54 protein-coding genes and 1 tRNA gene (1 of these 55 cut by a window edge) are annotated in these 55795 nt (G+C 58.2%); 26 read left to right on the plus strand and 29 right to left on the minus strand.

Annotation, left to right across the window (positions count from 1 at the left end):
* Positions 1-28: 28 nt before the first annotated feature.
* Complete coding sequence (locus tag ACRQDJ_RS05340; RefSeq protein WP_284903589.1) at positions 29-1102, minus strand: 2,3-butanediol dehydrogenase; 1074 nt, start codon at positions 1100-1102, stop codon at positions 29-31.
* Between the two features lie 196 nt (positions 1103-1298).
* On the opposite strand from ACRQDJ_RS05340, the gene ACRQDJ_RS05345 reads away from it, so the two are divergent.
* Positions 1299-2816, plus strand: coding sequence for an alpha/beta hydrolase (locus ACRQDJ_RS05345; protein WP_284903590.1), 1518 nt, complete (start codon positions 1299-1301; stop codon positions 2814-2816).
* 564 nt (positions 2817-3380) lie between these two features.
* Positions 3381-3453: transfer RNA gene (locus ACRQDJ_RS05350), tRNA-Thr, on the plus strand.
* Here the strand turns inward: ACRQDJ_RS05350 and ACRQDJ_RS05355 are convergent.
* Complete coding sequence (locus tag ACRQDJ_RS05355) at positions 3409-3801, minus strand: helix-turn-helix domain-containing protein (protein ID WP_435717873.1); 393 nt, start codon at positions 3799-3801, stop codon at positions 3409-3411. The genes ACRQDJ_RS05350 and ACRQDJ_RS05355 overlap by 45 nt on opposite strands.
* A gap of 53 nt (positions 3802-3854) precedes the next feature.
* On the opposite strand from ACRQDJ_RS05355, the gene ACRQDJ_RS05360 reads away from it, so the two are divergent.
* The 13 genes from ACRQDJ_RS05360 (at position 3855) to ACRQDJ_RS05420 (ending at position 18520) form a co-directional block, all read left to right on the plus strand.
* A complete protein-coding gene (locus tag ACRQDJ_RS05360; RefSeq protein WP_369277840.1) occupies positions 3855-4100 on the plus strand; it encodes a helix-turn-helix domain-containing protein in 246 nt (81 codons plus the stop codon).
* A 7-nt stretch (positions 4101-4107) separates the two neighbouring features.
* Entirely contained in the window at positions 4108-4665 is a 558-nt protein-coding gene (locus ACRQDJ_RS05365) for a hypothetical protein (RefSeq protein WP_101657611.1), read from the plus strand.
* Between the two features lie 182 nt (positions 4666-4847).
* Positions 4848-6137 carry a hypothetical protein gene (locus ACRQDJ_RS05370; RefSeq protein ID WP_145989820.1) on the plus strand — a complete coding sequence of 430 codons (1290 nt, stop codon included), beginning with the start codon at positions 4848-4850 and terminating at the stop codon, positions 6135-6137.
* 29 nt (positions 6138-6166) lie between these two features.
* Complete coding sequence (locus tag ACRQDJ_RS05375; RefSeq protein WP_101657613.1) at positions 6167-6952, plus strand: hypothetical protein; 786 nt, start codon at positions 6167-6169, stop codon at positions 6950-6952.
* Positions 6953-7018: 66 nt separating this feature from the next.
* Positions 7019-8041, plus strand: a complete 1023-nt coding sequence (locus tag ACRQDJ_RS05380) for a hypothetical protein (RefSeq protein WP_101657614.1) — start codon at positions 7019-7021, stop codon at positions 8039-8041.
* Positions 8042-8249: 208 nt separating this feature from the next.
* Positions 8250-11231, plus strand: a complete 2982-nt coding sequence (locus ACRQDJ_RS05385; RefSeq protein ID WP_257960057.1) for a VaFE repeat-containing surface-anchored protein — start codon at positions 8250-8252, stop codon at positions 11229-11231.
* Positions 11232-11410: 179 nt separating this feature from the next.
* Complete coding sequence (locus tag ACRQDJ_RS05390; RefSeq protein WP_284883135.1) at positions 11411-12097, plus strand: hypothetical protein; 687 nt, start codon at positions 11411-11413, stop codon at positions 12095-12097.
* A 41-nt stretch (positions 12098-12138) separates the two neighbouring features.
* Entirely contained in the window at positions 12139-12339 is a 201-nt protein-coding gene (locus ACRQDJ_RS05395) for a hypothetical protein (RefSeq protein WP_435711122.1), read from the plus strand.
* Positions 12340-12341: 2 nt separating this feature from the next.
* Entirely contained in the window at positions 12342-12740 is a 399-nt protein-coding gene (locus ACRQDJ_RS05400; RefSeq protein ID WP_284883138.1) for a PrgI family protein, read from the plus strand.
* Between the two features lie 40 nt (positions 12741-12780).
* Positions 12781-15069 (plus strand): VirB4-like conjugal transfer ATPase, CD1110 family, encoded by a 2289-nt coding sequence (locus ACRQDJ_RS05405; protein ID WP_284902302.1) that lies wholly within the window; start codon positions 12781-12783, stop codon positions 15067-15069.
* Between the two features lie 2 nt (positions 15070-15071).
* Positions 15072-16133, plus strand: a complete 1062-nt coding sequence (locus tag ACRQDJ_RS05410; RefSeq protein ID WP_284902304.1) for an RCC1 domain-containing protein — start codon at positions 15072-15074, stop codon at positions 16131-16133.
* Positions 16130-17668 (plus strand): CHAP domain-containing protein, encoded by a 1539-nt coding sequence (locus tag ACRQDJ_RS05415; protein ID WP_284902306.1) that lies wholly within the window; start codon positions 16130-16132, stop codon positions 17666-17668. Before ACRQDJ_RS05410 ends, ACRQDJ_RS05415 begins: the two co-directional genes overlap by 4 nt.
* A 36-nt stretch (positions 17669-17704) precedes the next feature.
* A complete protein-coding gene (locus tag ACRQDJ_RS05420) occupies positions 17705-18520 on the plus strand; it encodes a VirB6/TrbL-like conjugal transfer protein, CD1112 family (protein WP_435717866.1) in 816 nt (271 codons plus the stop codon).
* 110 nt (positions 18521-18630) lie between these two features.
* Here ACRQDJ_RS05420 and ACRQDJ_RS05425 read toward each other — a convergent pair whose 3' ends face one another.
* The 6 genes from ACRQDJ_RS05425 to ACRQDJ_RS05450 are packed head-to-tail and all read right to left on the minus strand — an operon-like array spanning position 18631 to position 23641.
* Positions 18631-20316 (minus strand): VirD4-like conjugal transfer protein, CD1115 family, encoded by a 1686-nt coding sequence (locus ACRQDJ_RS05425; RefSeq protein ID WP_274734334.1) that lies wholly within the window; start codon positions 20314-20316, stop codon positions 18631-18633.
* Entirely contained in the window at positions 20313-20756 is a 444-nt protein-coding gene (locus ACRQDJ_RS05430) for a hypothetical protein (protein ID WP_101657623.1), read from the minus strand. Before ACRQDJ_RS05430 ends, ACRQDJ_RS05425 begins: the two co-directional genes overlap by 4 nt.
* Complete coding sequence (locus tag ACRQDJ_RS05435; protein ID WP_101657624.1) at positions 20753-21025, minus strand: hypothetical protein; 273 nt, start codon at positions 21023-21025, stop codon at positions 20753-20755. Before ACRQDJ_RS05435 ends, ACRQDJ_RS05430 begins: the two co-directional genes overlap by 4 nt.
* Positions 21026-21031: 6 nt before the next feature.
* Positions 21032-21862 carry a PcfB family protein gene (locus tag ACRQDJ_RS05440; protein ID WP_274734336.1) on the minus strand — a complete coding sequence of 277 codons (831 nt, stop codon included), beginning with the start codon at positions 21860-21862 and terminating at the stop codon, positions 21032-21034.
* Entirely contained in the window at positions 21859-23259 is a 1401-nt protein-coding gene (locus tag ACRQDJ_RS05445; RefSeq protein WP_274734337.1) for a relaxase/mobilization nuclease domain-containing protein, read from the minus strand. The genes ACRQDJ_RS05440 and ACRQDJ_RS05445 overlap by 4 nt, the downstream gene beginning before the upstream one ends.
* Entirely contained in the window at positions 23216-23641 is a 426-nt protein-coding gene (locus ACRQDJ_RS05450; protein ID WP_435717867.1) for a plasmid mobilization protein, read from the minus strand. The genes ACRQDJ_RS05445 and ACRQDJ_RS05450 overlap by 44 nt, the downstream gene beginning before the upstream one ends.
* A gap of 548 nt (positions 23642-24189) precedes the next feature.
* Between ACRQDJ_RS05450 and ACRQDJ_RS05455 the strand changes: the two genes are divergently transcribed.
* Positions 24190-24582, plus strand: a complete 393-nt coding sequence (locus tag ACRQDJ_RS05455) for a hypothetical protein (RefSeq protein WP_143231849.1) — start codon at positions 24190-24192, stop codon at positions 24580-24582.
* 66 nt (positions 24583-24648) lie between these two features.
* Here the strand turns inward: ACRQDJ_RS05455 and ACRQDJ_RS05460 are convergent, their stop codons facing one another.
* The 4 genes from ACRQDJ_RS05460 to ACRQDJ_RS05475 form a co-directional block, all read right to left on the minus strand.
* Positions 24649-29580: a helicase-like domain-containing protein gene (locus ACRQDJ_RS05460; protein ID WP_435717868.1), complete on the minus strand. Its 4932-nt coding sequence runs from the start codon at positions 29578-29580 to the stop codon at positions 24649-24651.
* Positions 29581-29636: 56 nt separating this feature from the next.
* Positions 29637-30284, minus strand: coding sequence for a hypothetical protein (locus ACRQDJ_RS05465; RefSeq protein WP_435717869.1), 648 nt, complete (start codon positions 30282-30284; stop codon positions 29637-29639).
* A 395-nt stretch (positions 30285-30679) separates the two neighbouring features.
* Positions 30680-30862, minus strand: coding sequence for a hypothetical protein (locus tag ACRQDJ_RS05470; RefSeq protein ID WP_101657630.1), 183 nt, complete (start codon positions 30860-30862; stop codon positions 30680-30682).
* A 233-nt stretch (positions 30863-31095) separates the two neighbouring features.
* Positions 31096-31551, minus strand: a complete 456-nt coding sequence (locus ACRQDJ_RS05475) for a Panacea domain-containing protein (protein WP_101657631.1) — start codon at positions 31549-31551, stop codon at positions 31096-31098.
* 45 nt (positions 31552-31596) lie between these two features.
* On the opposite strand from ACRQDJ_RS05475, the gene ACRQDJ_RS05480 reads away from it, so the two are divergent.
* Positions 31597-32676: a RelA/SpoT domain-containing protein gene (locus ACRQDJ_RS05480; RefSeq protein WP_101657632.1), complete on the plus strand. Its 1080-nt coding sequence runs from the start codon at positions 31597-31599 to the stop codon at positions 32674-32676.
* A gap of 108 nt (positions 32677-32784) precedes the next feature.
* Here ACRQDJ_RS05480 and ACRQDJ_RS05485 read toward each other — a convergent pair whose 3' ends face one another.
* The 10 genes from ACRQDJ_RS05485 to ACRQDJ_RS05530 are packed head-to-tail and all read right to left on the minus strand — an operon-like array spanning position 32785 to position 37822.
* Positions 32785-33609 (minus strand): hypothetical protein, encoded by an 825-nt coding sequence (locus ACRQDJ_RS05485; RefSeq protein ID WP_101657633.1) that lies wholly within the window; start codon positions 33607-33609, stop codon positions 32785-32787.
* Complete coding sequence (locus ACRQDJ_RS05490) at positions 33606-33809, minus strand: hypothetical protein (protein WP_101657634.1); 204 nt, start codon at positions 33807-33809, stop codon at positions 33606-33608. Before ACRQDJ_RS05490 ends, ACRQDJ_RS05485 begins: the two co-directional genes overlap by 4 nt.
* Complete coding sequence (locus ACRQDJ_RS05495; RefSeq protein WP_101657635.1) at positions 33802-34026, minus strand: hypothetical protein; 225 nt, start codon at positions 34024-34026, stop codon at positions 33802-33804. The genes ACRQDJ_RS05490 and ACRQDJ_RS05495 overlap by 8 nt, the downstream gene beginning before the upstream one ends.
* Positions 34026-34394 (minus strand): hypothetical protein, encoded by a 369-nt coding sequence (locus tag ACRQDJ_RS05500; protein ID WP_101657636.1) that lies wholly within the window; start codon positions 34392-34394, stop codon positions 34026-34028. The genes ACRQDJ_RS05495 and ACRQDJ_RS05500 overlap by 1 nt, the downstream gene beginning before the upstream one ends.
* Positions 34395-34934 carry a hypothetical protein gene (locus tag ACRQDJ_RS05505; protein ID WP_101657637.1) on the minus strand — a complete coding sequence of 180 codons (540 nt, stop codon included), beginning with the start codon at positions 34932-34934 and terminating at the stop codon, positions 34395-34397.
* 29 nt (positions 34935-34963) lie between these two features.
* Entirely contained in the window at positions 34964-35320 is a 357-nt protein-coding gene (locus ACRQDJ_RS05510; protein WP_101657638.1) for a hypothetical protein, read from the minus strand.
* Positions 35321-35322: 2 nt separating this feature from the next.
* Positions 35323-35631, minus strand: coding sequence for a hypothetical protein (locus ACRQDJ_RS05515; RefSeq protein WP_101657639.1), 309 nt, complete (start codon positions 35629-35631; stop codon positions 35323-35325).
* Positions 35628-36113 (minus strand): class I SAM-dependent methyltransferase, encoded by a 486-nt coding sequence (locus ACRQDJ_RS05520; protein ID WP_101657640.1) that lies wholly within the window; start codon positions 36111-36113, stop codon positions 35628-35630. Before ACRQDJ_RS05520 ends, ACRQDJ_RS05515 begins: the two co-directional genes overlap by 4 nt.
* Positions 36110-36991, minus strand: coding sequence for a ParA family protein (locus tag ACRQDJ_RS05525; protein ID WP_101657641.1), 882 nt, complete (start codon positions 36989-36991; stop codon positions 36110-36112). The genes ACRQDJ_RS05520 and ACRQDJ_RS05525 overlap by 4 nt, the downstream gene beginning before the upstream one ends.
* Positions 36992-37003: 12 nt before the next feature.
* The gene (locus tag ACRQDJ_RS05530; RefSeq protein WP_180948897.1) at positions 37004-37822 is read right to left on the minus strand and encodes a tyrosine-type recombinase/integrase; all 819 of its coding nucleotides are present in this window, start codon (positions 37820-37822) and stop codon (positions 37004-37006) included.
* 394 nt (positions 37823-38216) lie between these two features.
* Between ACRQDJ_RS05530 and ACRQDJ_RS05535 the strand changes: the two genes are divergently transcribed.
* Positions 38217-38732: a ClbS/DfsB family four-helix bundle protein gene (locus ACRQDJ_RS05535; RefSeq protein WP_284903591.1), complete on the plus strand. Its 516-nt coding sequence runs from the start codon at positions 38217-38219 to the stop codon at positions 38730-38732.
* A 96-nt stretch (positions 38733-38828) separates the two neighbouring features.
* On the opposite strand, the gene ACRQDJ_RS05540 is transcribed toward ACRQDJ_RS05535, so the two are convergent.
* Together ACRQDJ_RS05540 and ACRQDJ_RS05545 are read right to left on the minus strand one after the other, a co-directional pair.
* Positions 38829-39320, minus strand: a complete 492-nt coding sequence (locus tag ACRQDJ_RS05540) for a hypothetical protein (protein WP_435717870.1) — start codon at positions 39318-39320, stop codon at positions 38829-38831.
* A 66-nt stretch (positions 39321-39386) separates the two neighbouring features.
* Positions 39387-40667, minus strand: a complete 1281-nt coding sequence (locus ACRQDJ_RS05545) for an ATP-binding protein (RefSeq protein WP_284903593.1) — start codon at positions 40665-40667, stop codon at positions 39387-39389.
* A 716-nt stretch (positions 40668-41383) separates the two neighbouring features.
* On the opposite strand from ACRQDJ_RS05545, the gene ACRQDJ_RS05550 reads away from it, so the two are divergent.
* Positions 41384-42391, plus strand: a complete 1008-nt coding sequence (locus tag ACRQDJ_RS05550) for a hypothetical protein (RefSeq protein WP_284903594.1) — start codon at positions 41384-41386, stop codon at positions 42389-42391.
* Between the two features lie 144 nt (positions 42392-42535).
* Positions 42536-43444 (plus strand): GIY-YIG nuclease family protein, encoded by a 909-nt coding sequence (locus ACRQDJ_RS05555; RefSeq protein WP_284903595.1) that lies wholly within the window; start codon positions 42536-42538, stop codon positions 43442-43444.
* A 133-nt stretch (positions 43445-43577) separates the two neighbouring features.
* On the opposite strand, the gene ACRQDJ_RS05560 is transcribed toward ACRQDJ_RS05555, so the two are convergent.
* From ACRQDJ_RS05560 to ACRQDJ_RS05575, 4 genes are all read right to left on the minus strand, one after another.
* A complete protein-coding gene (locus ACRQDJ_RS05560; protein WP_284903596.1) occupies positions 43578-44324 on the minus strand; it encodes an amino acid ABC transporter ATP-binding protein in 747 nt (248 codons plus the stop codon).
* Entirely contained in the window at positions 44317-44985 is a 669-nt protein-coding gene (locus ACRQDJ_RS05565) for an amino acid ABC transporter permease (RefSeq protein WP_026429043.1), read from the minus strand. The genes ACRQDJ_RS05560 and ACRQDJ_RS05565 overlap by 8 nt, the downstream gene beginning before the upstream one ends.
* A 20-nt stretch (positions 44986-45005) precedes the next feature.
* Positions 45006-45785 carry a transporter substrate-binding domain-containing protein gene (locus ACRQDJ_RS05570; protein ID WP_284903597.1) on the minus strand — a complete coding sequence of 260 codons (780 nt, stop codon included), beginning with the start codon at positions 45783-45785 and terminating at the stop codon, positions 45006-45008.
* Between the two features lie 123 nt (positions 45786-45908).
* Entirely contained in the window at positions 45909-47060 is a 1152-nt protein-coding gene (locus tag ACRQDJ_RS05575; protein WP_284903598.1) for a trans-sulfuration enzyme family protein, read from the minus strand.
* Between the two features lie 472 nt (positions 47061-47532).
* Here ACRQDJ_RS05575 and ACRQDJ_RS05580 point away from each other — a divergent pair, with 472 nt between their 5' ends.
* Genes ACRQDJ_RS05580 through ACRQDJ_RS05590 form a run of 3 tightly spaced genes read left to right on the plus strand, consistent with a single transcriptional unit; the run spans position 47533 to position 51067 of the window.
* Positions 47533-48054 carry a PadR family transcriptional regulator gene (locus ACRQDJ_RS05580; RefSeq protein ID WP_087070317.1) on the plus strand — a complete coding sequence of 174 codons (522 nt, stop codon included), beginning with the start codon at positions 47533-47535 and terminating at the stop codon, positions 48052-48054.
* 11 nt (positions 48055-48065) lie between these two features.
* Positions 48066-48872 (plus strand): ABC transporter ATP-binding protein, encoded by an 807-nt coding sequence (locus ACRQDJ_RS05585; protein WP_350309590.1) that lies wholly within the window; start codon positions 48066-48068, stop codon positions 48870-48872.
* A gap of 8 nt (positions 48873-48880) precedes the next feature.
* Entirely contained in the window at positions 48881-51067 is a 2187-nt protein-coding gene (locus tag ACRQDJ_RS05590) for an FtsX-like permease family protein (protein WP_284903603.1), read from the plus strand.
* A 55-nt stretch (positions 51068-51122) separates the two neighbouring features.
* Here ACRQDJ_RS05590 and ACRQDJ_RS05595 read toward each other — a convergent pair whose 3' ends face one another.
* Entirely contained in the window at positions 51123-51371 is a 249-nt protein-coding gene (locus ACRQDJ_RS05595) for a ribbon-helix-helix domain-containing protein (protein ID WP_284903604.1), read from the minus strand.
* A gap of 522 nt (positions 51372-51893) precedes the next feature.
* Between ACRQDJ_RS05595 and adhE the strand changes: the two genes are divergently transcribed.
* The 3 genes from adhE to ACRQDJ_RS05610 form a co-directional block, all read left to right on the plus strand.
* Positions 51894-54812 carry a bifunctional acetaldehyde-CoA/alcohol dehydrogenase gene (gene adhE / locus ACRQDJ_RS05600; protein WP_284903605.1) on the plus strand — a complete coding sequence of 973 codons (2919 nt, stop codon included), beginning with the start codon at positions 51894-51896 and terminating at the stop codon, positions 54810-54812.
* A 113-nt stretch (positions 54813-54925) separates the two neighbouring features.
* Positions 54926-55078, plus strand: coding sequence for a hypothetical protein (locus ACRQDJ_RS05605; RefSeq protein ID WP_154653577.1), 153 nt, complete (start codon positions 54926-54928; stop codon positions 55076-55078).
* Between the two features lie 134 nt (positions 55079-55212).
* Positions 55213-55795, plus strand: partial view of a phosphoglyceromutase gene (locus ACRQDJ_RS05610; protein ID WP_016443345.1) — the 5' portion only. The gene runs 155 nt beyond the window's last position; 583 of the gene's 738 nt are visible here — the first part of the coding sequence; it begins with the start codon at positions 55213-55215; its stop codon lies beyond the right edge, outside the window.

Raw genomic sequence — 55795 nt, forward strand, 5'->3', positions numbered from 1 at the left:
CCCCCCCGCTACTCCTTACCCCATCGAACTACTTCATCGAAACAAGGATCTTCACTTCGCCCGGGTTGCCCTGCAGGCGCTTGTAGCCATCCTCGACGATGCGATCAGCGGTGATCTTCGAGGTGATGAGCGGCTCCAGGTTGACCTTGCCTTCCTGCACCAGCTTGATGGATGGTTCGTGATCATTGCAGTAGCCAATGCACGCGCTGATGGAGCGTTCGGGCATCATAATGGCACCCATAAGATCCAGCTCGAAGGGATGGACGTGCAGGGCCACCACTTCGAGGTGCCCGCCGGTGGTGAGCACGCTGAGAAGCTGATCGGCCACCGCGGAAATCCCGGCGCAATCGAAAGCGAAGTCCGCGAGCACGCCGTCGGTAAATTCCTTCACCTTCTCCAGCAGATCCTCTTCCGCCGGGTTGACGATCAGATCGGCAACCCCCACTTCCTTGAGCTTGTTACGGCGAATTTCGGAAGGTTCGGACACGATGGTTTTCACACCGTAAGCCTTGAGGACCGCGGCGGTGAGCAGCCCAATCGGACCGGCCCCGCCCACCACGGCCACCTTGTCTTCAGCCTTGCCGAAAGCGGCGCCGGCATGTGCAACCGCGTGATGGCCAACGGAAAGCGGCTCGATAAGAGCGGCCTGATCAAGCGGAATATCGCCAACGTTATGAACCCAGCGTTCCTCCACCACGATCTTTTCAGCCAGGCCGCCCCCGCGCCCGGAAATCCCAATGAATCCCATTTTTTCGCAGAGGTTGTACATGCCCTTCTTACAGGCCGGGCATTCCCCGCACACCATAAAGGGTTCCACGGCAACGCGGTCACCGGCCTTGACCTTGGTGACACCTTCGCCGACTTCATCCACAGTTCCGGAGAATTCGTGGCCGAAAACCACCGGAAGAGTTTCTCCGGAAATGGGGTGGGGTTCATCAGCCGAGGGAGCCGGTGGCATGACTCCATCGAAGTACAGGTGCAGATCAGAGCCGCAAATACCGTTGTACGCCAGGGAAATCTTCACGGTTCCCGGCCGGAGTTCAGGTTCAGGAATATCCTCAAGCCGGACGTCTTCCTTGCCGTAGTAGCGAATAGCCTTCATTCTTCCTCCTTTACGTGGGCACGCAGGTTGGGGCGTGGACGCGACATTCTCAATATGTGTAGTGAGCGTCACATTCAGTCTGTCAGAGGGTGACCGCCCGCGCAATGCCCGAGACGCGAAAATGCAGTAATTGCACGGCTAGCGAAATTATGGCGGCCTCCTGCCTATTACCAGCTTGCTCCCGTACGCTAGACACGTGAAAAGAACTCTTGCTGCTCTCGGCGCCGTGCTGTTTTTAGTCTCCGGGTGTGCCAATAATGCCCTGGTGCGTGGCGGCACCGGCAATACCTCCACCGGCGGGTTGCCCGAATATCCGGCGCAGCTCGCCCGGTTCTATGAGCAGCGGGTGGAATGGACTTCTTGCGGCAAAGATCAATGCGCTCGCGTCCAGGTTCCCATGAATTATGAGGACCCGGAAGGGGCGACCATCGAATTATCGATGCGGAAACAAGAGGCGAGTGGCAGCGCCGTCGGCTCTATTTTTATTAATCCTGGTGGCCCTGGGGGTTCGGGTCTTGATTTGCTCCCCACAGCCTCGATTTCTCTGGGCAAGGATGTTGTCGAAAAATATAATGTCATCGGTTTTGACCCGCGCGGGGTGGGCGAATCCACCCCGATAACCTGTTTCACGGATGCGGAATTGCAGCAGCTCGTGGATACCACCTACCCGGATTCCGATCCGGAGGCGGGCGCGAAAGAGGCCGCGGATGCGCGGCGGGTGGCTGAACGCTGCAAGGAGAAAAACGGCGAGTATCTCAAGTACGTGGATACCCGTTCGGCGGCGCAGGATCTCGATGTGTTGCGCCACCTGGTGGGGGACCGCTCGCTCAACTACCTGGGCTATTCGTACGGCACGTTCCTGGGCGCGCAGTATGCGGATCTTTTCCCTGCTCACGTGGGGCGTATGGTGCTCGACGGCGCCGTCGACACCACCTTGGGTACGGCCCGCCTTGCCACCGATCAAACGCGTGGTTTCGAAGAATCCGCGCGCCGTTTCGTGGAATGGTGCCAGCAGGAACAGGGTTCGCGCTGCCCGTTGAAGGGGAGCGTGGATGAGAGTATCGCGCATATGCGCGGTATTATCGACGCCGCAACCGCCACCCCGATCCCCACCGGGAATCCGAATATGCCGCTTACCGGCGCGCAGGCGCTATCGGCTTTCACTATTCCGTTCTACAGCAAGATGCTGTGGCCGGTGCTCATGGAGGGAATTTCGGAGGTCGATAAGCAGAATAAGGGAACGGTTCTCCAGCTCATCGCCCTGACCGGGCAGAACCGCGATCCGAGCGACGGGCATTTCCTGGATAATTCCACGGAAGCGAATTGGGCTATTAATTGTGCGGATTACCGGCCCGCCACGGATGCGGAACTGGAGGAAGCCTCCCGTGCTACCAAGGGCGGCCCGCTGCTCGGGGATGCTTACGCGGGTTCGGATCTGTGCCAGGTGTGGCCCACCCAGGCGAAGGAGAATCCGGGGCCCTTCCGCGCGGCCGGTGCGGCACCCATTATCGTGATCGGCACCAAGTATGACCCGGCTACCCCGCAGGCTTGGGCGAAGTCCCTCGCTGAGGATTTAGAATCCGGCGTGCTGGTGACCTGGGAAGGTGATGGGCATACCGCTTTCGGGACCGCGGGCCGGTGCATCGATGATCCGATTCGCCAGTTTTACCTCACCGGAGCCGTCCCGGAGAACCTCAATTGCCCGGCGCGTTAGCGTGGTGAGCGCGCGATTCGCGGCGAGCGGCCGGCGGGGTGAGTGAGGTGCGTGAATGCCGGGCTGCGCGGGCCGGGGCGTGCGCTTGATATCGGCCTATCGTCCCAGGCCAACATGGAATTGCTGCAAATTTCACGAAGTTACGGTCCCGTAGTGAAGTTGTACACATAAATAGGGAACGCAATTCTTTGCTCCCTTAGCGCCGGGGCGTTATGCTTGTATGTGCTGACGCGGCCATTCTTGAATAGGCTTTCAAGCAGGGCTGATTGTCAAAAACTTTATAGGCCTGAGCCGCCGGTTGTGGTGGTCGGTGTGCTCATCTGGGGATGTTGTAATCCCCATGTTGCTCCCCGAGGCGAGTTCATGTGACTCTCGCCCCGGGGAGCAACACTTTTCTTTCCTTTCTTTTTACGACGACGCCGCGCCTGCCGCCCGGTTGCCCTACCCCGCCTTCAACGTTCGCTAGCTCACGGCGCCGGGGTTTGCGTGCCCGTGCGCCGGCCGGGTAGTATGCATCTGTTGCCTTGTGAACTGGCCGCATACGCGGCTAGCCGCGGGTAGCGTGCCACCTTAGCTCAGTCGGCAGAGCGATTCACTCGTAATGAATAGGTCGAGAGTTCGATTCTCTCAGGTGGCTCTGAACGGCCTGTGCATCTTCGGATGTGCGGGCCTTTTTCTTTTGCTCTTCCTCTACAACGGAGTCGGGAAGAAGTGCGGAGATAGGCACATCCAGAAAAGCTGCGGTAGAAACAAGGTCTTGCACTGACCATGGAGTTTTACCCAAAGTTTTCCGCGAAACACTTGCCTTATTGAGCCCGAGCCAGTTCGCTAGCTCCATTTGTTGTTTTCCGCGACGGCGAAGCCAGAGAATGACATTAATGCCAACGGCCTCGTCGCTCGTGAGATTTAGTTCTTCAGCGGCGATTGACATGCCTATAGCGTACCATCCAGTCGCATCACGCGCAACTCGCACGTCTTGACGCATCTGGCCGCACCATATAGGCTTGCAACCAGATGAGCGTAGCGCAACTAGGGGGTATGGTGCCTAAACGGATTTTGACGACGAGAGAAGTTGCTTCTCTTATGGGTGTAAGCCGTACTACTGTCACACGCTGGTGCTCCGAGAACGATATCCGCGCCGTAAGACTTCCGTCCGGCCAATGGCGCATCCCTAAGTCGGAGGTTGATCGTATTCTTGCGCCGGTTGCGGAGGATGCTTCGCCGGATAATGCCGGCGAGGTGTCAGGCGCGGCTCTGCCGGGCCAGTTGGAAATTTTCGGGTAGGCACCTCATGGACACGACGTTGGAGTTGGGGCAGTCGGTTGTTATTCAGTGCTGGAATTTGAATATCGGCGATGAGGGCGTGTATTCGCCAGAACTGGGCATGCGGGTGTGTGACCCGTGGGTGTATGTAGCTTTCGATGTGGACTGCGTACCCGAAGAACACTTCGATAAAGCGTGTCGGGTGCTTGAGCATTTTAAGGTGTGCGTGGAGGGCGGCGAGATTCGCCTGGGCTACAACCTGAACGCACTCCCGGAGGAGCTGTGGGGTTGGTGTTTGCCGTGGCTGGTGTGCGGCCTGGCTTACCGCACGACTCCGGCGTTTGGCCCCAACGCTAGCGAGGGTGAGGATGTGTATGTTTCCCACTCCCAGATTGACCCGCTTGTGGGGCTTATAGTCGCGAACCGCACGGACACCTGCATTGGTACGTGGCTTGGTGGGGAATGCTTGAAGGTCGCGGCTTTCACGTCGCCGGGCATCCTTACCCGAGAGACGGTTTTCCCGCCCGCGTCCTCGCAGATCGCTGCGGAAAATCTCAGCGAGTGGCTGGAGATAATCCCATGGTAACCGCCAGTAGTTCTATGTTCTTCCCTTCCATCGACGCTGATAGTTGGTTTGCTTCTTCTATTATGCGTGGGTTGGTTGGGGGCGCGCTTCCCATTGGCGCGCGGGCTTGGCTGGCCTTCGGTACTCCTAGAGGGCCAGCCAGCCCTATTCTTCAACACGAACAGCGGGGGAGGTGAACACCCGTGAGTAGTGATCTCTTCGTTACCCGGAAAAACCGCGGCGGCACCTGGATGACGAATGATGTCGTGTGGGGCGTGCGCTTGTCTGCCCCGACGCTCGGCTTGTTCGTCTATATGCTCTCGATGCCACCCCACGCTCCGAAGACTCGGGACTCGATGAGCGGGCATTTCGGACTCGGCCGGCGTGCGGTATCTACCGCGCTCAAAGAACTCGAGGTTGCCGGTTTGCGGTATCGGTTCCGTGTTGCTGGTGGGCGTGGAACATTCGCGACGGTCACGGTGCTTTCTAGTGAGCCGATCAGTCTTGAGGAAGCTTTTCTTGAAGTTCCGGAGAGTGTGCGCGGCGATGTGGTGGCGTGTGTATCCCCGCGGCCCGATGGTGAGGAAGTCGTCCAGCTGGACGTGGACGGTCATCCGATCACCATCGCCGACGGCACGGACGAAGCCTCCAGTGACGAGAATACACATAGCGACATGCCTGGGTTATCCATAGGTGGTGTGGCCGGGGTACCGGTTCCGGTACCTCGGAGTGAAGTGGCGGAAAACCGCCAAAACCAAAACGCTACCGTGGGGGTGTCTGTTGGCGACACCGGGTTATCCACAGGTGATTGTTCTCCGGGGTACCGGTTATCGTCCGTCGGTGAGCGGTACCCCTTAAACCAATACCCTTCTTCACTACGTTCAGAAGGGATTAAATCCAACCAACCAGCCCGGCCTGAAACGCCAGCAGATGATTCTCGTTTGGGTGTGGTTGGTGTGGATGGTGACCCAAGCCAGCAAGGCGTGGTGGGTGCCACTGTCGTGGCTACCCACACGCCAGCACCTGCCGGGCCGGACTCGACGACGCCACAGGGGCCGGGCGTGGATGCGGCGGGGGATGCGGTTGTGGTGGCGTCTTGTGTTCCCGAGCGCCTGGCCGGGTTTATTGCTCCTTCACGCTTGCAAGTGGTGGCCCGTGATTTGCGGGCCGCGTTAGATGCGGGCTGGACTGCAAGCCAGGTTTACCGGCTCTTGAATAGCTCCCCGATTCCGGGCGATGTCCGGAATGTTGGGGGTTTGGTGGCGTATCGGATTCGCCAGATCGCTGCCTCCCCGCCAGTAACCAACCAGCGGGCGGCGCGGGGGTATTCGATGGACGAACTCACCGGCCTGCTCACCGAGGCGCAAAGGGTTGCGCCGGGTGAGGCTCGGGTGTTTGAGGCTCGGATTCGGGATGACCCGCGGCTTTCTCGGGCGTGGCGGCAAATGATCTTGGCCGAACTACCCCAAACGGTAGCGGTAGCCACACACTAGGTTTTTGAGGTTTTTGGAGGGAGGTTGTTATGGACACACACGTTGAACGCAGTGTCGTCGGCGTGCCCAAGGCACTGCTGGAAGATGAGCGGCTCTCGTTTGATGCTCTAGCGTTGGCGGTTTACTGCCTGGGGCTGGGTGAGAATGCTTCGGCGGGTTATCGGGCACTGGCGGGGCGTGGTTTGAGTGAGGCCCGCACCCGTAAAGCCCTCTCGGAGCTGGAAGCCGCGGGTTATCGGTTCCGGGGCGCGGATGGTCGGGTGGTGATCTCGGATACTCCCATGACAACCTCTCCAACGCAAGCCACAGCAGCCGCGTCGGCAGATACCGCAAGCACAACCGGCACGGGCCAGGGGATGGTGCGTGAGCGTCGGGAACGCCGCGAAGTCCCTGCGGGTGTTGATGTGGTGGATGAGTGTGTACCCGCACCGCTAGCGAATCTGCTGAAAGGGGTGGGTCGTGAGCGTGCCACCGGGTATCTCGAGGAAGCACTCGATCACGGCTGGACGAAACACGCAATCTACAACGCTTTGAATAACAACCCATTCCCGGCGGACGCGAAGAATCCAGTGGGTCTGGTGATTTATCGGATCCGGCATATTGCGTCTAAACAGCCACGCGGCACCAAACAACCACCAGCGCCCGCGCCGGTAGCGCCGGCTCCAGAAGAAAAGCCGGGCGCGGCCTCGCTGGCGGTGTTTAGTCTTCCTGCCCGCCAGCCACCAGACACTAAGAGTGGCGTGGGTTCCCAGGTTGGCGGGCAGGAAAACCTCCGCGCGATACGCGAACGCATAAACACGCTTCGGGGTGTTTAAAGTGTCGTAACGGTAAGGCACCATTAGAGACAAGAGAAGAAGCAAACTACGAGGAAGAACCAGACCATGGACATCACCCGAATCAAGAACCGGAAGGCGTATGTGCTTGCCGGTATAGGAATTATCGCTATCGCGCTCATCGTCGGTATCGCGCTGTATTTGCGTGGGGTATCGGCCACTAAGGATGCCCGTGCTGACTACACGCGAGCGGCGGCGGAGTATGCGGAAGTGAAGACCTCCCTGGAGGAACAGATCAAGACGGTTGATTTCCAGCCTGTCCAGTGCTCTAACGACGGGGGTAATCCCGAGAGCTGTTTTAGGGCGCTTGAGTTGCGTGCCTCGATTGAGGGCGAACTGGCCAAGCCTATAGATGCTCGCAAGGCCGAGACTCTTGGTGCTAAGGAGGCACGCGCGGCTGCGACCGCTATTTCCGAGCGTGTGAGCGTGTTGCGCGGGTGGGGTAGCGAACTCGAAACCAAGATGGCCGAACTCGATGAGGCTTTCTCTAAGAAGGTCACTCGGTATGTGACTGGTAAGGGCGAGGACGGTACCTCGGTCTTGAAGCGGTGTGAGAAGGTCTTGGGCGAAGCGCGTCAGCTCGCTGGTGAGGCGACTGGCAAGGTTGCTGATGGTGGGATTATCACCTCGATGAACCAGAAAGCAGCCGGCCTAGAGGAAGAATGCGCTCGGGTGCGAGATAAGCACGGTGAGATGCGGTGGCGTGAGGTTCAAGAGCGTGTTGCGGCTTTGGGTTTCCAGATTCATGACTTGGAGGATGCGATGAATAAGACTCGCGCCGCTATCGGGACGGTTGCGTTGCCTGACCAGGCAGTCCAGCCCGAACAGGCCGCTTCTTCGGCTGGCTCGTCAGCGTCTTCGTCGTCGGTGTCGTCTTCGTGGGGGAGCGACAACTCGGATTCTGGTTATGAGGCAGCTCCTGCGCCGGCTCCGGTGGCGCCAGCACCTGCTCCCGCAGCTCCCGAGCCTGCCCCTGCTGACAATGACGGATGGGTAGACACCTCGACCGGAGGTAATTTCTGCGCGGGTACGGATTCCAATGGCAATAGCTGGACTTACGAATGCCCCTAAAACCAAAAGGTGGCTCGGTGCTTGCGCCAACAAGCACCGAGCCGGTGAATCCCTCCAGTTTTTCGCAATGACCTTAAACATTTCGATATAGAAAGGACTCGTTACCATTATGGCAGCGACCACACATGCCCGGCCAGGAGGCCGGACGCTTGCCGCGCTCCTTGCGGTATTTACTCTGATAATTTCAAGCTTGCTTGGCGGGAGTGCCATGGCGGCTTACGATTCCACGGTTGGGCGCGGCATTGACCTCATCGGTATCAATGCCTCGGGTGCTTTGCGGCTTGGGCCGCATATTAACCAGACTCCGCAGATTGGCGGGGTAGGGATTGATGCTTCGCCTCAGTGGTGTATTGATGGGAAGAAGGCCGACCCGGGGCCGAATGATTTGACTTCAATTGCGACCTTGACGGATTCCGCGCAGCACGTGCCCGAGCTGGCGCTCACGACACCGCAGGCCGCTTGGCTTTTGAACAAGTACCAGGGCAACACCACAGATAACGAAAATCTCGCGGCGTTGGGTTTGCTCATGCACGCGAACTTCGAGAACACCGCCTCGGTGGCTCATGAAATCGCCGGGGCAACGCAAACCCAACAGCCGGACGTGTGGGCACGAGCCATTCAATACGTTGCCGAGGCCCGTAACAGTGCCGCCGTCGGCTACGAAGCCGGCCGCGTAGAGGGTGAGAGCCAACGCGAGGGAAAGCTATTCAACATCGGTATTCATCCTGATAACGCTGATTTTTGGGTTCCCAATATCCCCGTAAAAATCACGCTCACAGGGCCTGCCGTTTTCAAGGAGAGCGGCAGCACGGTATGGGAGGGCGTTACACAAGATCGCCCTATCACTCTCGAATGGAAAGCCAGCGGTAATGGCGTTGTTCAAGCGGATTACGCTTACAAAACCAAGTTCCGCACGACTCTCACAAAGTACGGCTCAGATGGCTCCATCCAGGACATGATCACGTACGGCAACCGACCGGCGAACGATCCTGAGACCATCACAGGGCCTGGGCCGTCGTGGCGTGTGATTTTTGACTTCCAACCCACCGGCACCAGCCAAGCCGCCAGCCAGGAGATCAACCTTGACGGCACCATTTCGGACACTCTCACCACATCGGTTGATAAGTCCTATGGTGATGGGCAGTGGACGCAGGTAAACAACCAGCCGGTTCCTGTGGTTTATACCGCGACCGCGTATTGGGCGGGCCGTGAAAAGCCCACCACCAGCACCACCATCCCAGCAGGTGCCGAAGTCCTCGGCAGCGTGGACGTTACAGCCACGGGTGAGGGCCAGAAGCTGGAAGCGAAGCTAACCACACCCAAGCGTGGTTACGTGAGCTGGGTTTGGTCGGTCGATAAAGCCAAGCAAGGCGCGAACAGCCAGTATATTCACCAGAACTGGGCGGATTCTTACGGACTGGAAGCAGAAACGACATCAGAGAATTTCGACTTCCGCCCCCTCGGCACCTCGAACGTGGCTGACGCGAAAGTAATCGACAAGGGCACAATGTTGTCCGATACGTTCGAGGCTAAGGCCGACCCGGCTTATCGGGATGGTGAATGGACACGCATCGTTGCGCCTGGCGCGTCGTTTGATGAAGGCACCTTCGTGCCGGTGACCTACCGGGCGAGCGCATATTATGTTTCCCCGACCGAACTCCCGACCACCACGGACTCTGTGCCGGCCAGTGCGGAGCTGATTGAATCTGTCACGGTCGTAGCTAATGGGCCGGGCCAGATCAAGGCCACGCTCTCGCAGCCCACAGTAAAGGCCGGGTTTGTCACCTGGGTTTGGGAAGTCAAGGCTGAAGACCAGCCCGCGGATTCCGCGAAGTGGATTAAGCCAGGGTGGGCCGACCAGTTTGGCCTGCCGGACGAGACCACGTCGGTGCGTTACCCCGCACAGATCGACTCCACCTTGTCTATCCGCGACACCAAGTCGGGTACCTATTTGGTCGATGATGTGTGGGTGACGGGACTCCCTGCTAATCATCCGGATTTCGCGGGTGGGATGGGTTTCAAGGCCGACACCGCGACCATTTCGCATGAGGTGTTGTTCTTCCCCCACGGCCTTGCCGTTACCGAGGCCAACCGCGATAGGGCAGAAAAGATCGGCGAAACGGTCACAATTCCCGCCCGCAACGGCTTCTACCCCAGCGTGGGTGAAATTTCCTGGTTGGTGAAGCAAGACGCTAATGGTAAAAATCTGCCGGGCACCTATGTTTTCGTTTCGTCGTTTGCTGGTGATGACCGCGTCCAGCCACTCACGACGAGCGTCGAGGACGTGACGGAGCAATTCACCATCACCCCTGAGCCGTCGATTCACACCACTTTGACGCATGAGAACACGCACGTGGCGCCGAATACCGACAAGGTGGAGCTTGTCGATACGGTCTCTTACCAGAATCTCAAGCCTGGTAAGGAATACGTGCTTGAGGGAACTCTGATGGATAAGGCAACCGGTAAGCCGCTCGAAGACGGAAACGGCACCAAGATTGTTTCCACGGCTGTGTTTGTGCCGGAGACACCGAACGGCACCGCCACTGTCGTATTCACAGTGGACGGAAGCCTGTTTGCGGGTAAGCAGACGGTTGCGTTTGAGAAGCTGACGCAGGATGGTCGTGAAATCGCTGTCCACGCCGACATCAACGATCTCAATCAGACGGTGACGTTCTCGAAGCTGGCAACCACCGCGACCGACAAGAGCGATGGTGACAAGGTGATCGCGCCGGTGCCTAACGCCGTGATTACGGACAAGGTGTGCGATGTTTCCGGCACGTTGGTGCCGGGTACCGAGTATGAAATTACGACCGCGTTGATGTTGGATAACGGCGATGCGTTGCTCGACAAGGACGGCAAGCCGGTGACGGTTACCTCGAAGTTTATTCCAGCGGCCGCGAACGACTGCGCCTCGATTGACATCACTTTCGATGCGAGCAAGCTCGCGGGCAAGAAAGTCGTGGTCTTCGAAACCGTGACCCAAGACGGCAAGACCATCTCGGTCCATCACGATCTGAAGGATTCCGCTCAGACGGTGAGCGTAGATACGCCTCCGACACCTCCGACACCTCCGACGCCGCCGGCTCCTCCCTCGCTGATCCGCACTGGCGCCAGTATCACCCTGGCTGCTCTCGCAGCCGCGGGTCTGGTTGTTGGTGGTGTGTGGCTCGTGCGCCGCAAGCGCGCCTAACCAACCAGACTCACCCGGGGTAACTCGGGGTGAGTAAGTGCTCCGTGTGCGCGTGTTTTCCATGGTCGAGGCGCGTACACGGGTAAAGAGGGGCTGGGCCGGCTATTGCTGGCCGGCCCAGCCCCCACTTTTTTCGAAACATGTGGCCATGAAAATAAACGTTTTTGTGAGGTAAAAGAATGAAGAAAACAACGACTGCTATTGCTGTGTCTACGTTGGCTTTCCTTGCTTTGCCGGCAGCCAACGCGGCAGAGCTGGCACCAGAAGTAACGGCTCCCACGGCCGGGGCTGTGGCGGCTGGTGAGACGCCGCTTGTAAGGGACGCGGGAACGGCCTCCGTTCGAGCGGCGGAACCGAGTGATGTGGGGGATACCCCGCCAACGCCAGGAGACGACAGCCCGGCGGTGCCAGATGTTCCTGAGCCACCCCAACCGGGGGACGAGCCGGCACCCGTGCCGGAACCTCCTGCACCTCCCACGCCGGGCGAGGAGCCGGCTCCTGTGCCGCCCAGCCCCGAACCTGATCCCGCGCCTGAACCTGAACCTGCGCCGGAGCCTGTCCCGGAGCCGGGTGTTCCCTCGCCTGACGCAGGTAGCGATACTTTGCCGAGCGTCGAGGATGAAGCACCGGGCGTAGAGGCGTCTTCTTCTTATGAGTGGGATACCGATGAGGGGCGGGTGTATAGCGCCGCTGCGCGCTCTGCCGGTTCGTATTCGGGCAAATATGCTGCGGCTTCTCATCGGCTTGCTGATTCGGGTAGCGCTTCGGCGTCGAGCGCATATCTGGCTTTGGCGGCGATCACGGCTGGCGGGCTGTGCGTGGCCGCTACCCGTAAGCGCGGGTATGTGGCGAAGCACGCCGCATAACCACCCTTAATCAGGCTTTCGTTTTTGAAAGGAAAAAGACCATGGATTTGAATGCTGTACTCCAGCTCTTCACTAAATTCGCTACCGCAGGTGGTGGTATTTGGGCTATTTGGGGCGTGATCACGCTGGCGGGGGGCTTGCGTAGCCATGATGGTCAGCAGACCCAGACTGGCATGTGGCAGGCGCTTGGCGGGGTCATGATTGTGGCTGCCGCCCAGCTCTTCAAAACCATCGCAATATAGCCATGGCTTTTGAGGTTCATGTTTACCGCGAGGTGACGGCCTACCAGCCGAAAGTCTTGTTTGGGTTCTCGTGGCGTCAGCTCGGGGCGTTGAGCATCGCCCTCCCGGTAGTTGTCCTTTCTTATTGGGGTTGTTTGCGGGCCGGACTTGACGATCTCGGTGTCGTGATCGTTTTCGCGGTGATGGTTCCGGCGGCGATGTTTGGGTGGTGGCGCCCGATGGGCATACCCGCAGAAAAGTATGTGGGTTATGCGTGGGAGTACCGTTTCGGGCGGCGCCGCTACCTCTACCACCAGATAGATGATGTGGGGTTTAGTGATGGGCAAAAGAACACAACAGCAAGACGCAGGCGCTCTAGCCGGCTTCGTCGGGAGTACGTCTCCTTCGAAACAAACAACTAACGCGCCCCGGCGGCGTCGCCGGCGCGCGGCTACTAGCGGTATGTCGGCTGCTCCGGGGAGTGTGCAAGCAAAAATTCCTTTCGAGGCGCTCACCCAGAGCGGGCTGGCCTGGCTTGGCGGCAACACTTATTCGGTGACGCTTGAACTCTCGGATGTGAATTATTCTCTCGCGCCAAGCGAGGTACAGGAGGGCGTGATTGAGAAATACGCACGCTTCCTTAACTCACACCTTTCCGGGACGCACGTGCAGATCCAGCTGGTAAACCAGGTCTTGGATAAGGAAGTGCTGGCGCGTGGGGTGGCCCTGGCTATGCGTGGGGACGGGGTAGACGATTGGCGTAGTGAATACAACAGCTTGATCTCCTCCCGCCTGGCCACCGGGCGTAATAATTGCGTTAGCCGTAAATACGTGACCCTCACTATCGAGGCGGAGGGTGTGGAGGAGGCTAAGACCACGCTTTCGCGCATGGTCACGACCGCTAGTGCTGCTCTTCGGGAGATTGAGGGTTGTCAGGCCCGCCAACTAAACGGAGGCGAACGCCTGGCCTTGATGACGTATTTCCTGCGGCCGGATGCACCGAGGTTTGATTACGCTCAGCTCCTGGCCAGTAACCTCACAACGAAAGACGTGGCGGCACCTCTCTCGCTGGATGTGGGGCGTGATCATGTGGACGCGGGCGGGCGGCTTTGGCAGAGCCTCGTGTTGCGGGATTTCCCGGCCTTTATTTCCGACCAGTTGCTCGCCGAACTGGCTGATTTGCCCCTGGATATGGCGGTGTCGATTCATATTGACCCGCTCTCGCAAAAGAAGGGCCTTGACCTTGTTAAGGCTCAGATTGCGGGGATGGATATTCAGCGGGGTAACGAGCAACGCCGACTCTTGAAGCAGGGTTTGAGTGCTGATCTTATGCCGCATGAGTTGCAGGCATCGTTTGAGGAAGCAACCGAGCTACGCACCCAGCTTGAACGCTCTAACGAAAAATTGTTCCGCACCACGATAGTGATCGCTGTCGGGGCAGATACGGAGGGGGAGCTTGCGGGGCGGGTTGAGCGCGTGAAAACCCTCGCCGCGAAGCACTCATGCAACCTGGAGACATTGCGGTATATGCAGCTCGACGGCCTCGGGGCGACCTTGCCACTGGGAGTGTGTCGATTGCCGGTGTTTCGTACCCTCACGACCGGCGCGCTAGCGGTCATGGTGCCGTTCACGACGGCCGAGCTGATGGAAGACGACGGTGATTTTTACGGGGTTAATGCGCGCTCGAAAAACTTGATCGTTGCGGATCGGCGGCGGGGCATGAACGCCAACGGCTTCGTTCTCGGTACCACCGGGTCGGGTAAGTCCCAGTTCGCGAAGTTCTCGATGCTACAAACTTTCCTGCGCCGTCCTACCGATGAGCTGCTTATTATTGACCCTGACCGCGAATACGTGCCACTCGCTTCGGTGATGGGTGCGAACCGGGTGATTGTATCGTCTAGCTCACCGGACTCGATCAATCCGCTCGAGGTAGACAAGGGCGCGGGCGGGGAGAGTATTCAGGAGAAGTGCGGGGTCGTGCTTTCCCTCCTCGAGGTGCTGCTGGGCGGAGAAGCGGGGCTTTCGGCTTCGGAGCGGTCGATTATCGACCGGTGCGTGGCCCGGCTCTACCGTGACTATTTGAATACTGACGGCGCTCCGCCGCCGACTCTCACAGATTTATATGACGCGCTCTCGAAGGAAGAAGATGGTGAGGGTAGGGAGCTTGCCCGCGGCCTTGAGCTTTATGCCAGCGGGAGTGCTTCTGGGTTTGCCCGCGCCACCTCGATTGATCGCACGAACAGGGTGACGGTGTTCGACACCGCCGATCTTTCTCGTGACGTGCAGACGTTCGGGATGATGGTTGTCTTGGAGGAGATTTGGGGGCGGATCAAAACTAACCGCGCGGCCGGCATACGTACCTGGGTGTACGTGGACGAGTTCCATACGCTTTTTTCGAATCCTCATGCTGCCTCTTATTTTGAGGCGATGTATAAGCGGGTGCGGAAGTGGGGTGCCTCGATGACGGGTATCACCCAGAACATCGAGGAACTGCTGGCGAATAAGGCCGCGCGGCTCATGCTCTCCAACTCCGACGGCCTGTTTTTACTCAACCAGCAAGCAACCGACGGCGCAGCCCTGGCTGATCTTTTGAAGTTGTCGGGTGAGCAGGCGGCGTTTTTCACGAACCAAGCCCCAGGGCGCGGCTTGCTTCGCTTGGGTGGGGTGTTGGTGCCTTTCGATAACACGATGCCAGCCAGTAGCCGGCTCTATGAGTTGTTTTCCACGAAATTCGAAGACAAGGCGGCCTGATAATGATTGATCAAACTGTTGGGGCGGATGCGCTTTATATTATTGCCACGACTCAAGGTGGCGTGCCAGGCGTCCTGGAAGATATCGCCTCGCATCCGAATGTTTATCCCGAGCTTGCTGCCTGGGCGGGTTTTGCGCGGGTGGTGGGATTGGTGCGTGCTGGTGAGGTACCAGCGCCACCACAACCAATGGCTCCGGTGGCACCTGAGATGGGGCTACCGGCGTCGCCGGTAGCCCCGGTCGCGGGTGGTGAGGCCAGCCCGCCTCGAGGAGCCGGTGGTCGGCGGCGGCGTTCACGTAGCGGGAACGGCCTACCCGGCCGTGGGAATTTGGCTCGCAACCTCACTATCGGGGCCGCCCTCGTATGCCTCGCGCTTATGGTGGCAGCTCTCTGGGTTATGAAAAACCCAACCGGCGACGTCGCCGCGCAGTCAGAGCCACCAACACCGGCGACGTCGGCAGTGCCTGCGACGCCGGAAGCCACCCCCACGCCTGCGGTGGGCGTCCTGGATGCCACCGGCAAGGCACACATGTGCATAGCCCGCGGCAAAGATGTTTCGTGTATCGGTGCGGGCGACCATGGCCAGAACGCCTCCCACACCTTCGATGCGGACGTGAAAGTTTTGGCGGCGGGTGGGGACACCACCTGCGCGAGCAGCGGCCAAGGCGCGGTGTGTTGGGGTGATAACCGGTGGAGCCAAGCAGGCTCTCAACCCTCAGATACTCAAGCACCGGCGCCGGTCTCGGGACTCGAAGCCCTCGAGGTGAAAGATGTTGCGGTGGGGGATGCTCACGCCTGCGCCCTCACGAACACCGGGGTGTGGTGTTGGGGTACGGACTACAACGGACAACTCGGGGGCGGTGCCCAAGGTGATAAAGCGAGCTTGGCCCGCCAGGTCACCCTCCCTGGTGATGCACGGGTGACGTCACTCGTTGCTTCGCGGTTCGCCACCTGCGCGAGAAATGATGCCGGGCGGGCGTGGTGTTGGGGGTCGAACGACAAACAAGCACTCACAAATGACCCGGCTGGGATTGTGGGCGTGACAGAGAAGAGCGGGCTGTGAGCGTGCTTGCGTCGATGAATATCCGCGATACCTCCAGTAAAAAAGCCGCGAATATCCACGCTCGCCGAGACTCTCACTTGGTGGGTAAGGCTGGGCGGCTTGTGGGGGATGTGCGTGAGCTACGCAGCTTTGAGGGTGGGGAGGTCGATGAGCAAGTCGGTACGGCCTTCTCCATCGCAGGCCGGAAAGCGGGCCGTAAAACCTGGAACACTGCCAAGCGGCATATTACGGTACTGCGCGGGCACGGCCCGCGCACCTCGCGTGTCTCTCATCTTGCGGCTCGCCGCGCCGCGACGACACCGGCGACGTCGCCGGTACGCCCGGCATCGCTTGCGCGTTCGGGGTCGAGCGTCGTGCCCGGACTGCGCCGGGCGACCCCGGGCAGTCGGCAGGCCCAGCGGGCTGGCAGGAAAGCGGGCAGGGCTACCGCTCACCGGGGTGGGTACCGGCCTAGGCTCGCCTCCCGGGCATTGAATGCTGGGCGGGTGGTGTCCGTGAAAATCGCAGCCGCCATTGCGAGCACAGTATCCATGATCGCTGCCTCCCCGGTCTTGATAGCCGGGCTGGTGGCCTCCATCATGATCATCGCGATTATCTCGTTCATCCCCAACTGGATCGTTAACCTCGTTGTCGATGATGAGCTTCCAGAGGTTGCTTTCCCGATCCAAGACGACTACCCCTGGCGCGACAAAGTCAGGGATAGTAAAGGAAACGCGACGCCGGTGTTCAACACGGTGAATCCGGAAACGCTTTATTATTTCGGGAATTGCACCGACTTCGTGTATTGGCGGGTGAACCGGGACATGGGTGGCGGGCCTGGTAAATGGGTCTACACCCACGGTGACCTAACCCCTGCTGGTGGTAATGGCTCCCAGTGGGGAGATACCGCTAATTTGCCGGGCTGGCCTGTTATCAGTAACGCAAAAGACGTCAAAACCGGTGACGTCGTTTCGTTCAAGTCTGGGGTGGCTGGGCATGACCACCCGGCCGGACACGTCGGGTATGCGGCCGCAAACACCGACGGCACCCTCCTCACGGAGAATTACGGTAACGCCGCCTACTACCTCGAGCGCTTCACCCACACCGATCTTCAGAAGTTCCTGGATGACGGGCGTATCGTTGTGCGTCGCAACCCAGACCTGGGTAGGCGGGCAGCGACCGGTGAAATAGTTCGCGTGCCCGGCGGGTCGAGCGCAGTTCTGGATACGGCCCTCGCCTATCAAGGCGTGCCCTACGTGCACGGGGGACAATCCCCGAGCGGTTGGGACTGTATTGGGTTCGTTGCCTGGGTATATCGCCAGCACGGGGTGACCATCAACTACTTCGACACGACGGGTGTGTTGTCGTATGGGCGGCGCGTGCCTTATAGCCAAGCCAAGCCAGGAGACATTCTCTATTGGCCCGGGCACGTAGCGATCTCGCTAGGGGATGGCCGGAATGTTGCCGCGTGGAACGAAAAAATGGGGACAACGGTCGGCCCGGATTCGTGGTGCGGGGAAGAGCCTCCGGTTGTGATCCGCATGAGCGAAAACTAACAGGGAGGGCTAGTTGTGGCTGGGATTATTTTGGCGATGCTCACCGCGATTTTCGGCGGTAGCTTTGCGGGCGGGGTCGATGACCTGAAAACAGACATCGCCTCCTACAACCAGAGCGCTTTTGAGTTTTGCACGAGCCTCAATTCTGTTGCGGTAAAGCCTGTGGCGGCGACTATTCTCGCGATTATTCTCGTGCTCGAGCTAGCTAGGCTTTCTACCCGTTATGAGGGAGACAGCAAGAGCGGCACCCAGCAGATCGCTCTCGCGTTGCTGAAAGCCGCGTTGATATTGATCGCAATAGCAAATGTCGATCTCATTTTGTCCTCGATTAATGAGGCGGGTGAGAAAATCACCGCCGGAGTAGTAGCGCAAAGCCCGGACACGGTTGCCGGGGGTGATCTTCCGGCGTCGGTGAAAACAGCGGTAGACGACCTCGGGATGGCCGATAAGGCGGGTCTTATGTTGGTGTTGTTCTTGCCGTGGCTGCTTTCCATTGTTGCCTCTATCGGCGTGAAAATCATCGTGTTGTTGCGTTTCGCGGAAATTTATATTTTGAGTGCGGCCGCAACTCTTCCGCTTGTTTTCCTCTCGCACCCGGAGACGAAAAGCATCGGCGTGGGATATTTGCGGCGTTACGCCGGTGCGGTCTTGCATGGCGTGGTTATCATCTTGTGCATCACGATTTACTCGTATTTCCAAGTGGAGATGGTGGACGTGAATAGTTTGACGGGGGATAACATGCTCTCCACCTTGACGGCGAATTTGGCGGGGTTGATTGCTGGCCCGGTATTCTTCCTCACCTTGCTGTTCGGTTCCTCGCGCATGGCTAAAGCATTCCTCGGAGAAGGATAATGTCGACGGATAGTGAGCTATAGACACTAAAGATTTCCGGTTCGTGAAACCAGGATTCTTTGTGTCGGGAGACCCTTTAGAAGAGAGCGATTAAACCCGACTGGTTGCGGTTACACATTTGGTGCTTCGAGTTTTTTCGAGTAGAAAGGGTCAAGGCCACGCAGAAAATACAAGCAGTAGTCGGCCCTCATGTGGGCAATCTCGTCGGGTGTCATGAGTTCACGCCCGAGGCGTTTGTGGCCGCGTGTCCAGTTTCCGTTCCTGCCCCGGCTCTCAGAAACATCTGTGGTGGTGATCGTTTGCTTGCCGAGCATCTTCGAGAAGTATTCGGTGGTGGAGCGTTCTTGTCCGCCGAGGAAGAGGATTGAGTCGCAGTTGCCGACGATGGTGTCCCAGTCTTCCTTATAGAGCGCTTTGCCCTGCGCCATGTTCTGGACGATCACGGATACGGAGATGGCACGGGAGCGCATGACCGCAATCTTCCGCTCAAAAGACGGAATCCTGCCAATATTCGCGAACTCGTCCATAAACACCTGGAGTTGAACAGGAAGCCGTCGTGAAGCTTCGTGGTCGGCGATATAAATATTCGTTTCGAAGAGTTGCTCGAAGAAAATGGATGCGAGGAAGTTGAAGGCGGCGTGGGTGTCAGGGATGATCAAAAACAGCGCCGTCTTCTCCAAGCCGATGCGTTCGAGGTGGAGGGTATCGGTAGAAAGAAGTGTCCGCATGGGTGCCATGTGGAGGGGTGCACACCTCACTCCGAGGGAGATAATCACTGATTTTTTGGTTTCTCCCGCGCCTTGCAAATAGGTATTGTATTGGGAGGCGGCGAAGCGTAGCCCGTCGATCGCGGCTAAAGCTTCGGGGGAGAAGATGTCTTGGGTGGGGTCTTGGCGGGCTATTTCTGCTTCCTGGATTAGCTCGCTGGTTGCTTCGAAGAGCAGATCGACGTCGGACTTGCTCTCGTCTTCTTTTTCGAATGCTTGCATTTGCGCGAGCAGGTCGACGATATCGATGAGCGTGCCGGTGTTGCCTTTCGTGTAGTAGATATAGGCAACCAGGGCGGTGAGGAGTGCGCGTTCTGCTTTTTCCCAGAAGTCACTCGAGGTGGCGGGTTTGCGCCCGGTGGTATTCGAGATGAAGTTTTCGACGAGGATACTGATATCGATTTCACCGCGGGCATCTTTGAAGTAGGAGAGCGGGTTGAAGTTGGCGGAGAGGTTGAAGTCGACGAGGTTGAAGCATCGCACCTTGTATCCAGCGGCTTCGAGGTGGGAGCGTGTTTGGGCATAGAGTTCGCCTTTGGGGTCAGTGACCGCGAACGACGTATTGAATTGCGCGAGGTTGGGTAAAACGTAATAGCGGGATTTACCTGACCCGGATCCACCAACAACGAGGGCGTTGAGATTGCGTTGGGTTTTCCGACCGTCTAGGGACAAGCGCTCGGTGCGAGTAAAAAGCAGGTTGTTCGTATAGGTTTTGTCGCGGTAGGGGCGGATCGCGGCCTGGGTGGCGAAGCGCGCGGAGCCGTGCTCGGCGCCGTCGCGGCGGGTGCCTTTCATCGTTTTTTGGTAGAGGGCACTCAGGCCAATTGCGGCCGCAAGACACAATCCGACGGCGGCGTCGATCTCATGAAAAGAGACGTGGAAAGGCCGCTCAAGGAGATCGAGGTAGAAGCGGTCGAGAATATCCGTGAGTGGCAGTTCGGCTTCGATGTCGCTGCGTACCTGGAAACAGACCTTGTTGCCCGACCAGAAGGCGAGGAGGAGGCCGAGGATAGTGAGGATGTAGGTCATTGGTGTGCTTTCTTTTTCGCGCGGGTCTCGATCACAGCCGCAATATCAGCCCGGCCCTCATAAGTGAAAGAAACCCGCGGGATTTCCTGGGTGTCGGCAAGGTCGGGAGTGGAAGCGGTAGATGCGAGTGGCGGTGTCTCTGACGTCGTGACGTCAGAGACACCCACACCATCGGCGTCACCGACATCGGTCGTTGGTGTGCGTAGGCGGGTGAGGGTGTCGAAGATAGCGTGGGGGTCGATGGCCGTGTCGATCAAACACAAGCCAGGCTCGCGGTAAACAAGCGCTTCCACATTGGCGGGCAATAGGCGGGCGACATCGGGATGAGTGGGGGCCTCGGCTAGCGTGAGCGCGGTCAAGGGAGCGTGACCGCGTAGGAGCTGGGCGAGGGCGCGCTCTGCTGGCTCGCCCGTGATGAGCGTGAACGTCCCGCGGGTCATGGCGTGCTCCAGTCCGGGAAATAGTCGGGGGCTAGTGAATAGGGGGCGAGGAATATGCCGCCGTCTTCGCCTTGCTCGATTGCTCCGTAGGCAAGTACTTGAGTGCCGCGCTGTAATGCGAGTTCTTCGCCGAGGTAGCGGGCGAGGCGGCCACTAGCTATCACTGTGGTTTTGATAGCAGCCTGCGTTTCGATAATGAACCGCAAGGAGGTGTGTTCGAGGTTCCATTGTGGGGTGTTGGCGATAGTGCCGGCACAGAAAATATCCACGGGATTCTACCGGCCCATCTTTTTCGAGACCACCTGGGCAGGCACAGGCGGACGCCCGTTGAGTGCGGCTTTTTTGGCTCGGGCTTTCTTCTCAATAGCACGCGCCACATCGCTGCGGGTCTGGATTTTTTCTTTCGTGACCGGTTTCTTTCCCGGCGCGGCCTCTGACGTCGGCACCGTAGCGGTGGGCGTCGCGTCTGACGTCGGCAGTGTCTCCGACGTCGCCGGTGCCTGGGGTGTCTGGCTTTCCGAGGCAGACAGAGCGGCGGCGTCGGCGTTCGGGGTGGTATCGGCGGGTTGGGTGACGTCGCCGGTTTGCGCGGGCGCGTCTGCTTCTGGTGCTTTCTCGTCTTTCTTGGATGCCGTCTTCTCAGGTGTGTCTTTTTCCGGCGTATCTTTTTCGGTGCCCGGCTTGCTCTGGCTAGCCTGTTGCCGCGTGGGGGTGAGGTCGGCTTCGATGCGGGCCAAGGCGTGTTGCATGAGCGCCACGTCGCTTCCTTGGAAGTGGACGAAGTAGCCTTCTCCGGCACGCTCGAGCGCGAAGTCGATGCCGGTGCGCCGCAAGTATTTTTTGAGAGCGGCAAGGTTTTCCGGGGTGATCTCGGCCGAGTGGAGATCCCCACCTTTGCGCTGGAGCGTTTTGATGGTCATGCGGCCATGGTCACGCTGACTGGGCGCGACGCCTTTCATTTTGGCGAGGTGTTTGAGGCCGCCTTGGGCGGTGAGCCGAACGGCCTGGACGGAATTCGTGAGGAAGTAGCCGGTGATTTTTAGGCCAGCTTGCAGGAGTGTTGCCGTAACTGTATTGGCGATTTGTTCGCCTCCCATAATACTCATTTGGTGATGTCCTTTCCTTGGATCCTGGTTTGGGTGCGTTGGTCGATTCTTTTGAGTGCGGTCTCAAGCGTGGTGATGCGGGTGGTGGTGCGGTCGATCTTCCGATCAATAACCTCACTCGACTTTCCTTCATCAAGCGTGGCTTGGCGTTCGATAACGAGGCTCGCGTTTTTCTCGACGAGGTTATCGCGCTCAAGGCGAAGCTCATCGCGGTATGCGGTGAGTTCGCTTGTGCCCATATGTACGGCGCGGGCGGTGAGGTTCACGACGTCTGCCCGTGCTCGTAGCTTTTCGCACTGGTTGTCGATGGCGGCGAAGTAGGCGCGCTGGGCCGGTGTTTTCCCGCGCGGTATCTTCCCCGTAATCAAAGCTGGGGGTGCGTTCACGGGGAGAGTAAAGAACGTATAGAGCTGCCGTGGGGTGATCTGGGTGTGGAACGAAAAGTCTTTCGTGTTGATGATGGTCAGCTCGGCACCCGCGTCAATATAGAGCCGGTAGGCGCCCCCACTATCAGAGATAGCCGAGGCTGGGAGCACGAGGGCGAGACTGCCACGCGTTCCGGGTAGGAGTACTTCGATGGTGCCGTCCTCACGCATCTCGATAAGGTGTTTTTGGGCGACGTATTCGAAGACCTGGGTGCGCCCGAGGCGCGCGCGTAGCGCGGCTGGGGTGTAGGGTGCACCGAGCTTTGCACCTCTGATAGATCGCTTCGTGCCAGGGAGCGTGAAGAGGATGTGTTGGCCTTTGGTTTCCATTTTGATACCGCGGGCGACGAGTTCGGTTTGGAATCCCTCCCAGGTAGCGGTCTCGCTAATGGCGGCGTCGATGAGGCGCCGCAGATCGTCTTTACGCGAGTCGCCACGCGCTTGGGCATAAAGGTCACCGATGTTGTTATCGCGTCCGTGTCCGCGCCTGTTCTTGATGACTGACAGACCGTGCTGCCGGCAGAGTTTGTCGGATAGCTCGCGGATGTCATAGACACGGGTCTTCGGGCAACGCCAGCGCTTCCACGTGTCGCGGTTGACGGGGTTGAAAAGAATGTGGTTGTGGATGTGGTCTTTATCCACATGCGTTGCCACTACGTAATCATGGGCGTCTCCTAACAGCTCGTGAATCAATTCCATTCCGATATCGTGTGCCTCGTTGGCATCTGCTTCTCCGGGCTTGAAAGATTGAATGAGGTGGTGGGCGAGAACGCTCCCAGGCCGGCCAACACTCTTATGGAACGATGCCTCGGCGTGGGTGGCCATGAAGCCTTTCGTGATATCTTCAGGCACCCACGACAGGCCCGCATTCGAAGAAACAAGAAGATGCCCGTTGGTCTTGTATGCCTGGCATACATAGTCCACTGCCTTACCGAGCGTCGTCTTGATCTGGGTCAGTTTCGTTACCGCCACGGCCGCCTCCAGAGGTGAATCTTTCGATGAGAGTCCTGCTTTGTTCCATGAGTTTTCTGGCTGCCTCAACCTGCTCAAAAGACGCCACATGAGCAGAGTTCACGTTGCGTGCGATTTGGTTGAGGTTCACGCCTAGCCTGTTCAGCTCTCTCAGGAGTGCTTCCGCCTGCGGGCCTCGGTCTGGCCTGGTTGGTATGGGCCGGCCGAGCAGTAGTGTGCGCGTGAACGCAGAAAAGTTAGTGTGGCCCAGGGAGCGCATCCGCGCCTCCACCCGCATCCATTCTTCAGCGTCGAAATAGAGATGCTTCTCTATACGGCGCTTCCTCCCGGAGGATGGCGCGCCTTCCACGCTTTCCTCCTTAACGGGTTTGGGTGTCCCCATACTATATCACCCCGCGGCGGCGGGCAAGCGCATTTGTATCCTCAAATGCTAAGCTTGCTAAGCCGGTCGGCTAGGGCTAAAGTCACGGCCCGTAGGGGCGACTTTCGTTCCTCGCCCCGTGAAAAGTTTTTCACGGGGTAGCCGGCCTGGCCAGCGGAAAAGATACACGCCGCCGGCGTGTATTCCGCTAGCCAAGCGAAGCTTGGCGCCACGTCTTGCGTGGCATAGCGTGTGGACATTTCATGTCCACACGCAGCCTGGACGGTCAGATGATTGTGGCGCACCCGCCGTGCCATTATAGCATTATTTTGTGGTGCGGAGTGGGTGGGAAAATGGTACAGAGCAGCGCCGGCAGCGCACATAGCTGGGTAGCGTTTTTGGTGGTGGGTGGGTTCATTTTTTAGATCAAAAATGACACGCACTCCGGCGGTAAACGTGGTGGCGTTGGTGGTGGGCGCGCGGGGCGCGTGGAATGGAAGAGTGGTGGGTGGTAATATTTTGTTTCGGGAACTTACGCCACACCGACAGGTATTGAAGTGGTGGTTGTGGTGAGGAAGAAAATAGCGGCCTTGAAAGACAGCCCGCTGATCGCTCCGGATTACGCAAAGCTTGAAAAGCGCATCGGTGCGGTCTCGGATTTCGAGAAAAGGCTGGGTGAATTGCGCGAGCTGCGAGCAACGCTCGTGGACTTACGCGGCGCACTAGTTGAGTCAGGTTTGCCGGTCAAACAGATCGTGCAAGCGTTCGCGCTTGATAATAATGAGCGCCGCCTTTTGCTCAAAAAATACCGCAATGCGGGCACGGAAAACGCCGGCACGGGCGGTGAAACTGAAACGGAAAATGACTCTATTAGCGGCGAGGATACCGCAGGGCAGTGCGACCGTGCCGATAGATGCGCGGGTGAAAATACCGGCTCGAGTGAACACTTCCAGCAAGACTAACGGAAGTTATAAGGTAAGGCCCGTACCGCGCGATGTGCGCGGTACGGGCCTCGTTTGGCTTGCTTTTTATAGGTTTATTGTTTGCTGCTGGCTGCGTTTACCATCGCGCAGGCTGGCCGTGATTTCTTTGAGTTCTGCCTCCAGCGTGGCAAGTTTAGACTCACCTGACCAGCGCTCCTCCGTTTCGCTCCCGTAGCGCATTTTTTCGTGTTCGATATTGGCTTGGTATTCTTTCATCTTCTCAGGCAAACCATCGAGTTTGCCGATCATGTTCTCCAGCCGAACGAAATAGTGGTAGTCCAGGCGCGGGATGGTGGTTCCTTTGAACTGCACCTCCACCGAGATATCTAGGCCGCTTTTATCGGGAAAATAGCGCCGATAGTATTCAAGCTGCTGAGCAAACGCTGCCGGCACGGCGACAAGGCCGTGCCCGTTACCTAAATATGATGTCGTGATACCGAACGCTATTTTTACGCCGTTGATCTCGATTTTAGGCAGGCTATAGACCGGATTCCACGAGATAGCCCCGCCCCCGCGCGAGCTGGCCGTGCGGAAAATATAGCTTGGCAGCGCGCTCAGAGCATCATTGAGGCGCGCCGCGGCGGCTTTCCGCTCCGTAACGATCTGTTCGTCAAACTTGATAACCGGGGTGGCCGGGTTTGCGAGGGTTTCTTGGATGCGAGTGAGTGCTTCACCGTAGCGATCCAGGAACATACCCGTGGTTCCTAAGAGCCTTAAGTTTGAGCTGATGTTGGCGTTTTTTGTGCGCCAAGCAGCCCGCTCATTCTTCAAGCCTTGGATCTGGTTTTTCAAATCAACCGACCGCATGAGCATTTGGTCTCCGGAGGCGATAGCTTTCGTTTCCGCATACGACATCTGGCGCTCGGCGACATCTTCAATGGAGCGCCCGGAGTATTTCCCGGTCATGACCTGGCCAATAAACGCGGCTTTCCGCTCCAGGGTTTGCCACTTCATGGTATCCAATGATTTGAGGGTGCAGTAGCGGTATTCGGCGACCTCATGGTTTTGGTTTTTCTGGCGGAAGACCCGCCCATTCCTCTGAATATGATCAGCTGGGCGCCAGGGCACATCAACATGATGAATCGCCACCGCCCGCGTTTGAATGTTCGCGCCTGTTCCGAGTTTCTCAGTCGAACCAATCAGTATTTGGATGGAGCCGGAGCGGGCGCGCTTGTAGAGCGCGTCGCGCTCAAGCGTGTTTTTCGCTTCGTGAACAAACGCTATCGCGCTCTCTGGCACGCCTTTCTCGACCAAGAGCCGCTTGAGTTCGTGGTACATGTCGAAGCTGCCGTCTGTTTTTGGGGTGCCTTTATCGCAGAAAACAATCTGCAAGGCCCCGCGCGTGGGCGAGACTTCCCCGGTCTCATCCAGATACTGGTTGTCTTTGGTTTCGTTCCAGACCCGGTAGACGTTGTCGGCCACCACATCGACTTTCTGGTGGGTAATAGTCTCGGTGTCGACGCCGTTGAGCGCTGAGATGTTCTTGTCGGTGAACAGGCGGTAGTCGGTCGCAAACGTGATCCCATCATTCGTGAGGCACAAATAGTTGTCTTCTGTTGGGCTGACCATGCCGGCTTTGATCGCGGTTTCGCGTTCCTCCAAGCGCTCCCGAAATTCTTCCATCGGGCCGCCCAAATCAATCTCCAGGGTCTCGGCGCGCCGCTCCCCATCACTACGGGTTTTAATCTCGGGAAGATTGAGGCCGAGTTCGCTAGTGAGCTTGACGTCGGCAAACGTCTGCCACATCGAGAGCAGCTCCGGCAAGTTACTGAAGGTTGTGAAGCGTTGTTTGACGACATAGCCCCCGCCCGCGTTCATTTCCACCGCAGTGGAGGCGGAGGCGAACTGGCGCGCCCAGGCAGTGAAGTCCCCGACGCCAGCACCGGCCAAGATGTCGGGGCGTAGGTAGTGCATCATCACCCACATCTCGCCCATCGAGTTCGCTACCGGGGTGGCGGTTGCGAGCGTACAAATACGCTCTCTTCCCTGGGAGCGTAGGTAGCTGATTTTCATGTCGAGGTCGAGGGCACGCGAAGACGTGCCGCCAAGCAGGCCCGCGAATTTCTCCGCGCCTTTGACGGGCAGGTTTTTGTAGGCGTGGGCTTCGTCGACGACGAGATAGTCGACGCCGAGAGACTCAAACGAGAGCAGAGAATCATCGTGCTGGCTGGCCGCGTCGTTGATCTCGCGCTTAATTGACGCTTCGCTCTCAAGCATTTTGCTCTCCAGCTTCGAGATAGAGACATCGCCGGATTGAGCGGCTTCGAAAGCAATACGGGCACGGGTCTCGTCGAGCTTGGTCTGCTCGTAGACTTTGATGGTTTCTTTACCCAGGGGGAGCTGGCCGAAGGCATAGTGGGAGCAGATGATCGCATCCCAATTACCCATCCTTGCGCGGGCGAAAAACTCAGCCTTATTGGCCTTGGAGATGTCTTCACTCTCGAGCGTGAGCAGGCGTGCGGCCGGGTAGGCGGCTAGCCATTCGCTCCTGAATTGGCCCACCAAATGGTTCGGGACGACGACGAGGGGTTTGGTGACGAGTCCGAGTCGGTGTTGTTCCATGACCGCGCAGACCATTGCCAGGGTTTTCCCGGCTCCGACCTCGTGGAATAGCCCGCACGTGGGTTCATAGAGCATGCGGGCGATAGCGGTTTTTTGGTGGTCATAAAGCTGGATTGAGGAAGACAGACCGGGTAGGGTGAGGCCACTACCGATGTCGGTGTAATCGCGGCCCACTAGCGAGTTGAAGCGCTCGTTGTAGATTTGGACGAGGCGCTCGGTGCGGGTGGCGTCAGCGAAGACCCATTCTTTGAAGTGGTCTTCGATTTCTTTGCCTTTCGCCACGGCCGCGGCCGTGGCCGCCATATCCACTAGTTTCCGGTTTTTGTTATCGGGATCGGTATATGTGACCTCAATAGTGTTCGCGTTCAAAAGCTTGGTGAAGATGTCAGAGGCCCGCATGCTTGTTGTACCCCACCGTGTTTCTTGCTCATAAGAGCGGGACTGGGCACCACTCAAGTTCACGGAGTATGCGCCGTCCTTCGTGAGCGTGAGGCTCGGGCGGCCGTCATCAAGCAGTTCGCGCAGGAATTGCTGATAGTCGCGGATCGGGATCCAGCTCGCTCCAATACTCGGGGTGATGTCGGTGAAGTCAATAGGCTCAGGCATGACTTTCTCCAACGCCTCAACATTTGGCGCGTATTGGGGGTCGGTTTGAGTAGCAGAGCGCGCCGCGGCAAGTTTTTCACGTACGTTGCCCGAGAGATATTCGGGGGCGCGGGTAAGAGCGCCGGTTTCGGGGTCGAGGAATGCTAGGCCCTCCTCGATGAGCTGACCGCCAATAACTTCTTCTCGGAAGCCTAGGAGGTAGTGCATGTAGGGCAGGTCGATACCGCCGGTTTGCTCCAGGCTCATCGCAAGCGCTTCGCGGGTCGTTTGTGCGCCTTTAGGCGTATAGGGCGCATAAAGCTGGCGCGAGGAGAGAATATCGGCGGGGGTGGCGCGCTCTGTCTCGTCATCCCATTTCTCGAGAGCAAACAGTAACGCGTGGCGGGGGTCTTTCTTCAAGACTCGGACGGCTTGCGGGTAGGTCACCCGCAAGACTTCTTCGCCGTTTTTATCTATTCGGATGCTTTTCGTATTCCGATTCAGTGCGCCATATTCTGCCACATAGGTTTCATAGGCGGTGCGGGTTTGGGTGCGTAGTACCTCGAGTCCGACGTCGGCGGCCGGGGCGGTTTCTTCGGCGCTAACAAGCCTAGAGACAAGCGTGAACAGCTCATATAAGCGGTGGGTCTCTGTTACGTATTTCTTCGCTAGGCGCACGCTCTCCCACTCCCCGCTAGCGGCGAGGCGTTCCATGCCTTGAGGAGTGGGACGCAAAGAACCAGCAACCATGCCCTCCTCGAGCGGGGCGGAGAGCGTTTCGGCGTCGATCTCAATAACCTGCGGGCTATATGCAAGACGCTCGGGCAGATCAGTAAATACGCGGGTGAGAGCAGCACTGAGATCACTAGCGACGTCGGCGGGCGTCTTCTTACCTTGTTGTACAGTGAGCACGTCGCGCCCACCCATCCCGCTCCCGGCTTCAAGCTCGCCAAGAAGATTGGCCGGGTGGTCAAGGAAATAGTTATTGAGCGCAAATATCGCGGTACTTCCGTCTTTACGGGGTAGGCGCACGGGGTGGGTGTGTTCCCACGTGAACTCTTGCGGGGTATCGCCTGGGGTGCGTTTGCGGAAGATCAACAGGTCGCTAGCAACGCTGGTTCCGGCAGCCTCACTGTGAGCACCAGACGGCAGACGGATAGCTGCCACTAGGTCTGCGCGCTCATACATGTCGCGGCGTGCGGCCGGGTTTTTTGCGTCTAGGGTGTAGGTGGAGGTGATGAGCGCCGCATACCCGCCAGGCTTGAGCAGATCCAGGGATTTGATGATGAAGTGGTTGTGCATCGAGTGCCGGCCCGGGTTATGGGCCGGGTCGAATAGTGCGACGTCAGCGAAGGGCACGTTACCTACCGCCACATCAAAAACAGGCGGGAGCGTGGTAGTTTCGAAGCCTTCAGGGCGGATGGTGTCGCTGGGAGCGAGGAGCTGGGCCAGGCGTGCAGCCGTGCTGTCAAGCTCGATGCCGGTCATGGTGAGGTTGTTGGGTGCGTGGGCGATGAAATGCCCGATACCACACCCCGGCTCGAGTCCCGCACCGCTTTGAACGCCGGCAGCTTTGAGTGCATCCCAAATAGCCGTGACATATTCAATGTGCGTGTAGTGGGCATTGACGACGCTTCGCCGCGCAGCCTTATAGCCCTCCTGCCCGAGAAGATCGTGGAGGCGGGCGCGTGCGGCGCTCCACTGTGTTTTGGTTTCGTCGAAGACTTCCGCCAGCCCGCCCCACCCACTAAAGAGCGCGACCTGCTCGAGGTCACGCTCGGTTAGCCCGCCCTGCTCGGCTAGTTCGAGTGCGTGAATATTAGCGGACACGCGGGCACGCACGCCCGTGATCGTGTCTTGTGGCCGCGTGCGTAGATGAGGTGGGTCTACCAGCACTCCTCGATCTCGGAGGGCGTTGTCGGGTTCTCCCATTCGATTGGCGGGTTCTGGGCTTGCCACTGGGCTACCCAGGCCGGGCACTTGCGATCCGGTGTTGATTTCATCGTCTGCATTGAGGTGAACATGTCGATGATCTCCCCTCGCATCTTGCCCGTGTCCTCCATTGCCTGCCAGGCCAGATGGAAGAGCGCCGGTTCGCCCGATCTCGGCTTCCCCGTCACTTTCTCCAGGGGGACGTGTGCCACTTGGTAGGACTCGATCCAGAAGCCTTCCCTGATCAACTCGTCCAGGCTCATCGCTGTTCCCTCGATCCGCACCGCCAGGCCGCGCCGGAATACTCGCAGTAGTGCCTCGGTCAGGGTTTCCTTCATCCGCGGGACGTACAGCTCCTCGTAGTTCTCCTGATCGGTCAGAAACTCGTAGGGCATGTCCACTCCTATCCAGTCCCAATCCAGTGGGAAGAGTTCCCACGTCTCTACCTCGGCGTTCGGGTAGTAGTTCGGGGGTAGATACGTTTCCATCTCGAGGAAGAATTTGCGGGCCACGTCCCACTCGCTCGGATTGTTTAGCGCCCAGCGCCTCCACACTTCCCTCGTCTGGAGTGGTTCGCCGGCGTCCCTCGGGTCGATCAACATCGCTCGTCCTTTCTGTTAGCCCCATGAGGGCATCTAAGTCAAAAGCAAGCTGGCTAGGCGCAGGCGTCACCTTGCGCCTTTTGCTGGCTCTCCGGTTCCCAGAATACCCTCCATGTGGCGGTATATCCATATCTCCATACGCTGGTTTTGGTGTGGAAGCGTTTTTCGGGTTGTTGTCCATTGCTGTCCTTGAGGATAAGGGGTGGATTAAATAGGGGTGGCGCCACCCAAGGGGTGGCGCCATTTTTGTGCCTCAAGGGGTCGGCTCAAAACAAAAGGGAAAATTATTGGAGGGCCGGGCTTCTAAGTCGCGCGTTCTCCAGCTCACGGCCGCATCCAATATGGTCGCCCAGTGTGTGAGGTGGGCTGCTTCCATTACCAGCCAGCCTCAACAGTTACTGTTCTTGGTTTTCTATCTCTTCGAGGTAGTTTTCCAGGGCAGTAACAATCAGGGCGGTCAGGGTTGTTTCCTTGACCACTGCAAGAATTTGCAGTTTCTTGGCAAGGATTCCCGGACAGTTAAAGTGTACGTCTTTTGGGCCGGTGTCTTTAAGGCCCGCGAACATGTTCATATCCATATTTCCATGATGCCATGCTGGTGAGGCGTGTGGGAGTCACCGCGTGCTTCGGGTTTTCTTAGGGCTGGGACGTTGCGTGGTGGTATTGGGTGGTGTTTTTATCGGCCTGCCCCTGTGGGGCAAGGCCGGCCCGCGGGGGTCTGGGGGCACGGGTGTCCCCAGCGGGGTGTGGGGCAGCGCCCCGCAACGTTGAAGGGGCAGCGCAACGCTGCCCCTTCAACCGAGTATGACCGCTAAACCAGCAAGGATTCGACGACTGGATGTGTACGGTAGTAAGCCTTGATCGACTCCTTGGAGATGATCTCCTGGGAGTGTGACTGCGGGTCACAACCTTGACGCGCATCAAGCCACGGCTGCTCACCGTGAGTCTTTTCGACCAAAGCATTCGCGGTCAAGTCACCGAGTTCATCGCAAACGCCGTCAATAACAGTCAGTGCGTCAGCGGATAGTGTGCCGGCTTCACTGGTTAGCTCGCCGGGGTAAATAAAGAACTTACCGCGGTGCTTGCTGAATAACTCCGGAGAAACCGGGCCGTTAACCCAGGCGCGAAAATCTTCCTCAAAAATAGGAGATCCCGTTTCGGCGAGATATGCAGCCTGGCAATAGAACGTAAGCTTTTGCAATTTCATGGTGGTCATACGCCCGCAACGCTCAAGAATCTGCGCTGCTACATCTTCAACTTTAGCCATCTCGCCTCCTTTTACCTCAATATCCGTAATTGCTATGATTCTACCATGCAAGACAGTGTGCGGCCTATATCCAGGGGTGAAGCTAACAAAGCCGGAAAAGCCCTAGCGCAGGCGTACGTCGCACACGGTGGAGACCTTGCTCGCGTCGGAGAAGACGAGGAGATTCAAGAATACTTCCGCCTCGTGCAAGCATGGCGTTCTATGCAAATTGAGCCTACACGTACTGTTTTTGAGGAACTACAGCAAATATCCACGCTCATCCCGCACTCTCTTGTGACTTTCCGATTGAAGCGAATCAGCTCAATTCTCAAGAAACTCTCACGCAAGAACACCAACCTCAAGCTCGGCTCCATGGACGACATAGGCGGGTGCCGGCTTATCGTGGAAACCTGCGAGCAAGTAGACCTTGCCGTAGCCGAAGTACTACGCCGCTTGGATGTGAAAGAATCCCGCGGAATCAAAGACTATATTGCTTGTCCCCAAGATAGTGGCTACCGCTCATGTCACATCATCGTCGTCGTACCCGGTGAACCACTACCTTCTCGAGTGGAAATCCAGATCAGGACGAGACTCCAGCACTCGTGGGCAACGGGAGTCGAAGCAGCAAGCGCGATATACGGCCAGGATTACAAGAGCCCTGAAAAACTGGCAGGATCGCGCGCTTCCTACGAAGATATAAGGCGATTTTTCCAGCTGGCCTCGGCCCTTTTCACTCTCGAGGAAGACCGCCCGTTAGCATCTAATGTTCCCAATGGTCGGGAAGCGCTCAAACGCGAGCTCGAAGCGTTACCGTGCTCCAAGCAGATTTGCGTCGATCTTGTAGACGCAACAGATGCAACTTTCCAGAGTATCGGGAAGGCTTTCGGCTCTCTTGGCCCTAACCTGTATCTTCTCGAATATGACCGAGAAGAACAGGTTTTGTACGCTTCGCCTTTTTCCAGTAGTGATATTAGCCAGGCTATTGATTGGTATAACCAAAACGAAGAAGAAGACGTGTTTTCCGGGCGACGCGACACGGTACTCGTCTACGCCACAAGCACCGAGTACCTACACGCCGCGTTCCCTAATTACTCAACAAACCTAGGCGAGTTCACCAGCAACCTTCGCCGCTGTACGCACTCATAGGACATATCGGAACAGGATGTCCCAGCCCAGCCTTGCCAGCCACGTAAAAACTCCCAGTCCTCACGTTAGACACAACGCTAGGGGCTGGGAGTTTTGGGTTAGGGGCTCCTATTTTTTCTTCTTTTTCGGCCACGTGTATCGGGCGGTCTGGATCCCGTCTTCTTCCTTAGTGATCGCCGTGATCTTTACCGTTTGGGTGCCTTTGCGGGTAGAGACTCGTGCGTTTTGCCCGATAGCGAGGTTTTGGCCGATGACGAACCAGGTTCCGTCGATTTCCCGGAAGATACACCGCCCACCTTTGGTTAATTCGGCGTCAGTGAGCTTGTGTTTGATGTAGGTGGCAAGCACTGTGCCTTCCTCCGTGACCGTGATGACGTCATCAACCGTGACGGTGTGGGTTTTCCCGTTTTTGGTGATGACGGTGACGTCTTTGCCTTCTTCCAAATTCGGGCCTTCGATGAAGTATTCGTCGGTGTCGGGATTGTGCCGATAGATAGCTTGCCCTTCCGGGATGGGCGGGTAGTTACGACGGTAGAGCGCGGACTGGACAGTGCCGTCATCTGCTTGGATTTCCCCCACCGTTACCTCATGTTGTGTCCCGTTTTTGGTGATCACGGTTGCGGTAGCACCCTCTGTGAGGTCGCGTCCAACAATGATGTATTGACCTAAATGGTTGTCTTTGCGGTAGATCGCTTGGCCCGGCTCAAGGGTCTCGGTGGGGTCTTCCTCAATCCACTCGAACGTGGCGGTGCGGATTCCTTGTTGTTCGTCGATGATCTCACCAACCAGAACAGTGACAACGTCGCCGTTTTTTGTTGTGACAGCGGCCTGGCTGCCGGGGGTGAGGGCGACGCCGGTGATCCCGATTTCGTCTTCGCTGATTTTCTTGAAAATGATGGTGCCCTCGTCCAGGGGGCCGGTGCTCATGCTCATGAGAGTTCCTTTTCTTTTTGGTTTTTGAGTTGGGAGTATTTCCAGGTGTAGACATCGCCGTGGGTGTAGCGGATGGTGCAGTCGATACCGCGGTCGCGGTGATGGAGGGCGCGGTGTGCGGCGATGCCGAGATAATGCAGGGGTTTCTTGCAGGTGTAGCAGTAGGCGGTTTTCTTGCCTGGATAAATATTGTTACCCATCGGTGTCTCCCTCCTCGTCGCTAGTGTCTCGGTAGCTTTGCCAGGTGCCGTTTTGCTCTTTTTCTTTCATGCGGTTCATGAAACTGGCGAGCAGCTTCCAGCCGGCATTACGATCCATACCCGTGTTGCTGGCGGGTACGGCTGTGCCGGCATTGCTGGCGGGTGCGGCGGGTGTCTCGTTGCCGGCATGGCTGGCAAGGTTTTCTTCTGGCCGCATTACTTACTCACCTCCATCGGAGCATCTTCGGCCGGCTGGGCATCTGGGATACCGATTTCGGCCAGAGTAGGAACCTTGTCCAGGAATTCCCGAATATAGATCCGGTGTTTCCCGCACGCGTGATCCATGCCCCGCGCGTGCTCGTAGTGTGTGTATGCGTCGCGTGATCTTCCCCAGGCGTCATATTCAAGCTCTGAAAGACCGTGTTCGTGGGCATATTCAGCTTCCCTGCAAGCCTCAGAGTGGCTTTCATAAGCAGCGCTGGCTTCCCGGTCATATTCCCGTCCCATACGGAAAAGAAGATCAAGCATTTGTTTTGCGAAGTGTTCGCGGGTGGCCGCGATAATCTGCTCTGGTGTGGGGGTCATTTATTCGTCTCCGTCCGTGTCTGTGACGACGATGATCGGGTTGTCTTCTTTTTCCACGTCATCGAGTGTGGGGGTGAAGTGCCGGAGGTCGCTGATCCGGCAGCAATGCTCGATGCAAAGGAGGGCTTGAGCCTTGTGGTACATGTGCTTACCCCAGGCTTGTGTAGCGTCACAGCGTGCTTCGTCGGCGAGTTCTTGGTTATCGCATTCGAGGGCCGTTTCTGCCCGTGCTAGGCATTCCTTGTATTCCGAGCTGTAACGTTCGGCTTGCTTCATCCGCTTGTGGTTTCCGCTCGCGAGAGTTTCGGTGATTTCGTCGGCGAGGTGTCGGCGGGTGGCCTCGATGATGCTGGATACCCAGGCATCGAAAACAGCATCGGCGTCGTGTGCGAGTTTCCCGGTCGTGTCCTCAACATCGTGGGCACTATCGGGGATGCCGTGCTTCTCGATCTCAGCAAGGCCGGTGTCGATGACGAGATTACGTACCGCTTGACGCACATCCTGGGTGGTCAGTTGGGAGGTTGGGTTGAGGAAATACATGAGAATGTCTCCAATCTTGGGGTTGTGGGTTAGATGATTCCTTTAGGTGTGGCACCTGCCGGGACGGGTGTCACGTCCGTGTTGATGTGGTCGGTGATGATGGTGGTTGCCCATTCGGATAGGGAGATTCTGTTGCCTGTGGCGACGTCGGCGAGCCAGGCGCCGCGGATGATGTCTGCGGTTTCGCGGGGTAGGCGGAGGGTGATTTTCACTTTCTCTACCCCGCGTTTGCTAGGCGCACCGGCATTGCTGGCGGGTGCGGCAGGTGCGGGCGTGCCGGCGTTGCCGGCTGGTACGGCGGGTGTCTCGGTGCTGGCAGCGACGACGGGGTTGGTGATGGGTGCTTTCTTGAGTGTGCGCAACGCGTGTGTGTCTGGCTTTTTCATTGTTATTCCGTTTCCATGGTGGTTTCGTATGCGGCTTTGATCTTGTCTAAGTGTTTGACGACCCGCGCGAGTATGCCTTGGGCTTCGGCAAGCAGGAAGAAGAGATCCACGAGGTCTTTATCGGTGCCGTTTTTGATGACGTGGTTGCCGGCTTTCTTCCAGTCGTCTGAGGAGAGACGGCATTCGGCGAGGCTGGCGTTTATTGATGTTCCGTTCCAGGCTTCCACGGCCCCGTTTCTCAGGAGCTTGCGATAGATAGTGTCGGTTGGGTCGGAGAGGTAACGCAGTGCGTCTTTTTTCGTCATTTTCATTGCTGGGTTCCTTTACTGGTCGGTGTTTTGAGGAAAGTGATCCAGTGGGTTTTGCTGCTTGTTCCGGTGTGGCCGAAGAGTGGCTTTTCCGGGGTGAGGGTAAGGATGCGGGAGAGTGGGATTTGGGTTTCGTTCCATTTGAAGATGAGGACGCCGCCTGGGCGTAGGACTCGGAAGGCTTGCTCGAATCCGGCCCTGATGTCGTCTTCCCAGGAGGGTGCGAGCTTCCCGTATTTTTTCGCCAACCAGGAGGATTCTCCTAGGTGGTTGAGGTGGGGTGGGTCGAAGACCACGAGGTAAAACGTGTTGTCTGGGAACGAGAGGTCGCGGAAGTCTTCCCTTTGGTCGGGGTTGATTGTGAGGGTGCGGCCGTCGCAGAGCGTGTGGGTCTCGGCTGTGTTGTCGCAGTAGGTGACGCGCTCGTCGTGCTTGTTTACCCACATCATCCTGGCACCGCAGGTGAGGTCGAGGACGGGTTTCATGAGCAAGCCCCCAGGGCCGCCGTGCTGGTATGGCTGGCGGTGCTGGCGGGTGCGGCACTGCTGGCAAGTACGGCGGGTGCCCGAGTGCCGGCAGGCGCGGCAGGTACGGCTGGTGCGGCGTTGCCGGCAAGGGCGGCTTGTAGCGTCTTGAATGCTTCCTCAATCAGCGGGTCACCGTTATTGATGGGGGTGTGGTTGGTTGCGGTGTGGGGGAATGCTTCCCTCATCGGCATATACCGAGCGAGCAGGTAGTCGCCATAAGTGGCTTCTAGCTCGGTCAGCCACCGCTTCGTGTCCAAGCGCCCTTGCTGGTAGGAGTTCACGAGGATTCCCGCAAGCTCAAGAGCCGGGTTATATAGAGATTTAATAGTGGCGATGGTTGTGATCATTTCCGCGACGCCATCGCAGGCGGTTTCCCGTGCCGTGGTGACGATCAACGCCACATCGGCGGCGACGAGAGCGCCGGTGGTGAGCATCCCCAAGGATGGCGGACAGTCCACCACGATAGTTTCGTAAGCATCATGCAGGGGAGCGAGGATGGTTTTGATCCTGTATTCCCGGCCGAGCGTGGTGTCGTTTTCCCGATCCCACAACGCTCTATCGGCGGGGAGTAGATCAATACCCCAGCCAGGCACTTCCAGTATTGCTTGGCGGGCTGTTTCGGGTGGCGCTCCGGCGGACACCGCCGCAAGCACATCATTGACGGTCAAGGTATCGGCGTCTACTTCGACGCCGAGCGTCGTAGTTGCCGAGCCTTGCGGGTCAGCATCCACCAGCAACACATGAGCACTGGAGGTGCGGGCGATGCGGTGTGCGAGATTCGTGGCAATCGTCGTTTTACCAACGCCGCCTTTCTGGTTGCAGATAGCGATAATCATGGAGATTTCCTTCTATAGGTTTTCGATTGCAAGTTGTTGCTGAGCGTTTGTTACCTGGGTGTAGATGGCTGTGGATTGGATACTCTCGTGGCGCATGAGTGTTTGAACTACCCGAAGATTAACGCCTTTGGCAACGAGATCGGTTCCGAAGGAATGCCGTAACTGGTGAGCCGTCATCGTGATTCCGTGGCGCTTGAACGTCGTTTTTATCGTGTATCCTACCGATTTAGGGCTTATGTGCCCGGCTTTCACGTATGCGGGGAACCAGAAGCCGTGTTGAGGCATTTGTTTTGCAATTTCCTGCACTTTGGGGTGCGCGGCTATGAAAGCCATTTTTCCTCCTTTTCCGAGGATGGTTAGTTGGGTGGTTAGTGGGTCGTAGTCAGCTCCGCGGATTTTAGCGATTTCATGCGTTCTGAGACCCTCGTAATAGGCGAGAACGATCATCGCGCGCGTGCGGATATGGAGGTTTGAGGAGAGTACTGTGGTTATCAGTTCGGTCGGGATGGGGCGGGGTGCGCTCTTCGGTTTTTTGGGCGCAGGGATTACGTCAAGGGGATTCTTATTGATGAGAGCCATTCGTAATGCCCAGCGATAGAAGGCATTCAAATGGGTGTAGTAGCTCCACTTAGTGGAAGCGCTCGGGCGCTGGGCTAGCCAGGAGACGATGTCCTCGGATTTCATCTCAAGCGCAGTTACAGAGGTGTCTCTGCTTAGCGCACCGACGACCCGGATTCTCTCAGTAATCGTTGTTTGGGAAAGTGACTGGGCGGCCATCGCCAGACGCCACTGATCGAGGACGTGTTCGTTACGTGGATTGTCTTTTTCCATGAGGATATTTGTAACTGCCCCGGTAAGGCTGTATTGAATTATCGATGATGTAACGAAGCTCGTATTTGATCGTGCTATGTGTCGATGCAAAATTCCCGGACTTGCTGGCAATGCCGGCATGGGGACACTCGCCGTAGTTGCCGGACTTGCCAGCAGAAGAGTAAAAAAACTAAGCGTAGTGCTGAGCTGTTTTCAAGCGCCCCGGCAAAGGCATGGAACCTGTAATGAATAGGTCGAGAGTTCGATTCTCTCAGGTGGCTCCAACTTTTACGTCGGATTTAATAAGTCTGCGTTTGCGTTAGCGGGTGTCGCATTTCTCGTAATCAGGCATAGGTTCATGGTTTAATGCTCTAGCGGAGCGTGAAAATAACGCTGCTTCACAAGGAGGTGTGCGGTGAGATCATATGAATCTGGCACTGAGCTGCAGGTGGAGATCGCTGAGCGCGGCAGTCTATTTCTCGGCGAGTTCGCCGATGTTCCTGACGATGGTTGGGATCAGCTGGTTGATGGTGTTGATCGCACGCCCCGGCAGATGATCGCCTACCAGGTCGGCTGGATGGAATTACTGCTTGGCTGGGAACGTGACGAGCAATCCGGTCTTGAGGTAGTGACTCCGGCAGCTGGCTATAAATGGAATCAGCTGGGTGGCTTGTACGAGTCGTTTTATCAGCGCTGGGAACATGAACCTGCTGAAGAGTTGATTGACCAGTTCGGGACCTTGCTCGGTGAGGTGGTCCAGATGGTGGGCGGTCTAACTGAAGCGGAGTTGTTTGAGTCTGGGCAGCGGGCGTGGGCGTCTTCCACGCCGTCGGCGTGGCCGGTGTGGAAGTGGGTGCATATCAACACGGTCGCCCCGTTTACCACGTTTCGCACCAAGATTCGCAAGTGGAAGAAACTGGCTGCCTGCTAGCCGATGGGTACAGTGATTTCGGTGCCTTTCCTGAATGCAAACTGGTTCAAAGCTATAGGAGAACCAATGGAAAAAGTTGTTGACTGTCGAGAGTGCCTAATTGTTTGTGTGTGAGTAGTGTTTATGAATCAGCCGCCCGCAGATGACCACTGCGAGGGGAACCGAGAAAAGCAGAAGTAGCCCAAAAGATATTGCCGGCATCTTGAGCGCGTGCGGAAATAGCGCACCACCGGCGGTTGGGAAATACAACAACAAGCCCAGAGTGATGCTGGAAAGCGTAGCGACGAGGGACAGTCCGTGCTTACGCACAAGTACTCCAATGAGGGCGAGAGATATGAGCGTGAGCAACATGCAAGCTACTACCAGAGCAGTGATGACGCCGTTCCTGAGGAAGAAGCTGGCCAATATCGTCAGGAAGCTCATTTCCAACACTGATGCAAAAGAAGCAGTAGCCGCATTCGTTTCCGCTACGCAGTAAAACAACCCGACGGCAACAAGCTGAGAACAGCCTATGAGCGCTAAACACTTCACGAGGGGCGTGATTCTCGGTGGGGATGACGACCGATGCCCGCGGTTACGCTCGTTCACATCTCACCTCCCCATCATTGCGCACTTTACCGTTGCGCATCACCGCTGGGCTAGAGCAAACGCTCGCTAAGGCTTAAGCGCTGCCAAGGGAACCACCAGCACGCCGTCGTCACGTTGATAAGCCACTTGAGTTCCGGTGACCACAAGCAAGAATGCGGGTTCACCCTCGTGGGCGGTGTTGATCCGTTGCGCGAGCTTCTTAAGATGCTCGGCAGCTTGGTCGATTGACTGTTCCCCTAGTTTCACCTCAACCAAGGCCCAGCGCCCATCATCTAAGACCAGGACGGCGTCGGCCTCTAAACCTGTTTTATCGCGATAGTGGTAGACCTGGCCACCCAAGGCATCAACATAAACCCGTAGATCGTGCACGCACAGAGATTCAAAAAGAAGCCCGAAAGTTTCCCAATCGGTCAAAAGTCGCTTCGGGGTGGCATTGAGCATAACGGCGGCCAGCGATGGATCGCAGAAATGGCGCGTTGAGCTGGTGCGAACTGCCGTTTTCGAGCGCAGGCGCGGATTCCACGCGGGTAAATCTTCGAATACAAAGGCCCTATTTAAAGCATCCACATAATCAGAAACGGTATTGCGCGCGGGCGGTTCTCCCTGCATATCCTGCGCGATGGTAGCCAGCGTCGCCTGAGAAGAAACATTGCGGGCGTAGGAACGCAAAATTGCCTGAGCCCAGGTGCGGTTTCTGTTAATTCCGTCGATCTGCGCAATATCGGTGTCTAAGAGAAGCTGGATATACTCCTTCGCCATATCAAGGGCGGTGCCTTCGTCTTTTTCGGTGACGGCTTCGGGCCAACCGCCCCGGCAAATTGCGAAAGCAATTCGCTCAATATCGAAATTGACTAAAGCACCGATATCGTGCCGGCCGTCAAAAAGCTCGGTAAGAGAAACCGCGCCGCTTGATTCCCGCGTTTCCCACAGGGACATGGTGCGCATAGTGATCCGCGCGAATCTTCCAACACCCGAGTGACTTGGCATCTCAGATTGGCGCGGCGTCGAAGAGCCCGTCAAAATAAATCTGCCGCGGCCATGCTCCCTATCGATGGCGTAGCGCACTGCATCCCAGAGCTGGGGAGCCATCTGCCATTCATCAATCAGGCGCGGGCTTTCACCTTCCAGAAGGAGGGACGGTTTTGAGAAAGCAAGTTGAAGGTAATCAGCGGAACGATCCGGGTCTTGCAAGTAGATAGCGCTCGCCGCTGCCTGTTGTGCGGTAGCGGTTTTGCCGCACCACTTCGGGCCTTGGATATGTACAGCTCCAGCTACTTTGAGCTTTCGTGCCAGGAGACTGTCGGCTACCCGAGGTAAATAGGCTGGAGGGGTTGAAGAATCGCCCATGTGGATACCCTCCTTTCACTCTCGTTATCACATGTTAACACGCTGTTGTGCAAGTTGGACGGTTTCTGTTGTGCAAGTTGGACCGTTTCTGTTGTGCAAGTCGGATCGATGCGTTAGTGGCGGTCGAAAAGTAGCCCAGGGCCAACGGTCGAAAAGTAGCCCAACCGAGAAGAGTTGGATGGGTTGCTTTCGAAAGCTGGTTGGCGAGGTGCTTCCCAAGGTGTTTATCAGGCTCCTTAATGAAGCTTCTGACTGCTCCTACAGTTTTCATTCAGTTTCGTCAGATTGCATCCTTCGTGGCTGACCATTGGCGGTGGTAAATTCGTCACACCGAAATATCTGCACCTTTTACCGTCCGGAAATCAATCGAGGGTCTTGCTATAAAGGTCAATGCGCTAGAACGTATCCATGCAGGTTGCAGCACTTTCGGGGTCGCTAAAAATGCTACAGTGACCCGCAGGGTCGTCAAGGGATCCGGCGAAAATCAACTATAAAAAGATTGGAAATATATCGCCCTTATATCACGTTATTTAGTCCCAAAACTAAGCATGTTTGCGTGTTAACATGTGAAACGATTTAGGTGTCGAGCCCGCGTCCCTGCTGCTCACTGGATGTGTGAAACTACCGCTCATTCCACACTGCCACCCACTGCGAGGCGCGGGACGGCACGTGAGATGTGAATGAACCATTATTTGTCCTGGAAATGGGGTGAATGAATGAAGAAAGCCTTGCTCCGATCACTCGCGGGAGTTGCCGTCGCCTTTCTCTCTTTGAGTATGGTCACCCCGGTAGCCTTTGGTCTGGGGATTAATGAGCGACTGGAAAATGGCACGGCGCTGCTCGAGAAATCCTCACACATGAGCATCCATTCGGATTGCGATAATGGCGCAACCAGGCTTAGTGTTACGGAAACGAAACGGAAGTACCGTCTCAAATTCTCTATGAAGGTCGTTCTCACGGATGAGCACGGCACGCCTGGCTTCTGGGCACCCTTTCTGAAACTGCGCATCAATGACACCTATAACTGTAAGTGGCGCCCGAAACCAGCCGCCAGAGATGAGGAGGGGAATCCCAAAGTTTCTCTGGGTATACCGCATGACTTCAATTGTGATGGTGAGCTTGACCTAACGAGCGATGCCGAAGCTGGCAAGCCGATAAGGATAACGTACCTCGCGCGCGAGACGCGCTGGGGGCGCTGGCAAAATGTTGGAACTACCACTTTGGCTGTAGAAAACCACGTCCCTAAGTACCAGCTCAAAATCGATGATAACTACTACGGTGAACCAACAACCTTTGAGGACCTCAACCTCAACGTTCCAAGCGATAAGTTGACTGCGGGAACTAAAGTATCGATAGTTACGCGAACTCAGGATACGGAAGACGTGATTGCCTCGACGGTGCTGAGTGGCGATGCGATGTGCCCACCTCCAGATGTTGATAAGCCCGAGCCTGCCGAACCCGAGAAAGATCAAGAAGGTGGAGAGACACCCACTCCTGATCCGATGCCAACGTCGGGTGTGAGTACTCCGCCGTCGGCTCTACTCATTCCCTTACCGAGCTCCACGTCGACGCCGAGTCCCACGCCCACCCCGAACCACCCGCGTAATACAGGCGGCACCGGCAAGAGCTTGGCCCATACCGGCTCGGTTACCCTGCCCTTGGCTGCGTTCGCCTGCACCCTTATGGGCGCGGGCATCATGGGTCTGCGAAGGCTGCGTGAATAACGAACCCCGGCCGTCTCCAGCCCCGCAGGCTTCTCTCTCGCATAGAATCTGAGAGGAGCATTGGCAAATCGGGAGAACCTAGGCGCGGAACGCAGTTACCTCTAGGCAAACTCCAAGTGGAACCCACGGAAAGGCACTGGTGGCATGGTACGCGGCAAAGCGATTGAGCTGTTCTTGGTGGATGGCACGCCCGGCGGGATCATGACGGCAAGCATCGCCGACTGGACGGGCGTCGTCGTATCTGCACGCCGCGACCAGTTATCGGAACTGCTGCACCGCGAGGACGCCCACGGCAACGGCGTCTACCTCCTCCTCGGCGCAGACCCGGACGCCATCGACAACACCTGGTGCTACATCGGCAAAACCGAAAATTTCAGCGAGCGCCTGCGCACCCACGACCAGCGCAAACCGCAGTGGAACCGGGTCGTCATTATCGGCAGCATGCAAAAATCTTTCAACGAGGGGCATTGGGGCTACCTGGAGTCGCGCCTCGTGGATATTGCCCAGGCCGCCGAGCGCTGCTCCATGCCCGATAATAAGCAGGTCCCGCGGCTGCGCAAGCTGTCGGAGGGGCAGCAGGCCTCGGCGGAATCCTTCCTGGATAATGTTAAGGTCATTCTTCCGATTCTCGGCGTGAATGTGCTGCGTTCGCGTTCCACGATTCCCGCTGCTCCCGCTCCCGAAACGCCCGCGTCCACGTCCGCGCTATTCCACCTGCGCCAGGCTAATAAAGGGGTGGATGCCACGATGCAGCTGGTGGATGGCGAGTATTTCGTTCTCAAAGGTTCGCGCGTCGTCGCCGAATGGCAGCTGCGCGGCGCTTCCGAATCGACGCTCCGTTCCTACACCAGCTACGCCGCGCTGCATCACAAGCTCGTCGACGATGGTTCCATAAAAATTTCCGGCAGCGCCGCGGTTCTCACCCGCGATATTGCTTTCGGTTCACCTTCCACCGCGGCCGCGGTGATCCTGGGGCGCTCTTCGAACGGCCGGCGCGAATGGCTCGCGGAAGACGGCCGCACTTTCGGCGAATGGGAGGCGGATAACGCCTAGGAGCGCGCGCGGGTGCGCGCGATATTAGTACGACGACGCCGCGCCTGCCGCGCCGCGTGCCCGCTTGGCTATCACCGCAACCCGCGCCGCGCCAGAAACCGCCCGGTGCCGCAAGCCCCGCCGCGCCGCGCTCCTACAAGTTTTCTGACGGGTCGTACACCGATAGGAATTTCACGATGCGCTCGTTGTTCGAGGTGAAGAAATCTTCCGGGGCGCCCTCGTATTGGATGTGGCCCGCGTCCAAGAAAACCACCTGGTCTGCCACGCGCCTGGTGAAATTCATATCGTGGCTCACCACGATCAAGCCCTGACCCTGGCGGGCCAGTTCGGATAAAACCTTGGACACTTCGGCCGCGAGCTCCGGATCCAGCGCTGAGGTTGGTTCGTCGCAGAGCAGATACTTCGGGCGCATCGCTAGCGCGCGGGCGATTGCCGCTCGCTGGGCCTGGCCGCCAGAAAGCTCGGCAGGATAAGCATCTGTTTTCGCACTGAGGCCAACTCGCTCAAGCAAAGCGTCGCTGTCGGCACGCGCGGCTTTCGGGTCTTTTCCGTGCAGTCGTGGCGCAAGTTCAACGTTCTCGCGGACGGTCAGGTGCGGGAACAGGTGAAAACCCTGGAAAACCATGGCGGAATGCGAACGGATTTTTTCTTTATCGGTGCGTGTGACCTGCGCGGGGAAGGTGAGCAAGAAATCCTCAACCCGGATGCTCCCGGAATTGGGGATCTCCAGCAGGTTCAACGTGCGCAGCAGCGTGGATTTACCGGAACCGGATGGGCCCACGATCACGGTGGTCTTGCCGGGAGAAAAGCTCGCGGTGACGCCCGCTAAGGCGTGGATATCAGTGCCGAATGTTTTAGCTAGGTCTTTAATCTCAATCATTTTTCACCACGTGCTTGGAGGTTTTCTTTTCCAGGTATGCCTGCAGCCAGGTCAGCAGCGTGCAGATAGCGAGGTAAATCGCCGCAACTTCAACGTAAAGTACCAGGGGCTCATAGACGCGCGCGGTGATCTGCTGGCCGATCTGGAAAACATCGGAAATAGTGATAACGGATGCCAGCGAAGTCGATTTCACCAGGTTCACGAACTCGTTACTGATAGAAGGAAGCGCGATCCTCCAGATCTGCGGGCCAATAACGTGCCGCAGTGTTTGCCAATGCGTGAGCCGCAAGGTGGATGCGGCCTCCCACTGGCCGGAAGGGATGGAGAGCTGAGCCCCGCGGATTCCCTCGGAAATATACGCGCCGGTATTGAGCGAAAAAGTGATGATCGCGGCGAGCCAGGCCGATAGCGTGATGCCAACCTTGGGAAGCCCGAAAAAGACGATAAATAGCTGTACGAGGAGCGGGGTGCCGCGGAAAATCCAGACATAGAACCACGCTATGGCCCGAGCTATCCGACTCTTCGATAGCCGCAGCTGGGCGGTGATGATGCCCAACACGAGCGCAATCGCGAAAGAAATGAGCGAAAGCGGAATCGTAACTTTTAACGTGGCTTCTAAGAGTTGCGGAAAAGACTCGAGCCATAGCGTGATCGTATTCATGACGTACCTTTTATATGGGCTTAGTTAGGCGAAATATCTTCGCCGATGTACTTTTCGAAGATCTGTGCGTACGAGCCATTGCTGAGGCCCTTGGCAATAGATTCGTTCAGTTTGTCCTTGAGGGGATCGGAGCCCTTGGCTAGCATGACCGAAATCTGGACCGGCTCGCCGCCGGGAACTTTGATGCCGTCCAGACCGGTAGCGGTGGTCTTCTTCAGGAAGTCAGAAACCGTCACCACGTCGTTCACCGTGCAGTCTGCCTGGCCGTTAATGACCAGCTGGGTTGATTCTGAAAAACCTTGGGTGGGTACGATCTCGGCGCCGGCCGCGGCGGCAGTCTGGCCGTAGTCGGACGAGGGAGTCTGGGCGCACTTCTTGCCTTTCAGATCCTCCAACTTGGTAATACCGGCGCCCTTTTTCACCAGAATCTCGGAACGAGAAATGGCGTAAGGGTTGGTGAAATCGTATTTCTGCCGGCGTTCTTCGGTCGGGTTAATGTTATTGATGACGATGTCATATTTGCCCGTATCAAGACCGGCAATGAGCGAATCCCATTTTGTTTCAACGAATTCGGGTTCAACGCCGAGATCTTGGGCGATGAGCTTGGCAATTTCTACTTCAAAGCCCACCAGTTTGCCCGATTCGTCATGGTAGCCGTAGGGCACGAAGGTGCCCTCGATACCCACTTTGAGTTTTCCGGATTCTTCCACCTGGGCGAGCGCGTCTTTCTTGGCTCCGCAACCGCTCAGTACGGTCGCAGCGGCAAGGCCGGCAGCCAGCACCTTAAATATTTTCTTCATTGTGGTTCCCTTAATTGATGGTTGGGGTGATTAATAGTTTGGGTACCTGATGGTTCCCTTTGATCGATGGGTCGGGTATTTGATGCTTCCCTCAATCGAGGGTTCAGATAATCGATGGTTCCTTTAATCGATAGCGGACAGGGCATTTTCTAGGTCGGCCTTGAGGTCGTGAGCATCCTCAATACCAACGGATAAGCGCAGCAGGCGATCAGAGATGCCCGCCTTTTCGCGTTCTTCCGGGGTGAGATTTTCGTGGATCATGCTTGCCGGGTGGCAGATCAGAGTTTCCACGGAGCCCAGGGAAACCGCGAAGCGCATAAGCTTCAAATTCTTTGCGAAGGCATGGAAGTCGATACCTTCAGCGAGCTCGAAGGCGAAGAGCGCGCCGTCGCCGCGGGATTGGCGCGCGTGAATCTCCTTTTCTTTGGGGGAATACCAGCCCGGAGCCAATACCCGGGAAACTGCAGGGTGATTTTCAAGGTAGCCCCGCAGGATTGCGGCGTTTTCTTGCTGCCGGTCGAGCCTGATAACAAGTGTTTTCAACCCGCGCAGAATCGAATAAGAATCGAAGGGGGAGAGGGGATTGCCCAGTGCCTTGGAAGCGATTTTCAGGCTGGCGTACCAGGCGTCGTCGTTCGTTAATATGAATCCCGCTAAAACGTCCGAGTGCCCACCAAAATACTTTGTGCCCGAGTACACCACGGCGTCTGCGCCCAGTTCCAGGGGCTTTTGCAGGTATGCGGTTGAGAACGTATTATCCACAACTACCTTGGCATTAACCTTTTTCGCCAAAGCCACGACATGTGAAATATCGGTCACCCGCAGGGTGGGATTCGTTGGTGATTCCAGAAATACCAGCGCGGTATCCTCGGGAATCTCGGTCAATTCGTTGAAATCGTCGACGAACTCGGCAGTTATCCCGCGGCGGGCGAAAAATTCATCAACAAAGAGGAACGTGCCCCCGTACACCGATGAGGTAAGCAAAACCCGGTCGCCTGTGGTCAGGGAGGAAAATACCGTTGCGGTTGCGGCCATTCCGGTGGCGAAAGCCAGGGCGTGCTCGGCGCCTTCCACGTACGCAACCGCGGATTCCACAGAGCCGCGGGTCGGGTTGGAGCTGCGCTGATACCCGTACGGTCCGGCCGAGCCGTCGGTGGGCTGCTCGAACGTGGAGGCCAAATAAATGGGTGGGATGACCGCACGGTACTGGTCATCCGGGCGCGATGCGGAGTAATCGTTAACAACTCGGGTGGCAAAAGATAGGTTTTTAGGCATAGTTAATCCATTTTTGGGTGTTTTGGGTGCGTGAAATTGCGGATACTGCTATCCGAAAAATGAGGGAATTGTGCCCACTACGGGCGATGTGGCGATGAAAATGCTCTAGCTGAATTTAGCGGCACATACACATTCGCATGCACATACACATGCAGGTACCCAGAGCCATGGAGGCGGATACGAATGCAGCGGTGTTATGAGCCATGGTTGAAAGGGTAATGGCAAATCGCGCGAGACGCAAACTGGGTGAGGAAAACCGTTTGTGGTTTTCAACTCGTTGAGCTGCGGTAATAACGACGACGCCGCGCCTGCCGCGCGGTATGCCCGTTTGGCTATCACCGCAACCCGCCCGGTGCACCTGTTTTTCGCTCCAACTCTCCCTTGCGCCCCGCACTCCTTGCGCACCCCGCACCCACCACTATACACTCGGTGACTAGTAGAACTAGTTACTGAGTGAATAGTTGGTATCGGAATGGAAGTTCAGTACGCATTCCTCGGTTTGCTTACCCGCGAACCGAATTACGGCTACGAGTTGAAAAAGCTCTACGACCGCTACTTCGCGGGCGATAAGCCGATTTTGGCCGGTCAGGTGTACGCCACCCTGGCGCGGCTGGCCCGCGATGCCAAAGTCGCGCAGGTGGGTGATCATGAAAGTTCGGGTGGCCCGAGCCGCACGCGCTACGCCCTCACCACCACCGGGGAGCGCTCCTTGCGTGAATGGCTCGCCACCCCGGAAGTCCCGGCGCTAGCCCTCCAAGAAGACCTCTATTTCAAAACGATTCTTTCGCTCCTCGTCACCGGCGATGCCTCCGGCTACCTCAAAGCGCAGCGGGCCACCCACCAGCAGCGCATGCGCGAACTCACCACCCGCAAACAAAACGCCCCGCTGGCCGAAAAACTTCTTCTCGACAGCGCCATTTTCCATATCGAGGCTGATCTGCGGTGGATCCAATTGACCTCCTCGCGCCTCGACCAGCTCAAGGAGGAGCTATGAGCAATACCGCTATGACTAGCATCGGCACGGGCGCACCAAGCGCTACGGGAGCACCGAGCGCGAGCAATATCATCCTTTCCGCCCGCGACCTCGCGAAAAGTTACGGCAAAACCGCGGCCTTGCGCGGCGTCAGCGTGGATATTCGCCGCGGGGAAGTCCTGGCCATTATGGGGCCCTCCGGATCGGGCAAATCGACCCTGCTCCACGCGCTGGCCGGCATCGAACTTCCCGATAGCGGCACGGTCACCTACTTCGGCCCGGTCCCGGCGGACCGGCGCAGCGCTCCGGATGCCGCGGCCGCACGCCAGCTCGCGAGCCAGTCCGGCGCCCCGGCCCCCGAAACCCACCCCCGCGAGCTCACCGCGCTTTCCGATAACGACCGCACCCGGCTGCGCCGCGAGGATTTCGGCTTCGTTTTCCAATTCAGCCAGCTCATCCCGGAGCTCACCGCCCTGGATAATATCGCGGTGCCGCTCCTCCTGGGCGGCACCAAGAAGCGCGCCGCCTACGCCACCGCCTACCGCTGGCTCGAACGCGTCGGCCTGGCGGACCACGCGAAGGCCCTACCTGGCGAAATGTCCGGCGGGGAAGCCCAACGCATCGCCATCGCCCGCGCGCTGAGCCCGCACCCCAGCATCCTTTTCGCCGACGAACCCACCGGTTCCCTCGATTCCCTCAACTCTGAATACGTCATGAGCGGCCTGGTCCAACTGGCCCGCGAACACGCCATGACCGTGGTGCTCGTCACCCACGAACCGACCATCGCCGCCTACGCGGACCGCGAGATCATCGTCCGCGACGGAATCCTGGAGGCATAACCATGCATATGGCCTGGATCGTGGTACGCCAATCCCTCAGCCGCACCAAAGGCCGCCTCGCCCTCATTACCGGCGCGGTCGCCTTCGGAACCGTCCTCCTGCTCGCCTTCGCGGCCTTCACCCACGCCACCCTGGATCGCACCGCCGAATCCTGGGAGGACACGCTGCACGATGCACCTTTTGCTTCGGATCTGCCCGCAGCTGCGGCGTCGTCGCACATAAAAATGTATCGCCCCGGTATCGATGACCTTGCGGTGATCGGTGGGGCGCAGGTCGAGGTTGTGTACGTGGACGCGGCCGGGGTGAGCACTCCGGCGCAATTGCACGGCATTACCTGGCCGGGCCGCGGCGAATATCTGCTCTCGCGCGGGACCCGTACCCTGCTGGAGACCAGCGCGAATCCGGCGGTCGCCAACCGCTTCGGGCGCGTGGATCGGGGCACGCTGCCGCAGGAGCTTACCAACGGCCCGGACGACCTCCTCGCTGTGGTGGGCACCGATCTGAGCGAAGTGGAGGATGCCCGCAGCCTCGCTTCCTTTGATACACCCGGCTCTAGCGGAAGCGACCCGAATTTCATTCTGCTGCTCATCGGGCTGGTGGTGCTGCTGTTCCCGGTGCTCTTCCTTATTTCGATTTCGGCGGCGCTCGGCAGTGCTCAGCGCGAACAGCGCTACGCTACCTTGCGCCTGGTGGGCGCTACCCGGCGGCAGGTGCGCGGGATTCTTATTCTCGAGGCCCTGGTGGGAGCGGCGGCCGGGTACGTGCTGGGCGCGGCGCTTTTCGCGGTGGCGCGGCCGCTTCTCGCGGAGATTCCGCTGGCGCGCGGGCGCTATTGGGCCGAGTCCCTCGAGGTCACGCCGCTGGCTTACGCGCTTGCCGCACTCGCGATTATTGCGATGGTGGTGGGTGCGAATCTGTGGGGGCTGCGGCGCATCGATGCCACGCCCCTGGGGGTGGTACGACGACGCCGCACCCTCACCCGCCCCTCTCCGCTCAGTTTCGCGGGTATCGCGCTGGCCTGCGCGATCTTTGGCTATCTGTATGTCACCAGCGAGCCGGATAACGCCACCGGCACCGAACAAAATCTCTTCCTGATTGCGCTGGTCATCATGATGCTCGGCCTGGTGGTGGCGGCGCGCTGGCTGATCTACGCGTTGGCCGGTCTGAGCGCGCGCTGGGCGCGCCGAGCGCCCATGATTATTGGCCAAAAATACGTGCGGGCGCATTCGGGGCGGATTGCCCGCTCGGTTTCCGGGGTGATCCTCGCGCTTTTCGCCGGTACCTTCTTTATTACCACGGTTTCTGAAGTGGATTTCCTGGGCGCGCAGGTGCCGACTGTGGCGGAAAAGATGCCGGCTACCACCGCGGTGCTCGCGAACCTCAGCCCGGAGCAGGCCGAGGCCGCGGCCCGGGCGATTCCCGCGAATGTTCCGGGGGCCCAGGCTCTCACCGTGCCTTATCTCGCGCGGTCCTGGGTGGTGCTTCCTTGTGATACCGCCGCTCGGGCTGTGGGACTCACGTGCCAGGGCAGTGGCGTGATCGGCGTGAATTTCTGGGATCTGGCGGATGCGCCGGGCGCCGTCGTCGAAGCTTCCGATGCCACGCAATTAGCCGAAACCGTGCAGGGGAGTTACAACGCGTATATTTCCGGGGAGGCGAGCGCGGTGCTGCTGGAGCTGCGCGAGCCGGGAGATATTGAGGCCGTGCGCACGGCCCTCATGAATGCGCAGCTCACCGAGCCGGGCGGCGTGTTTGTGTTCGCCGGTGGGCGCGGTATCGCGGTGGCGGTGGATAAGACCGTGGAGACGATGACGTACCTCGTCTACGCCGGAATTGCCCTGACTTTTGCGGTGGCGATTGTGTCGCTGCTGGTCTCGACGTACGCGGGGTTATTGGAACGACGCCGCTCTTTGCTGACGCTGCGCCTGAGCGGCATGCAGGTGCGCCAACTGGCCGCCATGCTCGTGGTGGAGTCGGTGCTCCCGCTGGCGGTCATCGCCACGATCACAACAGCGGCCGGTTTCGGGGCGGGCTGGCTGCTCATGGAGATGCGTTCCGTTTCCCTGGATGCCTCTTTCTCTCCTGTGCTGCTGGTGGCTTTGTTGGCCGCGCTGGTGCTCTCCCTGCTCGCGGTCCTGGCGCTGGTGCCCGCGCTGCGCCGGGTAAGCGAGCCGGCCAATAACGCCCAGGAGTAGCGCGCGGGGTTCATGTTCGGTGCGTGTTTTCTGGCTGAGGCATGAAGTGAAATTGTCACGCTAAGACGGCTTCGCGAATCAGTTCGGAGCGTGTCACATTGAGTTCCCGAGCGCGAGCATCAATGGCTTTGATTTCCTCGGGCGTGAAACGAACAGCAACTACCTGGCTGGGGGTGGAGCCTCGCCCGGGGCGCCCGCGACCTCGCTTCGTAAGAGTATCAACATCGTAGCCAGCTTCCGCTTCAGCGGCCCATGCCTGTATTTGTTCTTCGGTAACCGGTGTGCCCTTGAGCGTTTCAGTCATGCAATTATCGTAATACGGAAATGGCATCCCGCCGGAGGCGCGAGCGGAGCCCGCGAAGCTTCACATCACCCGCCTAAGCACGCCTTGCCCGGTTAGCGCCGTCGTGAAAAAAATAACTTTGCGGGCGGCGAAGAAGGGGACATCAGTCCCGCGAAGTTGTCTGACTTTTACTTTTCGCTCCGCATCGCGCGCGCGAGCCGCGATTTTCTGAGGAATTTTCAGGGCTTTTCAGCGCGTTTTCCACGCGTAAAACCGCAGGTAACAGGCAGAAAGTCCCGACTTTCCCCGCGCTCATCCCGCGGCGCGCCCGGTGCGAGCTGCGCTACAACGCAAGCATCTTTCATTCGCTAAGGTAAAGGCGCGAGCGACGATGGAGCCGGCAACCGGCATCACGGCTCGCACGGAAACGCGCGTGGTTCGTCAAGAGCCGGCGTTCTCCCGCACGGCGGGCCTCCCGCAGCGCGGGGCAACGCTATATGCCGAAGGTGACACAGGCGCGGATCCATCGGGAGAAAGCGAACTATGGCTACCACTCAGCAAACTGGTGACCGCACCGACGTTGGTGACATGATCGATCGCTTGGCATCGCAGGCAATATCCGCCCTCGAAGAATTCGATGCCTTCGATCAAGAAAAGATTAATGCGATTGTGCACGCGATGGCCCTTGCCGGGGTTGATCAGCACATGGTGCTCGCCAAGGCCGCCATTGAAGAAACTGGCCGCGGCCTCTACGAAGATAAGTGCATCAAGAATCTTTTCGCCACGGAATACATCTGGAACTCCATCAAGTATGACCGCACCGTGGGAATTATTCGCCAGGACAAGCAAAAGGGCATTATCGAAATTGCCGAGCCCGTGGGCGTGATCGCCGGAGTGACCCCGGTGACCAACCCGACGTCCACCACGATGTTCAAGTGCATCATCTCGATTATGACCCGCAACCCGATTATTTTTGCGTTCCATCCCAGTGCGCAAAAGTCTTCGGCGCTGGCCGCGCAGGTCATGCTGGACGCCGCGATTGCCGCCGGCGCCCCCGAACACTGCATCCAGTGGATCGAAACTCCCTCCCTGGAAGCCACGAAGACCCTGCTCAACCACGATTCCATCTCCCTGGCCCTCGCCACCGGGGGAGCGGGCATGGTGGCCTCCGCCTACTCCACCGGCAAGCCGGCCCTGGGTGTGGGCCCGGGCAACGCCCCGGTGTACGTGCACAAGACCGCCAAGATCAAGCGCACCGTTAACGACCTCATCCTCTCGAAGACCTTCGATAACGGCATGATCTGTGCCTCTGAACAGTCCCTCGTTATCGATGCCTCGGTCCGCGAGGAACTGCTCGCCGAATTCGAGCGCATGGGCTGTCATATCGTCACCCCGGAGGAAAAGCAAAAGCTCGCTAAGTTCATGGTCAAGGCGGATGGCACCATCAGCGCCGACGTTGTGGGTATGAATGCGGATCGCATCGCCGAAGGTGCGGGCATTGACGTTCCCACCGGAACGAAGATCCTCCTCGTTGAGCTGGAGGGCCTGGGCCCCGAAGAACCCTTCTCGCGTGAGAAGCTGTGCCCGGTGCTCGGCTACACCACCGTGGAAAGCGATGCCGAAGGCTTCGACGTGGCCGAAAAGCTGCTGCGTTTCGGCGGCCTGGGCCACACCGCGGTGATCCACACGGAAGATAAGGACGTGGCGCGCGAATACGGCCTGCGTATGAAGGCCTGCCGCATTATCGTCAACGCTCCTTCCGCGCTGGGTGGCATCGGCGACGTTTACAACGGCCTCATCCCCTCCATGACGCTCGGGTGCGGTTCCTACGGGCGGAATTCCGTCTCGCATAACGTCAGCGCCGTCGACCTTATTAATATCAAGCGAATTGCGGAAAGGCGTAACAATATGCAGTGGTTCAAGGTTCCGCCGAAGACGTACTTCGAGCGGTACTCCACGCAGTACCTGCAGAAGATGCCCGCGATCTCGCGTGTCTTCATCGTCACCGACCCGGGCATGGTCATGAACGGCTACGTGGACGTTATTATCGATCACCTCAAGGCCCGCCGGGACGACGTCGCCTGGAACATCTTCCAGGACGTGGAACCCAACCCCTCCTCGACCACGGTGTTCCGCGGTGCGAAACTCATGGAAGAATTCCAGCCCGATTGCATTATCGCCCTGGGCGGCGGTTCTCCCATGGACGCCGCGAAGGCCATGTGGCTCTTCTACGAACACCCCGAATCCTCGTACTTCGGCATGAAGCAGAAGTTCATGGATATTCGCAAGCGCACCTACCGCTTCCCGAAGCTGGGGCGCAAGGCGCAGTTCGTGGCCATCCCGACCACCTCGGGTACCGGTTCGGAATGTACGCCTTTCGCGGTGATTACCGACGCCGAAACCCACGTCAAGTACCCCTTCGCCGATTACGCAATTACCCCGAATGTGGCGATTGTGGACGCGCAGTACGTGGATTCGGTGCCCGCGCGCACCGCCGCCGATTCCGGTATGGACGCCCTCACGCACGCCATTGAATCGTACGTGTCCACGATGGCTAGCGATTACACCCGCGGCCTGTCCATCCGCGCCGCTCAGCTCATCTTCGCCAACCTGCGCAAGTCTGTGCTGGATGGCGATATGGAAGCGAAGGAAAAGGTCCACAACGCCTCGGCTATGGCCGGTATGGCCTTCGCGAATGCGTTCCTGGGCATTGTTCACTCGCTCTCGCACAAGGTTGGCGGTGAATTCGATATTGCGCACGGTCGCACCAACGCGATCTTCCTGCCGCATGTTATTCGGTACAACGCTACCAAGCCGTACAAGCACTCCATTTTCCCGGCTTACGAGCACTATCGCGCCGACGAAGACCTCGCGGAATTCGCGCGGTACATGGGCTTCCCGGCCTCGACCACCGAAGAGGGCGTGCAGTCGCTCATCGATGAGGTCACCAAGCTCGCCGAGGATCTCGGTATCGAGATGAGCCTCAAGGCCAACGGGGTGACCTGGGAAGCGCTCGAGCCCAAGCTCGACTGGCTGGCTGACCGCGCCCTGGAAGACCAGTGCACCCCGGCCAACCCGAAGGCCCCGCTCGTTTCCGAGCTGCGTACCCTTATCATTGACGCCTTTGAAGGCGAAGTGGGATACACCGCCTCGCGCGGCGTGGATGTGCTCGCTGACCTCGGCACCGGTGAGGCGGCCCGCCGCCGCGCGGCGAAGGCGCGCAAGGGCGACTCCTCGCGGCCCTCGGCCTCGCAATCGGCCACGAACGCCCAGGTAGAGATCTACGATCACAAGGCCAAGGCCAGCCTCGAGCACGCCGAAGCCGATCAGGATGATCCGGCCGCCGAAGAACTCGTCGATACCCAGCTCGAGGGCGCCTCGCCCGCTTCCGCAAAGGCTTCCGGGAAGGGCGCCAAGGCGGAGAAGAAGAACGACGGCGCAGCTGAAGGCGCGGCGAACTAAGTCGGCAGAGCCAGCCTGGCAGGTGGCGGGCGCCGGGGACACGCAGTCCGGCGCCCGCCGCGCTAGGCCTCAAGGCTCGCCCGCGGCGAGCTTCCATCGGTAGAGTGGGTAAGGTGAAGAAGAAACTACTGACTGTGGCGGGCGCACTGCTGTGCTCCCTGGCCCTGGCCTCGTGTTCCTCGTCCCCTTCGGATAACCCCAGTTCCGACCCGAGCTCCTCGGGCCCCGGATCCTGCTCGGTGGAATCGAACGCGCCGGGCTGCTAAGCCGCTGGTGGCCCAGCCCCGCGCACGCGGCCGGCAGTGATGCCGGGCGCGTGCGTACGGCGTCGTCGTCGTTCCCCTTTAAGTTCTAGGCAAAGGGCGTGGTAACCCGCGCCGCGACATGAAAGAATAACAATATGACCTACACACTGGTATTGCTCCGCCACGGTGAGAGCGATTGGAACGCAAAGAACCTGTTCACCGGTTGGGTTGATGTGCCGCTCTCGGAAAAGGGGCGCGCGGAAGCCGCTCACGGCGGCAAGCTCCTCAAGGAGAACAACATCCTCCCCGACCTCCTCTTTACTTCGCTGCTCCGGCGCGCGATCACCACGGCGAATATTGCCCTGGATGAATGCGACCGCCACTGGATTCCGGTGCAGCGTTCCTGGCACCTCAACGAACGCCACTACGGCGCGCTGCAGGGCAAGAACAAGAAGGAAATCCGCGACGAATACGGCGAAGAGCAGTTCATGCAGTGGCGCCGCTCCTACGATGTTCCGCCGCCGGCCATTGAGCTCGGTTCGGAATGGTCGCAGGATCAGGATCCCCGCTACGCCGGTGAGCCGATCCCGCGCTCGGAATGCCTCAAGGATGTGCTGGCGCGCGCGCTGCCTTACTGGGAATCCGATATCGTCCCCGCCATCAAGACCGGCAAGACCGTCATGATCGCGGCGCACGGTAATTCGCTGCGCGGCATCGTCAAGTACCTTGATGACATCT

Source organism: Actinotignum urematis, from assembly GCF_051264595.1.
In the GTDB taxonomy this organism is placed as follows: domain Bacteria; phylum Actinomycetota; class Actinomycetes; order Actinomycetales; family Actinomycetaceae; genus Actinotignum; species Actinotignum timonense_A.

What these genes read in the sequence shown, in the direction of transcription:
- ACRQDJ_RS05340 (WP_284903589.1), bottom strand. Translation starts at nt 1,102, where the DNA reads ATGAAGGCTATTCGCTACTACGGCAAGGAAGACGTCCGGCTTGAGGAT.
- ACRQDJ_RS05355 (WP_435717873.1), bottom strand. Translation starts at nt 3,801, where the DNA reads ATGCGTCAAGACGTGCGAGTTGCGCGTGATGCGACTGGATGGTACGCT.
- ACRQDJ_RS05360 (WP_369277840.1), top strand. Translation starts at nt 3,855, where the DNA reads ATGGTGCCTAAACGGATTTTGACGACGAGAGAAGTTGCTTCTCTTATG.
- ACRQDJ_RS05365 (WP_101657611.1), top strand. Translation starts at nt 4,108, where the DNA reads ATGGACACGACGTTGGAGTTGGGGCAGTCGGTTGTTATTCAGTGCTGG.
- ACRQDJ_RS05375 (WP_101657613.1), top strand. Translation starts at nt 6,167, where the DNA reads ATGGACACACACGTTGAACGCAGTGTCGTCGGCGTGCCCAAGGCACTG.
- ACRQDJ_RS05380 (WP_101657614.1), top strand. Translation starts at nt 7,019, where the DNA reads ATGGACATCACCCGAATCAAGAACCGGAAGGCGTATGTGCTTGCCGGT.
- ACRQDJ_RS05385 (WP_257960057.1), top strand. Translation starts at nt 8,250, where the DNA reads ATGGCGGCTTACGATTCCACGGTTGGGCGCGGCATTGACCTCATCGGT.
- ACRQDJ_RS05390 (WP_284883135.1), top strand. Translation starts at nt 11,411, where the DNA reads ATGAAGAAAACAACGACTGCTATTGCTGTGTCTACGTTGGCTTTCCTT.
- ACRQDJ_RS05395 (WP_435711122.1), top strand. Translation starts at nt 12,139, where the DNA reads ATGGATTTGAATGCTGTACTCCAGCTCTTCACTAAATTCGCTACCGCA.
- ACRQDJ_RS05400 (WP_284883138.1), top strand. Translation starts at nt 12,342, where the DNA reads ATGGCTTTTGAGGTTCATGTTTACCGCGAGGTGACGGCCTACCAGCCG.
- ACRQDJ_RS05405 (WP_284902302.1), top strand. Translation starts at nt 12,781, where the DNA reads ATGTCGGCTGCTCCGGGGAGTGTGCAAGCAAAAATTCCTTTCGAGGCG.
- ACRQDJ_RS05410 (WP_284902304.1), top strand. Translation starts at nt 15,072, where the DNA reads ATGATTGATCAAACTGTTGGGGCGGATGCGCTTTATATTATTGCCACG.
- ACRQDJ_RS05420 (WP_435717866.1), top strand. Translation starts at nt 17,705, where the DNA reads ATGCTCACCGCGATTTTCGGCGGTAGCTTTGCGGGCGGGGTCGATGAC.
- ACRQDJ_RS05425 (WP_274734334.1), bottom strand. Translation starts at nt 20,316, where the DNA reads ATGACCTACATCCTCACTATCCTCGGCCTCCTCCTCGCCTTCTGGTCG.
- ACRQDJ_RS05430 (WP_101657623.1), bottom strand. Translation starts at nt 20,756, where the DNA reads ATGACCCGCGGGACGTTCACGCTCATCACGGGCGAGCCAGCAGAGCGC.
- ACRQDJ_RS05440 (WP_274734336.1), bottom strand. Translation starts at nt 21,862, where the DNA reads ATGAGTATTATGGGAGGCGAACAAATCGCCAATACAGTTACGGCAACA.
- ACRQDJ_RS05450 (WP_435717867.1), bottom strand. Translation starts at nt 23,641, where the DNA reads ATGGGGACACCCAAACCCGTTAAGGAGGAAAGCGTGGAAGGCGCGCCA.
- ACRQDJ_RS05465 (WP_435717869.1), bottom strand. Translation starts at nt 30,284, where the DNA reads ATGTTGATCGACCCGAGGGACGCCGGCGAACCACTCCAGACGAGGGAA.
- ACRQDJ_RS05470 (WP_101657630.1), bottom strand. Translation starts at nt 30,862, where the DNA reads ATGGATATGAACATGTTCGCGGGCCTTAAAGACACCGGCCCAAAAGAC.
- ACRQDJ_RS05475 (WP_101657631.1), bottom strand. Translation starts at nt 31,551, where the DNA reads ATGGCTAAAGTTGAAGATGTAGCAGCGCAGATTCTTGAGCGTTGCGGG.
- ACRQDJ_RS05480 (WP_101657632.1), top strand. Translation starts at nt 31,597, where the DNA reads ATGCAAGACAGTGTGCGGCCTATATCCAGGGGTGAAGCTAACAAAGCC.
- ACRQDJ_RS05485 (WP_101657633.1), bottom strand. Translation starts at nt 33,609, where the DNA reads ATGAGCATGAGCACCGGCCCCCTGGACGAGGGCACCATCATTTTCAAG.
- ACRQDJ_RS05490 (WP_101657634.1), bottom strand. Translation starts at nt 33,809, where the DNA reads ATGGGTAACAATATTTATCCAGGCAAGAAAACCGCCTACTGCTACACC.
- ACRQDJ_RS05495 (WP_101657635.1), bottom strand. Translation starts at nt 34,026, where the DNA reads ATGCGGCCAGAAGAAAACCTTGCCAGCCATGCCGGCAACGAGACACCC.
- ACRQDJ_RS05500 (WP_101657636.1), bottom strand. Translation starts at nt 34,394, where the DNA reads ATGACCCCCACACCAGAGCAGATTATCGCGGCCACCCGCGAACACTTC.
- ACRQDJ_RS05505 (WP_101657637.1), bottom strand. Translation starts at nt 34,934, where the DNA reads ATGTATTTCCTCAACCCAACCTCCCAACTGACCACCCAGGATGTGCGT.
- ACRQDJ_RS05510 (WP_101657638.1), bottom strand. Translation starts at nt 35,320, where the DNA reads ATGAAAAAGCCAGACACACACGCGTTGCGCACACTCAAGAAAGCACCC.
- ACRQDJ_RS05515 (WP_101657639.1), bottom strand. Translation starts at nt 35,631, where the DNA reads ATGAAAATGACGAAAAAAGACGCACTGCGTTACCTCTCCGACCCAACC.
- ACRQDJ_RS05520 (WP_101657640.1), bottom strand. Translation starts at nt 36,113, where the DNA reads ATGAAACCCGTCCTCGACCTCACCTGCGGTGCCAGGATGATGTGGGTA.
- ACRQDJ_RS05525 (WP_101657641.1), bottom strand. Translation starts at nt 36,991, where the DNA reads ATGATTATCGCTATCTGCAACCAGAAAGGCGGCGTTGGTAAAACGACG.
- ACRQDJ_RS05530 (WP_180948897.1), bottom strand. Translation starts at nt 37,822, where the DNA reads ATGGAAAAAGACAATCCACGTAACGAACACGTCCTCGATCAGTGGCGT.
- ACRQDJ_RS05545 (WP_284903593.1), bottom strand. Translation starts at nt 40,667, where the DNA reads ATGGGCGATTCTTCAACCCCTCCAGCCTATTTACCTCGGGTAGCCGAC.
- ACRQDJ_RS05550 (WP_284903594.1), top strand. Translation starts at nt 41,384, where the DNA reads ATGAAGAAAGCCTTGCTCCGATCACTCGCGGGAGTTGCCGTCGCCTTT.
- ACRQDJ_RS05555 (WP_284903595.1), top strand. Translation starts at nt 42,536, where the DNA reads ATGGTACGCGGCAAAGCGATTGAGCTGTTCTTGGTGGATGGCACGCCC.
- ACRQDJ_RS05560 (WP_284903596.1), bottom strand. Translation starts at nt 44,324, where the DNA reads ATGATTGAGATTAAAGACCTAGCTAAAACATTCGGCACTGATATCCAC.
- ACRQDJ_RS05565 (WP_026429043.1), bottom strand. Translation starts at nt 44,985, where the DNA reads ATGAATACGATCACGCTATGGCTCGAGTCTTTTCCGCAACTCTTAGAA.
- ACRQDJ_RS05570 (WP_284903597.1), bottom strand. Translation starts at nt 45,785, where the DNA reads ATGAAGAAAATATTTAAGGTGCTGGCTGCCGGCCTTGCCGCTGCGACC.
- ACRQDJ_RS05575 (WP_284903598.1), bottom strand. Translation starts at nt 47,060, where the DNA reads ATGCCTAAAAACCTATCTTTTGCCACCCGAGTTGTTAACGATTACTCC.
- ACRQDJ_RS05580 (WP_087070317.1), top strand. Translation starts at nt 47,533, where the DNA reads ATGGAAGTTCAGTACGCATTCCTCGGTTTGCTTACCCGCGAACCGAAT.
- ACRQDJ_RS05585 (WP_350309590.1), top strand. Translation starts at nt 48,066, where the DNA reads ATGACTAGCATCGGCACGGGCGCACCAAGCGCTACGGGAGCACCGAGC.
- ACRQDJ_RS05590 (WP_284903603.1), top strand. Translation starts at nt 48,881, where the DNA reads ATGGCCTGGATCGTGGTACGCCAATCCCTCAGCCGCACCAAAGGCCGC.
- ACRQDJ_RS05595 (WP_284903604.1), bottom strand. Translation starts at nt 51,371, where the DNA reads ATGACTGAAACGCTCAAGGGCACACCGGTTACCGAAGAACAAATACAG.
- adhE (WP_284903605.1), top strand. Translation starts at nt 51,894, where the DNA reads ATGGCTACCACTCAGCAAACTGGTGACCGCACCGACGTTGGTGACATG.